This is a genomic window from Psychrobacter sp. HII-4 (genome assembly GCF_904846595.1).
Classification (GTDB): domain Bacteria; phylum Pseudomonadota; class Gammaproteobacteria; order Pseudomonadales; family Moraxellaceae; genus Psychrobacter; species Psychrobacter celer.
The window spans coordinates 1-57,671 of the sequence record NZ_CAJHBJ010000013.1 but is presented as its reverse complement, the minus strand read 5'-3'; the positions used below and the strand labels follow the sequence as shown (position 1 = coordinate 57,671).

The window sequence follows — 57,671 nt, the reverse complement described above, 5'->3', positions numbered from 1 at the left end:
GATTCGCGTCAAGCGTATGACTGGCGTGTATGCAGCAGGACGTATTCTCAACCATAAGCTTGCAACCTCGCAGTGTTATGGCGGTATGGTATTTGGTATAGGTTCTGCTTTGATGGAAGAGGTCATTCATGACAAGCACGATGGGCGCTTATGTAACCATGACCTTGCCGAGTACCATGTGCCGGTCAACGCTGACGTACCGCAGTTGGATGTGATTTTGTTAGAAGAGGATGACCCTTATACCAACCCTATGCATATTAAAGGTATTGGGGAAACCTCTATATCAGGGTCAGCGGCAGCCATTGCCAATGCCATTTATAATGCAGTCGGGGTGCGTGTTTATGACTTCCCGATTACTTTGGACAAAATCTTAGCCGATATGCCTGAGTAATAGTCGACATCGAAGTATAGACCCTGTTGAATAAAACCTGCTGAATGATAATTCTAATCTTAAGCAGGTTTTATTTATCTTATCCCTAAAAGTATAAAAAGAAACGCAAAAATATGAATCAAGTCGCAGACATTCTACAGCTCGCCTTTGACGCACGGCAGCAGCACGTTGATGCAGTGCTCGCGACAGTCGTGCGCATTGAAGGCTCAGCTTATCGTAAACCTGGCGCTATGATGCTTATTTGCGAGGATGGTCGCTCAGTAGGTATGATAAGCGGCGGCTGCCTTGAACCGCACATTATTAAACGCGCCTTTTGGCTGACGCGTCATGGCGCAAACGTGCAGGTCTATCAAACGGGCGATGAGCAAAAAGAAGACTTGGAGGATGAGCTAGAGGAAAAGTTAGATAATGATGCTGTAGATTTTGCAGTGGACTTAGAAGACGAGCTGAATTTTGGCTTAGGCTGCAATGGTAAAGTTCATGTGTTATTTGAGCGCTTATCTTCAGCTATGCCGTATTTAGATTTAATTCAGAAAGTTCGTCAAAGTGGAGAGTCTACTACTGTCGCTACTTTAATACACTCTAACAGCCCTGAGGTGACCGTTGGTACTAGGGTTCATTTAAACGCCAGTTTTTTAGATGACAGTTTTTTAGATGACAGTAAAAACTCACAAGAGATACCAGAGCAAACCACAAATTTACCAAAGCCAGTAATCGATGAGTTATCTGCTTATAAAGTGAGTAAAAGACACGCTGATTATCTGGTTTTAAAAAGTCCGGTTGCAAATGACAATAGCTCAAAAAACGCTATACAAACCGAGTGGTTAGTGCAACGCGTGCAACCGCAGATTCGACTTTTGGTTTGCGGAGCAGGCAATGATGTCATGCCGCTAGTCACCATGGCAAAGCTGCAAGATTGGCACGTCACCGTGATCGATAGTCGGCCGCAGTATGCCACTCGCCAGCGTTTCCCGCAGGCTGATGCTGCGTTATACGTGGCTCTTAACGATAGCGAAACTCTACTTAAACTGAGTCAAAATGCAGCGGTAGCACTAATGTCGCATAGCCTCACCCAAGATCGGGCACGCTTAGCTGTCTTGTTAAAGAATGCCAATCATTGTAATTACATCGGTCAGTTAGGCCCGCGCTATCGTACTGAGCGTTTGATTAAGGAGATTAGCGCAACTTGTGCTGACCCTACCGCCTTGGCAGACGGTATCAATCAGCTGCATTACCCTATCGGTTATAAGCTTGGCGGTGATGGCCCTGAAGCGTTAGCGCTAAGTATCATCGCGCAAATTAGCGCCGTCGTTTATGAGAAAGTTGCGGTTACTAAAGCGTTAGCGCAGCCAAAAGCCAGCTATGAATGACAAGGGTAGCTCATCATTCAACCAAAACAAACCTCCAAATCATGCGGTCATTATTTTAGCCAGCGGATTAAGTCATCGATTAGGTCAGCCAAAGCAGCTTCTAGAAAAACAAGGTAAACCATTAATTAACTATATGACGATGCTTGCTTTGGTGACTCAGCCAAAAGCTGTTATTGTCGTCATTCCTCAGCAAGATACAGCTATTACTGACGTTATCGAAACGGCTGTTAACCGTTTGACAGCGCCAAACTCAAGCATACAAATCGTTAGTAACCCTAATCCACAATTAGGAATGGCAAAGAGCTTATCTTTAGCTATTGATGCATTAAAATCTCAGCATGATTTAGCGATGAAGCGCGTATTGATTATGGGCGTGGATCAAGTATTATTAAGCGCTCCTCATTTAGATCAACTTCTAGCACAAGATAATATAGTCGTCGCCAGTCGTTACCCAAATTTGGATGAGAGATTTATTATTGATGATAATAAGCATGATATCGTGGGTGTGCCATTAGTTGTCAGTTATAAAGTACTAAAATCATGGCAATCCTCGCTCATTGGTGATAAAGGCTTGCGGCACTTTATTAGAGCGCTAGCTCCTGAGAAAGTCACCACGGTGGCTCACTCAAATCTTAGCTATGATATTGATACTCCTAAACAATTAGCTTATGCTCGGCAGCAAGGATGGCTTGATTATTGATATAACTGCCTATAGAACAGTCATTATTGGCCGCTTTGTTTCGCTATTGAGTCTAGGGGCGGTTTAGAAATACATAATTTTGACGACAACAGCGCTCGTAAGCGCTTATACTCTTTTATGACCCCATTATTGGGAGTACCTTTTTGTATTCACCTGTTTTAAAGCCTGATATTTTTGATCCACAAGCACAGAATAGCTCAGTGTTATCCTCTGTCGACTCTGCTCGTGCCAGTCATTTAGTCGCTGATCATTCGGTGATTGATAGTAAACCGCTAACCGATGGTTTTTCGCGGCGGCTGACTTATTTACGTCTTTCTATCACTGATTTTTGTAACTTTCGCTGTGAGTATTGCCTACCAAACGGCTACCAAGGCAAACGCCCCTCCGATGAGCTCAGCGTCGCTGAAATCAAAACTTTGATTCAAGGCTTTGCGCAAGTAGGCACGCAAAAGGTGCGTATCACTGGTGGCGAGCCATCGATCAGACGCGATGTGGTAGAGATTATCGAAACGATCAAGAATACCGCTGGTATCGAGATGGTCGCAATGACTAGCAATGGCTACAAGCTTGGCAAGCACCTAGCCAACTGGCAGGCGGCAGGACTGAATCAGCTCAACATCAGTATGGATAGTTTCGATGCCGATACTTTTCATCAGATGACGGGCTTTAATACCCAGCCCCAGCTGATGCGCGACATGGACACCCTCCTAGCGACTACTGATATTAAGCTCAAAATTAATAGTATCTTAATGGCGGAGACTGCTTTTCAAAACTTAATTGACGCGATGGACTACGTCAAAGACCGTCCTGTGACCTACCGCTTTATCGAGTTTATGCAGACCAGTGACAACAGCGATTTGTTTTTTGCTCAGCATGCGCAGTCTGATATGATTACGGATTATCTGCTCGAGCGCGGTTGGCAGTCGCATGATCGCGGTAGCGCTGATGGCCCTGCAATAGAATACAGCCATCCTGACTATCTCGGGCGTATCGGTATGATTGCCCCTTATGCCGCGCACTTTTGTGATAACTGTAATCGTCTTCGCGTGAGTAGCCAAGGCAAAGTGCATCTGTGTCTATTTGATGAAGGTAATTACGATATTCGAGATTATCTAAAAAACGACGATGTGCAAGGTCTAGTCAACACCTTGCATAGCTTTATGCCAATTAAGCCTGAGCATCACCATCTGCATGAGTCTAATAGCGGCATGATGCATAACTTATCGATTATCGGTGGTTAGAGTATGTAGATGGAGCTCTCATAGTAAAACGGCAAACTGTCAAACCGTAAAAATAAAATATTTAAACTTATCAAATAATTAGAATTAGGAATATCTATGTCTAAGCCTGCTGCAGAATTTACCCCGCTGAATATTGCTGTGCTTTGTGTCTCTGACAGTCGTACGCTTGAGGAGGATAGCTCAGGGCAGTACTTAGCCGATAGCTTAGTTGAGGCGGGTCACCACTTAGCTGATCGTCAGCTGATTACTGATGATATTTATCAAATTCGTGCGGTCATTAGTGGCTGGATTGCTGATCCTAATGTGCATGCAGTAATCACCACAGGCGGCACTGGGTTTTTTATCCGTGATAGTATGCCAGAAGCGGTCAGCGTATTGTTTGACAAGTCGATTGACGGTTTTGGCGAGATGTTCCGTTTGCTCTCCAAAGATGATATCGGTATGTCAACCATTCAGTCGCGCGCTATCGCTGGTATGGCCAATGGCACAGGCATCTTCTGCCTGCCGGGTTCGACCGGTGCTTGCCGTACCGGCTGGAATGATATCTTAAAAGAGCAGTTCGATAACCGTACCCGTCCTTGTAACTTTGTTGCGCACTTTATGCGCGCCAATCCAGGTCACGACTAGCGTTTTGAGACTTATAAAATAGATCTCTTGCATAAGTCATTGCTAGCCCTTGATACTTCGTTAACGAAGGTTAATAAAACGGTACTTTTGCAAGAGGTCTAATATAAGTAACCTTTAATGAGTTAAGAAAAATACATGTCTATATCTTCTGACTATAAAAATACTCCGACTAATACTGCAAACCACTCGCACGCTACCCTATCGCATTTAGACAGCGATGGTGAGATTCATATGGTCGATGTGGGCCACAAAACAGCTACTACTAGAGAAGCGCATGCTGTTGGTCAGGTGTGTTTTCCAGCGGACATCTATGGTCAAATAAAAGCCGCTGATGGCATGACAAAAAAAGGCAGTATCACCCAAACTGCCCATATCGCAGGTATTATGGCAGCCAAGCGTACTCATGATTTGATTCCGCTTTGTCATCCATTGCCGCTAGATAAGATTGGCTTAAGTTTCGAGTATGACGACAGCTTAAATAGCATCATGGTCAATGCAACGGTGAAAGTCACTCACAAAACTGGAGTGGAGATGGAAGCGCTGACCGCTGTTAGCGTGGCTTGCCTGACCATCTATGACATGACCAAAGCGCTGTCGCATGACATCGTGATTGATGGAGTCAAACTCATGACTAAGACCGGTGGCAAGTCAGATTATAACCATCAAGTAACATAGTCTAAGTGTGATGTTTTATCAAAAATAATTTTAGCGAATAAACGATTTTAAGCAACGCCGCACTTTTCCATGCAGCGCCGCTCTATAGGAGTAGTAAGATGACTGACAATACAAATGATTTGATGAACATCAATGTACTGTATTTTGCCAATCTTGCGGACGAAGCCAATTGTCAGCAAGAGCAAGTCACGCTTGCCCCTGATACTTCACTAGCTCAGCTATATGAGCAGCTTCGCGATAAGCATCACTTCAGCCGTCCGCAAGCCGATCTGCGTGTGGCGGTAAATGATTACTTTGCCAAATGGGATGACCCGATTAATGATGGCGATAGTGTGGTGTTTATTACCCCTGTGGCAGGCGGCTAGTCGCTAATTATCTGTCGTAGACTACAACTCTAGCCTAGCAAAAATAACACAACTCAAAATAGTCGAACTAACCTAGAACCGATTCATAATCTGAGCATATCAATGACTGGTGAGAATAAAAACAACGAAATAAAAATTGGCGATAAAGAAGACGTACATAGCCAATCGATGCAAATCAAGCGCAGTGCTGATGACGCTTATGCTATCGCTGAGCGTGATGGTTTTGCGCTATTAGATGAAGCTATTGACGAGACGCGCCTTAGAGCCATGCTCGATGACGACAGCTGCGGTGCTTTTGCTTGTTTTGAAGGTCGCGTGCGCAATCATAATAATGCCAGCTGTGTCGAGCGTTTGACTTACTACGGCTATGAGGATTTGGCGATTAACCAAGGTCGGCAAATCATGGATGAGGCTAAAGAAAAATTTGAGATTACCGCTGCGGTTGCCATTCACCGTATCGGCGCATTAGAGATTGGCGATATTGCCGTTTGGATCGGTGTGATCTCCGCCCACCGCTATCCGGCGTTTGATGCTTGCCGCTGGATCCTCGATACCATCAAAGCCGATATTCCCGTCTGGAAGCAAGAATATTATGACAGTGAGTCGCCCAAATGGCTAAGCAACAACGGTTAACTCATGATGACTAATAGATAATGGGGCTGTAGTAGATAAGGATTAAATATCACACCATTTTCTCAAGGTTTTCAGCTGATTAGATGGTGAGCCATAGTTGAATCTAAACTCACACTCTTTTAAAAACAAATAGAAGTTCTTCTTATCGATTCCATTATACTTTCTGAGAGTTCGTTTAGACTGATTCCAGAAGTTCTCAATACCATTGATGTGATTGTTTTTACCGAAAGTAAACTCTTTAGAATGATTGACTCTGGAATGTTTAAACTCGCTCACATCCATTGCATTGTAACTTCGATAGCTATCCGTATAAACAAAGCTGTCAGGCTTGATGTTACGCTTGATAACAGGCATTAGCGTGGTCTTCTTGGTGTCTGCTACGACAATGGTATAAACCTTACCGTTTCGTTTTAGAGTCCCAAATACAGCGGTTTTACCAGCAGCCCCGCGACCTCTTTTGCCTCTGCCTACACCGCCAAAGTAACTTTCATCTCATTCGACCTCACCATCAAAAAGCTCATCAGCTTCTAATGAGAGATGGTAATCTATCACAAGTCTTATTTTATGATAAAAAAGTGCAGCAGTATTAGGCTGAATATCAAGCAAATCTGCGGCTGTTCTAGCAGTCACTTCAGCTGTGAAAAATTCTAACAGCCTTCGCTGTACTTTTTTACTTAGTTTACAACGGTTTATCTTCATAAAAGTAGTCTAGCATAGTGCTTATCTACTACAGCCCCTAAATAATTATAAAAACTCGAAGTATGATTTCAAAGCTTGGTTACCTAGAGTAGTCAAGCTTTTTTAGTATTTAATAACGATTACAAAAACAGTCATGCTTTTAAAGACTTAATAAGTACGACCAAAATTTATTGCGCCGGTAAGTGCGCCGTCTATCTTTGTAACACTGCTGCAATTTAAAACGTTATTGTTAAACCTATGTTTTGTTTTGTGTGATTAGTCCGCTATTACTTGAGCCTTTTACCGTTTCTGCTATGGTAATAGCTCAACAGCAATCATATAGGAAAAACTTATGAGTAAAAACAATAATAAAGAGCGCATTATCGATAATTCAGAAGATCTCAAAGATAAAATCACTGAGTCTATGGATGCCTTTAAACTGCGGGCAGATCTGTTAGTGGCGAATTTAAAAGAGGGCGGCAATGATGGTTATGATCACTCAACCTCTAGCGCCGGCGAGAAAGGTCTAAAGTCAGGCAAAGTATCCGAGCTTACCGTTATCGCACCGCTAAAAGACGGCGGTGCTGCCCGTCTCAAAGAGATTCTAAAAATAGCAGGGGGCAATCTAAAAGGGGCGACAAGGGTAGGCACTTTGCACGATTTACGCTTCGTCTTTTTAGATAATGATACAAGAGTGCTTTTTTGCACCGCTTATGACGGTGACTGGGATCCTTATATTGATGATTTCGCCACCAAAATTCCTGAACTCATGGATATTTTATTCGGCAATGTCGAGGGCTGGCCGGGTATCAAAGACCCAAGTGTCAAGCAGTTTATTCTTGATCATCAGATTACCGCTGCAGGCTGGTACGTAGGCGTCCCGCATCTGACGGTACAAGATATTCGCCGTCATGAGCGTATTGTTAAAGGCATCAATAAAGCTTTAGATGAAGCGCAAACAAGCTAATTTTTTAGACATTGTATTTCTAAGCGCATAAATTTCAGGGCTTTGATACGGTCATACTTTAATAACGATAAAAAATGAATAGGGCGATGTATGAGTAATGATGATAACAAACCTTTAACGGGATTGACCGATAAGTTGCAAGACTTAAAAGATGAGTTTGGCAATCGCATCGAAAACAGTGATTTTGAGACGTGGCTTAAAGGCGTGAAAGATGAAGTCGGTGACGGTATTGAGATGATGGCTCGTAGGGCACGCGGGGTCTTTAACCCCAATCTCGTCACCATGCAGCTAAAAGACATTCAATCCATCGTCCTACGTGAGCGTCCCGCCCCATATTTTGGCACGGTAGTAGCACTAAAAATCAATAATGCTGACGTTGGCAAACAAATGCTGGCGCAGGTGTTGCCTCATGTAACCGGTAGTGAAGACTGGCACAAAGACATGCAAGCCACGCTGTCTATCGTCATGACTTACGAGGGTCTACAAGCGTTAGGTGTACCGCAGTCATCACTTGATAGCTTTCCTGAGTCTTTTAAAGCAGGTATGGCAGCGCGTGCTGAGCAGTTGCGCGATTTTGATGTTAATGCCCCTGAGAATTGGATGGCACCTTTTGGGGATAAGGGTGATATCCATGTGGGCGCGGCTATTATCGCTGATACCAAAGATAAATGGCAGGCCAAACTTGATGAGCTTCGAGATAATCTTACCGATCATATCGATGTGGACAATCCTGCTAATGGTAATGTAGAAATCCTAATCGAGCAGGACTTTGGTTCAAATGACAACGTCAAAAACGTCTTTGGTTATCGTGATGGTATCAGTAACCCTGAGATTCAAGGCAGTGGTATTCAGACGCCTTCGAACCATGACGGCGATCCTATTGCCGCAGGGGAGTTTGTGCTCGGTTACGAAGGGGAGGCAGGGCTGGTTGCGCCTATGCCGCAGCCTGAAGTCTTAGGCAAGAACGGCTCGTTTATGGTGTTACGTGCTTATCATAGCCATGTTGCTACTTTTAATAAATACCGCAAAGATAATACCGACAGCGAGGAAGAGGCGGAGCTGCTAGGTGCAAAAATGTGGGGACGCTGGCGTTCAGGCGCGCCGCTCGTTTTGTCTCCCGATCATGATGATAAAGCGCTTGGCGATGATCCTAGCCGCAATAACGACTTTGGTTATAAAGACGATCCTTACGGTAAAAAGTGTCCGTTTGGCGCGCATATCAGGCGTATGAACCCACGCGATAGCGAAGATTTTATTTTATCCGATGTGCGTATTCACCGTATCGTTAGACGTAGCGTGGGCTTTGGTGAAGTTGTGCCACCCAATGTAATAGAGGACGATGGCAAAGATCGCGGTCTGTTTTTTATTGGTATTAATGCTCATGCCATGGAGACGGTTGAGTTCTTGCAATCACAGTGGATCAACGATGGCAACTTTATGAGCTTAGGCGAAGAAAAAGATCCTATGGTTGGTTTGCACTCTGGTGATAAAGGAGGAAGTGATAAAGACAGCGATGCAGATACCTTTACTGTTCCGGCTGATCCAATTCGCAAACGCTACCATGGTATTGAAACCTTTAATACCTTGCACGGCGGCGAATACTTTTTTATTCCGAGTTTATCGGCGCTAAAATGGATTAGCGAGCTGTCTTAACTCTCAGTACCATTTGTAATAGTCACCACTTAACAATAATAATCATGAATAAAATTAGGAAATATAATGCTAAAAAAATTATTTAAACCCAAATACGTCCCCTACGATCCAAAATATATCGAATTAAGTGCTGAGGACGAAAAAAACATTCGTACTATTACCGACGATATCAAAAGCTATATTTCGCGTAGTGATAAAGCCAGCAATATCGATTATCACACGCGTGATGCCCATGCCAAGGGGTACTGCGCACTAAAAGCCAAGTTTGAGATATTAGATGATATTCCCAAAGAGTACGCACAAGGTTTGTATGCTAAAGCGGGCATTCATGATGCGGTGATTCGTTTATCCAACGGTTCATCTCGAGTATTCGCTGATCGTAAGTTGGGCTTTGCTCAGGGTCTCGCGATTAAAGTCTTTGACGTGCCGGGTAAGAAGCTAGCTCCCGGGGAGGAGGACAGTACGACCTTTGATTATAACTTTATCAATCATCCGGTGTTCTTTTGCAATAGAATTGAGGAGTATACCTATCTCTCAAAACTGTTTTTGGAATTACCTAAATACACGGAGAAGGGCGCGATCGGTAAAGCGCAGTTGGCGTTTAACTGGCTGACCAATTACGGCTCAAGATTACCAACCAAAGAGTCGATTAAAACCTTTAAAGCTATCGGCGGCTTTACGAGGATTGAACCAAAAAACACCTTGTTATACGACTTTCATTCGCAAGGTGTGGTGCGTCATGGTGATTATATGGCAAAGATACGGGCAACGCCAACAGCCGCTTCTGTCAAAAAAGTCACGCGCCGTGATGTCGATGTCGACGCCCGCGAAGAGGCGCTGCGACCGCTTATCGTCGAAGAGATACGCGAACATGATTATCAGTTTGATATCCAGATTCAGCTATGCCGTAATCTCAAAAAGCAGCCGATTGAAGAGATTACGACGCAGTGGCAAGAGTCGGATACGTCCTTTGTCACCGTAGCGCGTTTAACTCTTCCTTGCCAAGACGTACCAGATGACGGTAATTTTGAAATTATGGAGAATCTATCCTTTACCCCATTTCGCTGTCTTGAAGAGAACCGTCCTATCGGAAACTTACAACAGTCGCGTCTCAAGGCCTATCAAGTCGCCTCCGAGACTCGCCATAAACTCAACAACGTCAAGCGCCGTGAGCCAAAGAGTTTAAAAGAGACGTTTGATAAGTCTTTTTTTTAGACTAATCGTTTTTAGACTAATCATTTTGAAGTTTATAGATCAAAAAAAAGCCAGTCGTTATGTGACTGGCTCTTTTGTATCATAAGAATGTGTCTTGTACTAAAAACATCAGCTATTTAAGCTTGGCAATTTACGCTGTACTCGCGGCCATCCACTGATTGGATAGACATGACACCATAATCGGCTTTGCTCTGCCACTCATAGTTGTAGTTAGAGTTGTCATTGTTAACGTAGCGCGCTCCAGAACCTGACACTGCTTGCGTTAAGATCATTTTTTGATTGCTTAATCCGATCTCTGGTAGAGTGATGTTTAGATCGACAGCACCGCCATTGTTGGCATAAGCTGTGCTAATTTGACCGTCATTTTCACAGTTGTAGACCGTAGCGTTAGGATTAGTCATCACAGCACTGTTGTTGCTACTCGTAAATGGGTTGCCAGCGCACGCGGCAAGGAGTAAACAAGCAGGCGCTATTGCTATTAATTTTTGGGGCTGTCCTAAATAATTTTGCTTATCTAGGACAGCCCCTATAAGAATAACGTTTTTATCTTGGACTACCCTAGAGTAAAAATGAGAAGCAGCTGTTAGGAAACTTGCTAATAGCTATGTACCTTAATATTTCTCAATGTTTTTTGGTATCGCCAACGATTTTATCCATAAGGGCAAATAGCAGACCTGATAGCACAAAAGTCATATGAATAATAACTTTCCACATGAGCTTATCCTCGTCAAGCTCGGTCATATTGCCCGAAATATCCATAAATGATTTTAAAAGGTCGATGGCAGAGATGGCAACGATAGCGCCGATAACTTTAAGCTTAAGCCCTGAAAAGTCTACCTTTTCCATTCAGCTTGGACGGTCGTGGTGCTCTCCTATATCTATCTTGGAGACAAAGATTTTATAGCCACTAAAGATAATAATCAGTAGCAAACTGGCGACTAAGGCGATATCAACTAATACGAGAATATCGACGATCACATCTGATACGGAAGCGGCGATGACGCTGGTAAACATATAGACCAGCTTTTGTGCAAACTTTATAAACAGCAGAATGATACCTAAAACCAAACCTAAGTAAAAAGGGGGCAATATCCAGCGACTGTTGAAGAGGGTTTTTTCTAATGAGTATTCAATTCTTTTTAACATCAATATCTCTTAATCAATAAATAGAATAGTACCGAGCAATTACCTTTAATAGTAACTTGAACAAATATAGTCAGTTCAAAATAAAATTGTTATGGTTAGGACAAACATCATAAAACAATTTGGATAAGTCATTTTCCATCCAGCCTTGGCGTAGAAACTTCACTTGAGCCCATTTCTTTTCGATAGGGTTTAGATCAGGGCTGTACGGTGGCAGCCATAGAATACGATGACCATGTCTATTCAGTAGCTTTTGAATACGCTTGCTCGTATGAAATCTGGCATTATCCATCACAATCACGCATTTTGTTTTAAGAATTGGGATTAGGGTTTGTTTGCACTATTCGTAGAATAGACCTCTTGCAAAAGTAGCAGAGAATTTTACAATAACTGAAACACTCATAACTTTTTAGGAACCATGCCAAACATAGATAAGCTACTCAAACAAAGTGACGCTGGTTTTAAACGCTACACTGGCATTCATAAAGCCACCTTTTATGACATGCTTGAGGCCATGCAAAAGCATGAAGCATCTAAGACCAAATCAGGTAGACCAAGTGTGCTCAGTCTTAAGGAGCAGATACTACTAGCCCTGACTTATTGGCGTGAATACCGCACGCTTTATCATATCAGTATGGACTTTGGTATTCATGAGTCTTCTGCTAGCCGTATCATTCGTAAAGTAGAAGACACACTGATTGACTCTGGCAAGTTTGAATTGCCTAAAAAGCTGCCCAGTCGTGTCGATGAGGACATCAATTGGTCAGTCGTCATTGTCGACGCCACCGAAACCCCAATTGAGCGTCCAAAAAAAACCAAAGCGACTACTACAGCGGCAAGAAAAAACAACACACCTTAAAAGCGCAGGTTATCGTCCATTGGCAAACCGGCTTGATACTTGATGTGCAAACCTGTAAAGGGTCAATCCACGATTTTAAGCTGTATAAAGATACTTGTCCTGATTGGTTACCTGAGAATACTAACTATCTAGCAGACAGTGGTTATCAAGGGTTAGCAAAGCTACATAACCAAACTTTCACACCATTTAAGAAACCTCGTGGTGGTCAGTTATTGGAGATATGCAAACAGGCCAATCACTATCTAGCAAAGTTCCGTATTGTGGTTGAGCACAAAATAGGCTTAATCAAGTTGTTTAAAATCGTGGCTCATAAATATCGCAACCGTCGTCAGCGCTATGATCTTAGAATGAAGCTGTTTGCTGGTATCATTAATTTCGAGCTAAACCTATGACTTTTGCAAAAGGTCTAATGATTTCAATTTTATTTCTTAAATAGACTTAACAAATACTGATTTATTGGGTATTAGCAATACTTATATTAGCTATTAATTTATAACGTTTGACTGTCGCTTTGCAGCAACATATATTAAATCAATGTTAGTAAGTATAAGGTTTCGTGCCGCTGACAATAAGATAGATCGAGATAATCATGATAGAGATATTAGAATTTTTAATATGAATTCTTAAAGCTTTTAATAGATATCAAGGATTTTGATAGAAAGATAACAGGTTTATCAATCGAAAAAATAAGTTTTTAGAAACAAAGGAATGTATAGCATGAAAATTTATAGTCATGAAAATCAAAAACTTCATCATCCAAAGACTTACTTTTCGCGTGGGCAAATGCGCGAGCCTCAAGAAAAGCCTGAGCGATTGATTGAGCTTTTAAAGGCGCCAAAAGAGTTAGGCTTGGCAGTAACGACTGCTAAAGATATCGGAATAGCGCCGATTTTAGCCGTGCATGATTTGGATTATGTTGATTTCTTAAAGCATGGCTATGATGAATGGATGGCAGTAGACGAGGAAATGGGCGAGGAAGTTCAGACGACCGTTTATATTCAAAATAATAACCCCGGTCTTGGTATCTTAGCAAAAGCAGCTAAGTATCAAGCCGATGGAAGTGCTCCCATTGGTAAGCATTCATGGATTTCTATTTATTGGTCAGCTCAAACGGCACTCAGTGCTGCTGACACTTTATTAAACGATGAAGACAGTCAAAACAATAATCAAAATAATGTACAAATATGTCTGACCAGACCTGCAGGCCATCATGCTCGTAAAAACGCCGCAGGTGGCTTTTGTTATTTAAATAATGCGGCCATCATTGCTCAGCACCTCCGTCAAAAATTTCAAAAGATCGCCATCATAGATACGGATATGCACCATGGTCAAGGTATTCAAGAAATATTCTATGACCGTAAAGATGTGCTATACACCTCTGTACACGGTAGTCCCATCAACTTTTACCCTGTAGTCGCTGGTCATGAGCACGAGAGAGGTGAGGGCGAAGGCTATGGCTATAACATCAATTTTCCGATGCCGCACGGTACCAATGAAGCTGGATTTTTTCATTATGTCGATCGCTCAATCGAGTCCTTAAAAATATTTGACCCAGATGTCATCGTTCATGTCTTAGGATTTGATGTCTATAAAGACGATCCACAAGCCAAGTGTCACGTTAGTACGGAAGGCTTTAAAACCCTCGCACAAAAACTTAAAGCGTTAAATAAACCCATTATCGTGCTGGTTGAAGGAGGATATTGCATAGAAAAGCTCAATGAGAACCTACAAGCTTTTTTATCTGGCTTTACCTCAGAAAAATAATAATTATCAAACAAAAGTAATTTTTTAATCACTACCCACATAAAGGATTTATTAGGGTAATTGCTCGATTAACTCACAACAACAGGGATGTTTAATATGAGTGTTTCAATTATCAAAGCGATCAGCTATGCCGGTGTGTATGTTGGTGCAGTCATTGGTGCAGGCTATGCCAGTGGACAAGAAGTGCTGCAGTTCTTTGCAGGCTATGGCTTTATCGGAATGTTGGGAGCTGTCATTACTATGATTATGTTGGCATGGTACGGTACAGTGTTTATGGAATTGGGTCATCAGCTTGAAACCAATAGCCATCGTGTGGTTCTCAATTATATATGTGGCAAAAAAATAGGTTTTTTTGCTGATTATATTCTTTTATTTTTCATGTTTGGCGTCATTAGTATCATGTTTTCAGGTGGTGGTGCAGCTATCCATCAGTACTGGGGTCTACCATCCGTTGCTGGCAAAATAATTATCGCCTTAATGACACTATCTACTGTAATTTTTGGTTTTACCTCCTCTGTTAGGGCGTTAGGAATCATATCTCCCTTAATGATTTTGGCCGTCGTTGTTATCTCTGTCATTACCTTCACTACGCACGCCGATCAACTAGCAACTGTGGACGCTACTATTCAAACGCTTAAGCCCGATACAGCCACTACTTTTTGGTGGACATCAGCGATAGTTTATGTGTCATACAATGTCATTCCAGGCGTATCCACTTTTGCCTCAATTGGCAATAAAGAGCCAAACTTAAAGACAGTTAGAATGGCGGGCATAATCGGTGGAATGACCTTAGGTATTTGTTTGTTATTGATTATTATGGCGCTCTTATCTGATCTTGAAAATGTGATGAGCTATGAGCTTCCGTTCTTAGAAATAGCGCGTGGTATTGGTCCGACTACTGGGTTTTTATTTAGCATCGTGCTTGTGGTTGCTGTATTTACAACGGCGGTTTCTAATCTTTATGGCTTTGTGATCCGCTTCTTTGATTCAGATACGGAAACGTCGAAGTTTCGTATTTTAACTATTGTGGTCGTTGTGCTCTCTCTGCTTGCTTCACTATTCCCATTCAGCACATTAGTAGGCACCTTGTATCCAGCTTTAGGCATTCTTGGTATGTATGTACTGCTCTGTGCCCTATATAAGACTTTCAAAGGTCAAATATTTATGGCTGAACGACCAAAGCTATAACAAAAAGCAAAGCAAAAACAAAGGGGTATGGTATGCGATATGGAGTGATTGTTATTGGTGCTGGTATGGTGGGGACATCCATTGCTTGGCACCTTCAAAAGCATAACTCTCAGGTTTTGTTATTGGATAAAAAGCCACCGGGGTCAGAAACATCTTATGGTAATGCCGGATTGATTCAGCGAGAAGCTATTCATGTTCATCCTTTTCCAAGGCATCTTGCAGAATTGCTCAGAGTATTACCGAATCAGAATACGGATATACGCTACCGCTGGCCTGCTGTCTTCCGTTATCATCAGGCATTATTAAAGTATTGGCAGTTTTCTGCGCCATCTGCTGTTCAGCAAATAGAAAAAGAGTGGAATACTCTGATTGAGCATTGTACGAACGAACATGAAGAGATGATTACGGCAGCGGGTGCTGAGGATTTGATCAGACGGGATGGTTGGATTGAGATGCATCGAGACGAGGATAAACTTAAAGCAGCAATTGTGGGTGCTGAAAGTGCACAGCAACAAGGTATCGAGCACAAAGTTTTATCTATTGCGCAATTAAAAGAATTAGAACCCAATGGTAATTTCGATGTCTTTATCGGTGCTATTCATTGGTCTAACTCTTGGCAGGTATCAAACCCCGGAGCCTTGGTAAAAGCCTATGCAAAAAGCTTTCAAAGCATGAATGGAACAATAGGTGAGTCTACGGTTAAAGAAATACGATTAGATGGTGATGGCTGGCAAGTGATGACGGATCATGAGACTTTTTATAGTGATGACGTTGTTATTGCGGCAGGCCCCTGGTCTAATCAATTGATAAAGCCTTTGGGATATGATTTGCCTTTATTTCCTATGCGCGGCTATCATCAGCATTTTGAGACGACTCCACAAAACACGATTCACCACAGTCTGGTAGATATGGATAAAGGCTTTGTCATGGGACCAATGCAGCAGGGTATTCGTATTACTACCGGTGCTGAGATGACGACCATGGACGCACCAAAGAATTTTGATCAATTGAACGCTGTGTTGAGTTTTGCGCAAGCTGTTTTGCCTTTGAATCAACGAGTAGAGACAGAGGCGTGGGCAGGCTCACGACCGTGCATGCCTGATATGAAGCCGGTTATCGGAGCCGCTGGCAAACATAATAATTTATGGTTTGCCTTTGGACATGGTCACCAAGGCTTTACTTTAGGACCTATCACTGGACGTATTATAGAAGAGTTATTACATAACAAGCCTACAGCAGTGGATATTAAACCTTTTAATGCTCAACGATTTTCTAACACTTAATACATATTTTTTTAACCATTATTTTTTAAAAACATAAGGATGAAGGAACATGAAGAAACTTCATAGTAATCAACGTATGAGCCAAATCGTTACTCATAATCAGACGATATATTTATCAGGTCAAGTTGGTGGCATCGATGAAGATGTGGCTGCCCAAACGTTAAGCTGTCTAAATAAAGTTCAAGGTTTATTAGAAGAGGTAGGTAGTGATAAATCAAAAATCCTGACGGCAACCGTTTGGCTAAAAAGCATGTCAGACTTTGAAGCGATGAACGAGGTGTGGGATAAGTGGTTTGCGGACACGCAACCACCTGCTCGAGCTTGCGGTGAGTCAGTGTTGGCACATCCTGACCTATTGGTAGAGATTACGGTTATTGCTGCTGAGTAAGCTATTTAGATACTGATAAAGAATAAAGACTTTTGTTAATATAAAAAAATTAAGGGACTAGTAATGAATAATATAATCCATGGTGGTCAAGCGATCGTAGATAGTCTGCAATTACACGGAGTCAGTCGCACCTATGTCGTTCCTGGTGAGAGTTATCTTTCGGTCTTAGATGGTTTATATGAGGCTGATATCCAAACAGTTGTATGTCGTCACGAAGCCGCTTGTACCTATATGGCGGATGCTCATGGTAAATTTACGGGTCAGCCAGGTATTGCCATGGTGACCCGTGGACCAGGAGCGGCGCAAGCTTACACTGGTATCCATACTGCATGGCAGGATGGGGTGCCACTTATATTATTCATTGGACTTATTCCTATTGCTGATAGAGACCGTGAGTCGTTTCAAGAATTTGACCCTAAGCAGTGGTTCTCTAGTCAGTGTAAGCGTGTATTCATATTAGATGAAGTGTCAAGAGCATCTGAAATTGTGGCAAAAGCATTTCATGCAGCTTTAGAAGGGCGACCAGGTCCTGTCGTGGTAGGACTGCCTGAAGACATTATTCAGCAGGAGTTTCATGGGCAATTGCATCCAGTGATACCTGTTGCTGAAGGCTCTGTATGCAATGACAATCTTAATGTAATACTAAATGCCTTATCGACTGCTGAAAAGCCACTGATTTTTGCAGGAGGACAAAATTGGACGACAGAGGCTTCTGTGCAGCTAACGAAGTTTGCCGAAGACAATTTTATTCCTGTTATTCATGATTGGCGGGCCTCAGACAGGGTGGCTTTTGATTCTCTTGCCCACGCAGGTTATCTAGGTTACGGGCGCTCAGATGATTGTGCCGCTCTTATCGAAACGGCTGATGTACTGCTAACGATAGGTACTGTGTTAGGTGATGTCGCTAGTGATGGCTATAAATTACGTCAGTCTTTTGATAAACCCAACTATATTGTCAATCTAGATACCAGTTTACGCGGTCATAGTGGTTCAGTTACTGAGCATATTGTCGCTAGCCCTATTAGCTTTGTTAAAGCGATGAGTCAAGTATCGCTGGTCAATTCAGTGTCTCGTGAAACTTGGTTTCATTATTGTCATGAACAACAAAGAAAGGATTGTGCTTTTCCAGAAAAAGCAACAGAAAGTCATTATGTCACTGATGTAGCTACTAACCAAAATTATGCCAGTATGACGCAAGTAATCCAACAGGTCACTGAGCAGTTACCTAAAGATGCCGTATATAGTTTTGGTGCTGGTAATCATTGCTTATGGGCGCAGCGTTATCTGCCTACGCATACTTTCCCAAGTCAGCTCAGTACTAGAAATGGCGCGATGGGCTATAGCTTGCCGTCAGGTATTGTTGCGGCATTAGAGTCGCCAGAACGCCTATCGATTGTGGTCACTGGTGATGGCGAATTTATGATGAATGAAGCAGAATTATCAACATCCATTCGGTATGATGCCCCTGTTTTAATTATTTTGATGGACAATCAACAGTTTGGCACTATCCGTCAGCATCAAGAAGCACATTATCCCGATCGGGTGTCTGGTACGCAGCTACAAAACCCTGACTTTGCAGCACTCGCTAACGCCTTTGGGGCATATGGCATAAGAATTACTAGTAATAAGGACATTAAAGCTAGTGTCACTGAGGCGATGCATGTCGTCACAAAAGAACGTAAGACGGTATTGTTGCACGTGATTACTGATCCTGATGAGCTAACGCCATAGCTGTTAATCTAATTCATATCTTATGCTAATAATTATTTATAACAAGGAAGTATTATGACAAGATATCAAGTAACGAATCCGGCGACTGGCGAGATAGAAAAGCAATATACCAATCATTCTGATTACGAAATACAAGCTATCATTACCGAATCAAATGATGCTTATCAGGCGTGGCGCACAAGTGACATCAACTCGCGTGTACGAATATTAAATAATATTGCTGATCTGTATGACAAGCAACGAGAAGCCTTAGCGATAATTATGGCACGCGAAATGGGTAAGCCTGTGGCGCAAGGTGAAGGAGAGCTTGGATTGGTCAGTGAAATATTTCGCTATTATGCCAAGTATGGTGAGCAGTTTTTAACGACAGTAGATTTGCCTAATACTCAAAACGCCGTAGTAAAAAAAGAACCTATCGGCGTATTATTGGGTATCATGCCATGGAATTATCCTCATTATCAGGTAGCACGATTTATTGCACCTAACTTGATGCTAGGTAATGCGATGGTATTGAAGCATGCGCCCTCATGCCCACAGTCTGCTGTAGCTATTACTACTATATTGGCACAAGCAGGCTTACCTAAAGGTGTTTATAATAATATTTTTGCAAATAATGACCAAGTTACATCCATCATTAATGACAAGCGTATTCAAGGAGTTTCCTTAACAGGATCGGAGCGGGCGGGTGCGGCTGTTGCACGGACAGCAGGTGCGGCACTGAAGAAGGTAGTACTCGAATTAGGGGGTTCGGACCCATTTATAGTCTTAGCAGATGCAGATATCGATCAAGCAGTAACCTGTGCATTCATCGGTAGATTTGGTAATGCTGGTCAAGCATGTAACGCGGCAAAACGTATTATTTTACAAGCAGATATTTATGAGGAATTTGTAGAAAAACTAACTCGTAGAGTTGAGTCTTTAGAGCCTGCTGACCCTTTATGCAAAGAGACTTTTTTAGGACCATTATCCTCGAGCCAAGCTTTAGAGACTATTCAAGCACAATACAATAATACCATAACTCAAGGTGCTACAGTGCTAGTAGCTGGTGGACAGATAGCAAAATCGGGGGCATGGTTTAAACCTGCGCTATTAGCTGACGTAACCCCAGGTATGCAAGCCTATCATGATGAGCTGTTTGGACCCGTAGCTGTCGTATATAAAGCGCTTGATATTGAGGAAGCTATAAGGCTTGCTAACGATACGCCATTCGGTCTAGGAGCATGTATTCATACGCAAGATATGGCACGTGGACAAGCTATCGCCGAGCGGCTGGATGTTGGTATGGTGACGTTCAATCAAGCACCGGGCACAGCAGCTGAAATGCCTTTTGGTGGTGTTAAGCGATCAGGTTTTGGCCGCGAGCTTGGTCCTTATGGGATGAATGAGTTCGTAAATTTTAAGCTATATAATAAATAAGCGTTTATACAGTCCCGTTATCTCTAGGTATATTGTATTATGACTAAGGACAATAATGAAAGGTACGCTAAACATTCACAGGCTGGATAAGTAGCACAAAAACTAAATCCTCTGTATTTTTGGTAGGCCTTTCATGTTGATTGGTTATCAATATATCTAGAATATAAGTGCTGAAACTACCATGCTACAACAGAAATTAGCCGATAGCTTGAATTGGACATTGCTTCATGTATTAATTGTTATATATGAAGAAGGAAGTATTAGTACGGCTGCAAATCGCTTAAACATTACCCAATCAGCGGTCAGTCAAAACCTCAAAAAGCTTGAAGAGCAGCTCGAAAGTCAGCTGGTCATTCGTAATACCAAACCGTTAGAGCTTACCCCTATCGGTCATTACTGTCTTCAAGTTGCCCAAACGATATTTACAGAAATAACCTCAATTGAGGCTATGAAGGGTAGCAATTCGCATCTCTTAGAAGGCGAGATTAAATTGCTGGTTGCCAGTCGACTGCATAATCCAAAATACAATGATTTTTTAGTATATTTCAAAAAAAAATATCCAAATATCACTTTAGATTTAACAGTAAAATCAAGTATGGATATTTTAAATAACCTTAAACAAAAGACTCCTGCTGTGGGTATCTGCTTAGCCCGACATATCCCAGAAATCCTTAATCAGCAATTATTATTTACTCAGCGGTATTACCTATACTGCGGCTATCATCATCCTCTGTTTTCAGTGCCTGATTTGAGTTTTGATGATTTGTTGACAGAGGATTATATCGCTTTTAGTAGTGAAGATATTGGGGATGTTCTTTCGCCAATTACGGTATTTAAAGAAAACCATGATATCACTGGCCGCATTAGTGCTTATACCAACAATTTAGATGAAGCGGTCCGTTTGATTTATACTGGCTATGGAGTCGGCGCGCTACCAGATCAATTTATTGCTGCAACGCACCTAGAGTCTAAGCTGAGACGTTTACCGCCAAACGAAGGTATTGCTGATATACCCGTATATCTTTTTTGGCATAAAGACCGCGCTTTATCACCTATCGAAGCTAAATTTATTGAAGAGATTATAGAATTTGATGTTTCTCTTTAATTGAAACTCTCAAACCCGAATATTAACAATACCATCTGACAAAAGTGATTTCATACCTAAGTCTGACCCCTGCCGTCAAATCCGTACAGTTAAACTTGGGAGATTTTAATTACGCAGCTTGATGATAATAATCAAACCATACCTGTCTTGGCGATTTATAGCCTAAACTCTTTTGAATCCTAGTCTGATTGTAGTACAGATCAATATAGCCAATGATATCGCTGATGAACCGCCCCGGTATTGTCGGAGACTCAACGCTCCAAGAGAATACAACAATGAAAACACGAAACTATACCCCTGAAATTAAAGAACGCGCCGTTCGCATGCTGATTGAAGCGTCGAGCGACTATCCCTCCACCTGGTCAGCCATCAAAGCCATAGCGCCAAAGATAGGTTGCACCCCTGAAACTCTACGCTCGTGGCATAAGAAGCACATCGATCAAACCATTCCTGCAAATGTGCAAGCTCAAAGTGACAAAGAGCACATCAAAGCGCTTGAACGTGAGAATAGAGAATTAAAGCAAGCCAATGAGATTATACGTAAGGCTGCTGGACTTGAAGCCCAGGCGAAGAAGGGCCGTCCACCCAAGTAATGGTTGATTTTATAGACGATCATAAACAACAATATGGAGTCGAGCTAATCTGTAGAGTATTACCGATTGCTCCATCCACATACTATCGTGCCAAAGAGCTAGAAGAAAGTCCTGAAAAGCGTTCACAGCGTAGTCAGCATGACGACTACTATCTCAGCGAGATTAAACGCATCTGGCAGGACAGCAAATGCCGATACGGTGCTTGTAAAGTCTGGCAACAGTTGAAATCCGAAGGTATACATGCTGCACGCTGCACTGTAGAGCGGTTAATGCGTCAGCATGGCATGCAGGGTATTTGGCGAGGTATGGGTAAGATAACGACTAAGTCTCGTGATGATCAACAGCGCGCTGATGATTTAGTCAACCGTGATTTCACGGCCCATCGCTCTAACCAGCTATGGGTTGCTGACTTTACTTACATTAAAACATTGAGTGGCTGGATATATACCGCCTTCATCATTGACGTGCTTGCCCGCTGTATTGTTGGCTGGAAGGTGTCTAATCATAGGAACACCGATATGGTGATGGCAGCGTTGAATCAAGCGATAACAGACAGAAACAACCCAAAAGATGTGATTCATCATAGTGATCGCGGCGTTCAGTACTTATCCATTCGCTATACTTCTAGGATGACGGATTCTGGCGTCATTGCCTCTGTTGGTACAACAGGCGATTCTTATGACAACGCATTGGCTGAAACGGTCAATGGGCTTTATAATTCTGAGGTGATTCATTATTTAAAAGAGAACTGGACTGGCGTTAACGATGTTGAACTGGCAACCCTTGAGTGGGTGGACTGGTTTAATAAAACACGTTTGCATAGTAAAATTGGTTATGTGTCGCCTTTTGAGTTTGAAAAGCGGTATTATGATAATTTAATCCTGTCAGGCATGGCTGCCTGACTCAAGTAAACCAGACTCCGACATAGTCGGGGCGGTTCAATAGTGTTAATAGTCATCATACTTTAATTACTACAACGGTCAAAGTATCAAAATAGTATCAAAAAATTAATTACATCAATGCAGTCACATAAATTTTAGACAATAAAAACCCCTTACAAGTCAATGCCTGTAAGGGGTTTTAATATATGGTGGGCCCAGTAGGACTTGAACCTACGACCAAAGGATTATGAGTCCTCTGCTCTAACCAACTGAGCTATGGGCCCTAACGTTAGACGCATAATGATACCTGATTTTTTTTAATTTTCAAGTAAAAGATAAGCACAATTATAACTATTTACTAAATTTTAATACTTACCACCTGCTAGGGTGAGACCGCGTCCACCATCGATGGTGATAATCTCGCCTGTGACATAGCTGGCCTGTGCTAGATACAGCACGCTATGGGCTATCTCATCAGGGCGACCAATACGCTGCATCGGTATAGAGCTGAGGATGTTCTTTTGTTCATCATCATTGAGAGCCTGATCACTATCAGCGTCGGGCAGTATATTGACGCCTGGCGCGACACCATTGACCCGTACGCTAGGTGCCATCTCAAGCGCCAAGGACTGCACCATCATACGATGCGCTGCCTTTGCCATATTATAAGCGCTATAGCCTTTAAATGGCCTATCATGAGCATGGATGTCTAGCAAACTAATGATGCAGCCGTGCTGAGTTTGCAGATAAGGCAAGAATGCTTGACTGAGTAATAACGGCGCTTTGGCATTGGTCAAAAACAGCTCGTCCCACTGCTGAGTATTAATGCTACCAAGGAGAGTAGGATAAAAACGCGAGGCGTTATGCACCAATACATCCAACTGACCAAAACAGGATATGATGTTCGCTACAAAGTCGTTTAGGCGCTTAGGCTCATTGACCAGCTTTAAGTCAGCGACGATCATCGCCGCGCTATCAGGACGGCGGCGATTGAGATCGGCAGTGAGCGCCTTTGCTTGCTGCTCACTGTGACGACAGTGGATAATGACTCGGTAGCCTTGAGTATGCGCCGCTTTGATAATAGCAGCTCCGATACGTTTGGCGCTGCCAGTAACGAGCATGACAGGCGCGTCTGCGTTGGCAGTTGCCGACTGAATAGGGATAACGGCTTGATTCATAGTCTATCTGTATTTTTGGTATAAAGGAGTAAAGTCGTAGCAGTACTATATCTTAGGAGTTATATCAGGACGCACTTTGACGGTTCGGTTATCCTCACTTAAGAGGGCTGCTAAGTGTCCAGATGATCTATGCGCGCTTGCCGTAATGCTGCACCAATTTCTGGCCCTCGAAGCCCGGCTTCGATGTCTTCCATACCAATCGCGTGAAAACTATTGAGAGCCAGCATCATTTGCCGATGCTGCTTTGCCAACTGAAAAGTATGACTACATACCAACAGCTGTGAGAGCTTCTCAGGTGCTTTATGAGCGCCGCAGGCTTGTATGAGGTCAATTCTTTCAGTGGCATCCAGCTCATTGATAGCGGCTAGGGTAGGGAGCTGCTGGACAAATAAATTGGCAAATTGAGTATGTACTTTGGGCACTTTGACCATGTTGCCAATTTGGTTGATATTTTTTGTCGCAGAGGCAGTCTCAACGCTAGAGTCTGTGAGAGCATTTGTAAACACATCAGCGCTCAGGCTCGTCATCAGTAGCGCCCAGCGCTGTGATAAATTTAGCTGCATTTGACCAGCAAAATATAGTGCCGTCTGCACCGTCTCTCTTATATGCGTATTATTCCAAGCGCCATGTAATGGCGCAAAATACTCGGTAAGTGCACCGATATCAAACAATTGCTGCCAGTACACATGCGGGGAGAGTTGCATCATCGCGCGGCTCGATTCTTGCCAAATACGCTCACTACTGAGGTGAGCAAGCTCTCCTGAGTGGACCAGTTGGCGCATCAATGCCAGTGTCTCCTCAGCGATGGTAAAGCCCAAATCATAATAACGCCCATAAAATCGTGCGGTACGCAGTACCCGTAAAGGGTCTTCACTAAACGCAGGTGAGACATGACGCAAGGTCTTATTCGCAAGATCATCCAATCCACCGTAGTAGTCAAGCACCTCGCCTGTCAGCGGCGTGTCATCGGTTAGGCTAGTGACTTCTATCGCCATTGCATTGATGGTCAGATCACGGCGCTGCAAGTCTTCTTGCAAAGTAACATCGATGCTGGCATGGATACTAAAGCCTTGATAACCGACGCCTTGTTTGCGCTCAGTACGCGCTAGCGCATACTCTTCATGCGTTTTTGGATGCAAAAACACCGGAAAGTCTGCGCCTACTTGTACAAACCCAGCACTGAGCATCTGTGCTACTGTCGCGCCCACGACGACGTAGTCTTTGTCCTTGATAGGTCGTCCTAGTAGCTGGTCGCGGACGGCTCCGCCAACAAGATAAATCTGCATGATAGCCTCGTATTATCGCGCAAGTTAGGACTGATATGTGCCATCAGTCAATGACAATAAAAAGCCAGCCATCGCACTGAAATGGCGATGGCTGGCTTTAGTATAACAGAGGAGCGCTATCCATAGAGGTTAGCGTCCTTTACGTTGGTACAATATTTGAATTTTAAAGTAACGAGTGAAGGGATGTCGATGCGACAAACATCATCAGCCCTTTATTGGTTTTCGTTTTCCAAATCCTGAGCTTCTGTCACGGCAAGTGCTGTCATGTTGACCACACGGCGCGCGGTTGCTGATGGTGTTAGGATATGGATAGGCTTACTGCTACCCAACAAGATAGGGCCGATAGAAGCGCTATTTGTCGCGGTTTTTAGTAAGTTGAAGGCGATGTTTGCGGCATCTAGCGTTGGCAATATCAGCAGGTTCGCCGCGCCTTTTAGTGGGCTTGATGGCATGTCTTCTAGGCGAATGTTTTCGTTCAACGCCGCATCACCTTGCATCTCACCTTCAAATTCAAAATCGACGTTCATGTCGGTCAATATTTGATAGACTTTGCGCATTTTCACCGCGCTGTCACGGTTTGAGGTACCGAAGTTTGAGTGTGATACGAGAGCGACACGAGGCGTAATACCGAAGCGACGTAGCTGCTCAACGGCCAAGATGGTCATCTCAGCCAATTGCTCTGCTGTTGGGTCTTCGTGGATATAAGTATCCGCGATAAAGATGTTGCGATTTTGCATCAGTACCGCATTCATCGCATAAAAATCGCTAACCCCTTCTTTTTTGTCAATGACACTTTGCACATAGTCTAAGTGCAATTGATAATGACTAAACGTACCACAAATCATGCCATCTGCATCGCCATTGTCTACCAGTAGCGAGCCAATTAGCGTGGTCTTGCGACGCACATCACGGCGGGCAAGCTCGATACTGACGCCGCGGCGTTTGTTTTTCTCGTAGTATCCTTGCCAGTAGTCTTTGTAGCGTGGATCGTCGTCTTGATTGACGATAGTGATGTTTTCACCATCTTTTAAGCGCAGACCGAGTCTTTTGATATGGTCTTCGATGACAGCTGGGCGACCGACCAAGATAGGGTGGGCAAGCGCTTCGTCGACCACAACTTGCACTGCCAGTAGGACGTTGTTGTCTTCACCTTCACAGTAGACGATACGCTTTGGTGCTGCTTTGGCACGCGCAAAGACAGGCTTCATCACAAACGCTGAGTTATAGACAAACTCAGATAGGCTCTGACGATAGGCGTTCATGTCAGCGATAGGCAAAGTGGCAACGCCTGAGTCCATGGCGGCTTTGGCAACGGCAGAGGCAATCTCGATGATGAGGTTTGGCTCTAGTGGGCCTGGAATTAAGTAATCACGGCCAAAGCTCTTCATCTGCTCGATGTTTTTAACGTTGCTGGTTGGGGTGGATTCGACATGTGCCATAGCAGCGATTGCTTTTACACAAGCGATTTTCATCTCTTCGTTGACTGCGGTTGCGCCTACATCTAGAGCACCGCGGAAGATGTATGGGAAGCAAAGGGCGTTGTTTACTTGGTTTGGATAGTCTGAGCGACCAGTCGCCATGATGACGTCAGGACGGACAGCATGCGCAAGCTCAGGCATGATTTCAGGGGTTGGGTTGGCAAGGGCAAAGACGATTGGGTCTTTTGCCATACGGCGAACCATATCTTCGGTCAAGGTACCGGGCATTGATAAGCCCAAGAACATATCGACACCGTCCATGACTTCTTCGATAGACGTTGCGGTGATGTCACGAGCATAGCGCTGTTTGGTTTCGTCTAGATTTTCACGGCTGGTGCTGATGATACCGCGAGAGTCTGATACGATGATATTGTTTTTATCGACGCCAAGCGCGCAGATGATATCTAGACAAGAGATGGCAGCGGCACCGGCGCCTGAGCACACCACTTTGATTTCTTCGATTTTTTTGCCAGTAAGTAATAAGGCATTGAGCATGGCGGCCGCAACGATGATAGACGTGCCGTGCTGATCGTCATGGAACACCGGAATGTTCATACGCTCGCGCAATTCGCGCTCGATTTTGAAGCATTCTGGGGCTTTGATGTCTTCTAGGTTGATACCACCAAAGGTTGGCTCAAGAGAGGCAACCGCTTCGATAAACTTGTCTGGATCGTTTTGGGCAATCTCGATATCAAAAACATCAATGCCAGCAAACTTTTTGAATAGTACCCCTTTACCTTCCATCACAGGCTTAGACGCCAAAGGCCCGATGTTACCCAGACCTAGGACGGCAGTACCGTTGGTGATGACGCCGACCAAGTTATTGCGAGCTGTGTATTTGGCAGCAAGCTTTGGATCTTTTTCGATTTCAAGACAAGGTACTGCTACCCCTGGCGAATAAGCCAAGGCCAAGTCACGCTGGTTTGCCAGCTGTTTGATAGGGGTGACTGAGATTTTACCTGGGCGCGGAAACTCATGATAGTGCAAGGCAGCTTGTTCAAACTGCTCTTTTTCTGAACTGTGGGTATCCGTATTCAAAGTGGTATCGTCATTCATAATAATTGCCATGGTTGGAATAAATTGGAATAAAGTAAATGGAGATAAAAAAATAACGCCGCCGTCTCAACGCTTATTGAATGATAATAATCAAAGAGAACATCGGCATTAAAAGGGTTATGATCGGCAGTTTAATATCAGGCCAAAAAAGCAATCGAGCGAAAACCGTTATTCTAGCACTATTGGCAATTCACTGCCTAGTCAACTCGGCCCAAATGTGCGAATAATATAATAAAATGATATTCGTTATTTCGCTGGTTGATAATGCCAAAAAATCCCATGACATATCAACCTTAATTTCATAATGTCTCAAAATATTACAGTCTATAAAGGCCAAAGACACTGTTTTATGTGGCCTGAGGTGTTAAATCGCTAAACCAATTATGAAGAACAGCTAATCGGCATTTGCGGCGCATGAGGATCGGGTGGCAGGGTATCGAGCTCTGTTGCGATATCCTGTACCTGATAAGGATGCGCAAGCAAGGTGAAGACGCGATCCACTTCCTCAAACTGACCTTGTTCTGCAGCCGTAATGGCTCTTTGTGCCATGCTATTACGCAGCACATAGACAGGGTTATGCGCCTGCATGGTCGCCTGTGCCTCTGCGAGTTTTGAAGACTCGATGAGGCTAATATAACGCGCTGACCAATCTTGCCACACTTGCTGCGCCTCAGGGCTCAACTCAGCAGTCATGGTGGTCAATAATTGATGCTCATATGGATAATCCTCTGGCGCCAGCAGGCCAAGCAGCGCCCGAAAGCTGTTGGTGTAGTCGAGTAAGTTGTCTTCTAATAGAGTCAACCACTCAAAAGCCACACTGAGGCTCTCGTTTCGATGCGGCAGTCCAAGCTTTTGACACAGTCCTTGCTGATAGTGCTGCATAAACGTCGCTTCATAAGACGCTAAGCAATCAGAAAGCGTCTCACGGGTGACGCCGTCCAAACGCATAAAGTGCGGCAACCAAACGTTTAGGTTCCAATGACCAATCGCTGGTTGGTTTTGATAGGCGTAGCGTCCCGTATGATCAGAGTGATTATTGATCCAAGCAGGATTAAAGCGCTCCATAAAACCAAACGGACCGAAATCCAAGGTGCTGCCAGTGATGGATAAGTTATCGGTATTCATCACCCCGTGGGCAAAGCCGATCAATTGCCAGTCAGCAATCATTCGTGCCGTCCGCGCAACGACGGCTTGCAAAAATGCGAGCACAGGTATCTCGCTCTCGCGGCACTCTGGATAATAAGTATCAATCATATAGTCGGTAAACTCACCGAGCAAATCAGGGGCAAAGCTTGCGATCCACTCGACATGGCCGAGGCGAATATGGCTGTCTGCCACCCGCATCAGTGCAGCGCCAGCCTCCATGCGTTCGCGGCGCACAGGCGTATCTGAGACCACAAACCCTAACGCATTGGAGGCAGGGATGCCAAGCTGGGTAAGTGCGTGACCGCATAAATACTCGCGAATGGTACTACGAAGGACCGCGCGCCCATCTCCCATACGCGAGTAGGGCGTCAGACCGATACCTTTGAGATGTAAGTCTTGTCGCTGCTCATTACGATCAATGACTTGCGCCATAAGCAGCCCGCGACCATCGCCCAATTGCCCCGCCCATTGCCCAAACTGATGACCGGCATAAGCCATCGCCAGCGGCTCAAAACCCTCAGGCACATACTCTCCGCCAACGATTTCGACCCAGCGCTCCATTAACTCTTGATCAGTTGACCAGCCTAATTGCTCAGCGACTTGTGAGTTGAAGTGGCCGGCACGCGGGTTGTTAAGAGCGCTTGGCGGCTGCTTATGATATAGACGCGGATCTAATTGGGCATAGCTATTTTGGTAGCGCATAACGGCTTCCTATTTTTTATCGATAAATTGAGCAAAAAAATCCCCCTAACTATAACAGTTAGAGGGTAGGAGAAAAGTAGCAATTTTTAAATACTAGTTTTAATACTAACTTAGTAAAAACTAAGCGGCTTTTTTGCTAAGACCGATTGAGCGAAAAGCAGTTTTTAGGTTGCTATTGTGCTCAAGGATTTTTTGTTCAATCTTTGCATAATCGTGTTTTAGCTTCTCATCTACTTCATGCAAACGATCAGCACATTCAATCTTTTTTAGCTCAATGGCTTTGGCTTTTAGCGCTTGCCACTCTTCAACGGTCTGCATAAAGGCATCGTATTCAGACTTAATCCGATCTTGAAAGTTTTTCATCGCATGAGGAATGTCGATGCCACCTGCCGTCGCCGTCTCGATCTGCTGCTGGGCTTTTTTAAACTGCATTTGCACTTCAGCATGCTTGATGGTCGTATCATCGACCGTACGCAGCTCGCTGGTCAGACCGATCTTTGATAGTCCTGCGATCAGCCATTTGGTTGGGTCATACTGCCACCATTTGACACCATTACGATAGTCGTATTGGAAGAAGTGATGGTAGTTATGATAGCCTTCACCCCATGTAAATATCGCCAAAAAGAAGTTGTCACGGGCACTGTTGGTATCGGTATACGGGCGCGTACCAAACATATGACACAAGGAGTTGATAAAGAAGGTAAAGTGATGCGTCAGCACTAGACGTAGCAGGCCTGCTAACACCAGCGTACCCCAAACGTCACCGATCAACCAACCAACTGCAGCAACCATAGCCACGTTAGTCGCGAGCACCCAAAGACCATAGTATTTATGCTGAATTTGTAACACTTTATCTTTAGTCAAATCAGGGATATTTTTGTAATCAAAACGGCCGCTAGGGTAGTTACGTAGCATCCAACCAATGTGACTAAAGAAAAACCCACGCTGCGCTGAATACGGGTCTTCCATACGATCATCGACATGACGATGATGGCTACGGTGCCCAGATACCCAGTCAAATGCTGATCCTTGTACCGCTAGGGTTGCGCCAAGCAATAAAAAGTTTTTGACAATAGGATGGGCTTTATACGCACGGTGCGACAGCAGACGGTGATAGCCTGCGGTAATACTAAGGCCAGTCCAGACCATAAAGGCGCCAAACACACCCCAGACTGGCGCACTGACTTCATGAGTCAATAAATACCAAGGGGTAATAACTGCCGCTGCAATAGGCGTTGCTATCAAAAAGATAGCAGGTACTAAATTAATGGGCGACTTTTGGAATTCAAGCTCAAGAGGGTCAACACCTTCATAGTTGGCTACAGAGTTTGCATTCTTGTAGACGCTTGTAGCCGCAGATTGAGTTTCTGCTGCTGTATTGGTGTTGCTCTTGTTATTGTCAAACCATGTCTTAACACGTAGCGCTTGAGTGCCAGCGTTTTGTATAAGCGTATCACCAGACTTCATAGCGAGACGTAAGCCTTTAAGTGGTAAACCTATGACTTTTTTAGCAATCATGTAATATCCCTAACGGTATTAATTTCAGCGTCCATATTACCCTAAAAAAACAATAAAGTGAACATTTATACACTATAAAAATATTGCTAAATAACAATAACTTGTATGGATTATAGAATGGATAGGTCAAAATAGCGATAGACTTATCAGACATGAGGGAGAAGTGTAAGTGTTACAGCAGATATGTACAAAAACCCATGTCTCAGAATTGAGGGAGAGTCAGAAACTATAAATAAAAAGTTAACAGCGCAACCGTAACCTATTGTCGGCCCAATACCTGACTGGGGAAGTCGGTGATGATGACATCAACCTGCCAGTCGATAAGCTGCTGTATGGCGTCGATATCATTGACCGTCCACGCACTCACAGGCAAGTTGTAACGGTGGCTATGAGCGATGATGGCTCGACTCAGCAGCGGATGATGCACGCCCAGCTGTACACAGCCCAACTGCAAAGCAGTATTGGTCGCGGTAGCCAGTGCTTCGGCGGTGCGAATGAGTAAACCTCGCGGTAGGCGTTTTAACTGCTGATGCCGCTGCAGACGCACATGCAGCTCGGTGTCAAAGCTGGTTAGTACAAGCGGTAAATGAATCAGCGGCGTGTCAATCAGATCACGCGCCAGCGCTTGGATAAGGGCGGTATAATCGGTGCGCTCATGGGTCTTGATCTCAAGCTCAATGACAGAAAACTCGTGCAACGTCTGGGCGATACTCGCTAGGGTGATAATAGGATGACCAAGCTGTAGGTGTCGTCTGATCTCCGCTAGAGTCAGCTGAGCAATACGCGACTGCTGGCCACACATCCGCGCCAAATCTTCATCGTGAAAAACCACTAAATGACCATCAGCGCTTAGCTGGACATCGAGCTCTACACCAGCCAAACCATGGTTTTTTAGACGCCCGATATGCTGAAATCCAAGTAAGGTGTTTTCTAAGGCTTCACCGCGCGCGCCGCGATGACCGAGTAACAGCGTGTTTTTAAAGTTTATCATTAGATACAGTAATGAGTGTTTTAGGCTCATCATATCGCCTGAGATAGGCGACGTCTAACAACATTTACGACTGCTATCTGAGCAAATGCCGAACCAAAATGCATCAAAATGGTGGGCGCTAGATTTAACCTTTAATGAATCAAAATGTTCGACACGCCCTATATAAATATGTCATTGTTATGTTTTTGCAACCAAACGCAGGTTTTGTGGTGAATGAAGGACGTTATTTGTATATCCATGGCAGACACTAATGACCATTTCATCTAAACACCGTATAATAATCTGGTTTTAACCGCTGGCAGCTAGGGTTTTGGTTTGAACATCAATCACTGTCCGTCAGTGACGGTACGAATTAGTAAATTGGGAGCAAAATACATATGAGCGTAGCAAATAAGAGTGTGAGCAAGTGGCAAAAAGTGGCTGGTATTGGCATGGTGTGTGGTTTAGCGCTTGTCGGCTGTGATCGCTCAGAAAAAGAAGAGACGACAGAGACCGCTGAGTTGACAGAGCAAGAGGCTGCCGCAGAAAACGCTGCTGCTACTGCGGTCAGCTGTGATGATCCCATGGTGCAAGATCGCCTCAAAACGACACTAAAAAATACGCTCAATCAACAAGCACAGACGCTCGCTGCCAATTATGCAAATGACGCCGAGATCAGCCTTGCAGGCGCTAGCATTGCTGATAAGACCAATGGTGTTGTGATTGATGTACAAAACGCAGCAGTACTACAAGCAGCCAACAGCAATGGCATGACGACGTGTCAGGCGAGCGTCAGTATGACGCTTCCAAGTGAGGATTTGTATCAAGCCAGTCAAGTGCAAGCGGCCAACAATCAGCCAAGCCTGCAATCTCGTCTTGCGCAAAATAACATTCGTATCAATAACAACATGCTCGTGGATGACGCTTTTACCTATGTCGTTGGCGCTCAAGGCGGGCAAGTAAGTACGCGAATCGCAGGTCAGCCCGCGCTTCTCACTGTCGTAGCTGATGTCATGGCAGGCTCTGTGTTTAAGTCGGCGATGGATGCCGCCCGCGCCGAGCGTGAAGCAGAACGCCGCGCTGCTGCACAAGACAATGAGCGTCAGTCAGCACCTGTGCGTCAGCCGCGCGCTGCCACACCAGTCGAGCCGATTCGTCCGATCCAGCCTACTACGCCGCCGACCATCGAGGTGCCAAGTACCAATAACCAAAATGAAAGCGCTGGTACTAGCTCGCAAAGCAGTACAGCAGCCAACAGTGCTGCGACTCCCAGTGAGCCTGCCGCACCTGCGACGCCAAAAGCAGTGCCAAGAGATGACAGCATCGATATGGTCATTATCGAAGATGAAAGCGCTACTTATTAATCCATAAAAATCAGTAATGATAGTGGTTTTTAGAAAAAAGCACCCGCAACGTCTTTACGTTACGGGTTCTTTTTTTTGCTTGTATATATCAGATGTCTCGGGCCCGCTACTTATCACTGGCGAAGTTCTGTAACACCTGACTGTCCCAAAGTACCTCAGAGACCTGCTCAGGGTCTGTGCAAAAACGTGCCGCGACAAACAACCAATCAGACAAACGGTTGATTAAGCTGATGGGCGTTGCACGGATTGCTTGCGGGCGCGCTTGCTGTAATAGGACCGCTTGGCGCTCAGCACGGCGACACACACTACGTGCGACATGCAGCTGACTAACCAGCAACGACCCAGTGGGTAAGATAAAGTCTTTTAGTGGCGCTAAGGTAGCGTTCATTGCATCGATTTGCTGCTCTAGCCATTCAATGTGCGTGCTGTTCACGCCTTCATATTCTGGCATGGCAAGCTCACCACCGATATTAAACAAAAGATGCTGAATAATCGCCAACGCCTCAGAAAGCTCGGACTCGTCCGTCTGCGTCTTAAATGCTGATAGAGTGCCTTGCTGCACGTACGCACGTACCATACCGAGGTGTGAGTTTAGCTCATCAATATCACCCATCACGCCAAACAAGATATCAGCTTTGCTCACGCGGCTGCCATCTGCCATGCCGGTGCTACCATCATCGCCGGTATGTGTATATATTTTACTCAAACGGTTGCCCATCTTGATATCCTTAGCGGTTTTTATCGTTCAGTGGTGTTAGTTATGTGCTCATTGTAGTATTTTATGGCGGTTTTCGCTAAGATAATGGGTTAAGTTTTATCGCGCTACAGAGTTTATGAGTGTCCATAGATCGCTGCGCGTGATTTTTTGTCTGTTTTGTTTGTATTCCACTTATTTATATCAAAGGCTTTTTAACTATGACCACACCACTTGCCGATGCGATGTCTCAGCTGGCCATTTATGATTCACTGACAGGTAGCAAGCGTCAGTTTGTACCACTCAAAGCAGGACAGGTCGGCATGTATGTGTGCGGGATGACCGTTTATGATTATTGTCATATTGGTCATGCGCGTGTGATGGTGGCCTTTGATATGGCGGTGCGCTGGCTTGCGCAGCTAGGTTATGATGTCAATTATGTCCGTAATATCACTGATATCGATGACAAAATCATCGCTCGCGCGAGTGAAAATGGCGAAGAGATTGGTGCATTGACCCAGCGTTTTATCGATGCAATGCACGAAGATGCGAGCGCTCTAGGCTGCCAGATGCCAAATGCTGAGCCACGCGCGACCGAGCATATCGACGAGATGCAGCAGATGATTGGCAACTTGGTCAACAATGACTATGCGTATGCAGGGGATCATGGTGATGTCTATTATGCGGTCGATAGCTTTGCTGATTATGGCAAATTATCTAAGCGTAACTTGGATGATATGCAGGCAGGTTCGCGTGTTGAGGTCGAGACTGACAAGCGCAACCCATTCGACTTTGTCTTATGGAAAGCGGCCAAACCCGGTGAGCCGCAGTGGGCGTCGCCTTGGGGACAGGGGCGTCCTGGCTGGCATATAGAATGCTCAGCGATGTCGACCAAATGCCTAGGTGATACCTTTGATATTCATGGCGGTGGTCACGACCTACAGTTCCCGCATCACGAAAACGAAATCGCCCAGTCAGAAGCCGCAACAGGCTGCGAGTACGCGCGTAATTGGATACATGTTGGCTTTATCAATGTCGATGGCGAAAAGATGTCGAAGTCACTGGGCAACTTCTTTACCATTCGTGATGTGATCGCGAAATACTTACCTGAGACGGTGCGTTTTTTCTTATTATCGAGCCATTATCGCAGTCAAGTAAACTTCTCAGACAGCGCTTTGGATGAAGCGCATAATAGCCTAAGCAGACTGTACAACGCGCTAAAATTGGCTGAGCAACAAAAAGGTCAGTCAATCGTAGTCAATGCAGAGCTAGTGGCTAAAGCTTACGATAGTGCTGCTGGACAAGACTTTATCAAAGCCATGAATGATGACTTTAATAGCTCAACGGCGATAAGTGTGTTGTTTGGCTTGGCTCGAGATATCAATAAAGCCGTTAAAGCTGAAGATGTGACGGCAGCATGGCAGTCAGCCCAGCAGCTCAAGGCCTTAGCACAAGTGCTAAATCTCTTGCAGCAGCCTGTACAGCAGTTTTTGCAAGCGGCGACTGGAGAGCAGGCGGATAATGGGCTAGATGATGCTGCTATCGATGCACTTATCACTGAGCGTCATGATGCCAAAGCCAGCAAAAACTTTGCCCGCGCCGATGAGATACGCGAGCAGTTAAAACAGGCGGGTATCGAGCTTGAAGACAGCCGCGCTGGTACCACATGGCGCCGCGCGTAAGCGGATTTGAGTAGATTTTTAAGACCATACTTATTTTTTTGCATATAAAGTCAGCTTGATGCTGGCTTTTTTTGTACTCAAAATAAATTTAGTCGATCCTAAATAAAGTTGGCATGCACGATACTATGTGCCACGTGCTAAAGGTGTTTATTGTGCGCGGCGTTGGGACAGCACGCAAGGTATTAAATAAAATATCTATACGCCTTGTACCAAGACCAAACGGTTTTGATACCGCATTTACGGTATTCTTACGCTTGTACGATACGCTTATTTTTTATACAAATTCATACAACTTACGCAACTTACTGGCCGTCGATATATGAATACTTCTCACACGGATGCTGCTGAACATCATCAGACTGACACGGATATGGTCATACCTTTTATTTGCCATCGCACTATTGACCATCGGCTGATCAATGACAAGTCGCCGAAGAGCCGGCGCGCTATGATATGGCAAATACTGGTGGTGTTTTTTGTCCTGACGCTCGGCGCGGCGATAGAGGCTGTTGCCCAGCCAGATAATTTTGGCGAATACGCCGAGCAGCAGCTAGACTCGATGAGTGATGGCAGCGTCAGTGTTTCTGCGATTGCAGAAGAGGTATTTGACCCCACTGAGCGTAGCGCGGTAGAGCAGGCAGGTGAGTTGCAGGGTAATGCGGGTCTAACGGGCGAATTTCATGAGAGCTATTATCTTTTGGATAGACTCAATACCGGCTTGCCGCCGTTATCTCAGCCGCCAAACCTGACCACGCCGCTTGCCACGTTAGAGTTTTTTCAGTCGGCAGTGATGAAACAGCAGTATGACTTGGCCGCTTACGCGCTAAATATGAACCTGATCGACCAAAGCATTCAGCGCAGCCGCGCGCTTGAGCTCTCTAAGCGTTTGGATTTTTTATTGTCCGAAAGAGAGCTGTATGTGTTTGATGATTTGCCAGATCGTCCGGATGGGCTTATTGAGCCGCCGCTGGGTAACGACAGCAGCGTGATGGGCATCGCCAGACGCTCCATTCAGCTTGGCTATATCGACTACCGCGAGCGCCGCGTACCCATCTATTTGCAGCGCGTGAGAGTTGGGGAGGAAGCACCTGTTTGGGTATTTTCCGCACAGACAGTAGGCAATATCGATAACCTATACGCGCAGTACCATCCGGCAGAGTTTGAGCGCTATCTGCCTGCCTGGTTAAAAATACAGTTTTTTAGTATTGCTTTGTGGGAGTTTTTAGCACTCGTTTTGTTTTTCTTGCTGACCATGGGGGCGGGCTGGCTACTGAGTAAGGGCACTGAAAAGCTCATCAGTCACTACATCGATGATGAAAAGTACAGCAACTACGTCGGCAGTAGTCATGGTGTGGCAGACCTTGTCAGCAAATTGACGGTACCTTTGACCTTTACCATCAGTTTTTCATTGGTATTTACCTTAGTGTCAGGGGGCTTTCCTTATCTAGATGCGGTGGCCTCATCGACCCGCCCGCTGATTTGGATTGGACTGGTATTTAGCACTTCATGGCTTGGTATTCGGATTATTAACTTTTTTGCCAATCGCTATCAAAACATGCAGATCGAAAATCTGGCCGAAGAGCATTTTGATAAAGAGCGTCGTCGCCGCACCTATGTATCGATATTTCGCCGCGTCTTTATCTTTGTCATGATTTTGGGCAGTATCTGGATTGGGCTTAGCGAATTTACCAATATGGAGGGTCTGGGCAAGACACTATTGACCTCAGCTGGTATCGCGGGGGTGGTCATCGGTATTGCTGCGCAGCCTATCTTGGGCAATATCATCGCAGGGGTGCAGGTGGCGGTGACTCAGCCTGTGCGTATTGGCGATACGGTGATGATGGAGGGGGATTGGACGACGATTGAAGATTTGCGTTATACCTATGCGGTGCTAAAGACGTGGGATGAGCGCCGATTGATCGTACCGATGCGCCGCCTGATTACCGAGGTTGTAGAAAACTGGTCTCATACCGAGGTGCATCAGACTTGCGTGGTCTATCTTTACGTGGATTATGGTGCTGATATCGAGGCCATTCGCGAAAAATTTATTTCACTGGTCAAAGATAACGACTTATGGGATGGTGAGACTGAGCCTGAGATGGTCACGGTATCGCTGAGCGAAAACACCATCAAATTAAGAGGGAGCCTAGCCTCTGACGGCCCGATGAATGCCTTTTATCTTGAGTGTCAAGTACGTGAACAGATGCTACATTATCTCTATCGTGAGCAAAAATCATATCTACCCGCTGAGCGTTTTATCATGAAGCAACACGAAGCGTAAGGTGCGCCATCTGTGTTCGATACGCCGGTTAATCCCGTGCCGCTGTCTGAGTGATAGAGCAAATGCGCGCCTGTTTGTATGATATTGATCAATTCTACAAAATAAGCTGATAAATAAGCATGCGAGGTGCCTGCGTATTTGTTATAATATGGCGTTATTTTTACGGGATAAATGAGCGATTAAGAGATGAGTCTGCACTGTATTTGTGCAAATTTATCACTCATAAATCAATGGCAATTTTCAAGTACTGGTGTTTGTTTAGTGATAGAGGGTTTTTAGACAAACAACGACTGGCTCATTGTCTATTATCGAAAGCTCTATGATAAAAAGCCTACAACACATAAGGCTTTGACTATCGTAAAGTCATACTGGTGATCTTGGTTGATTGTCTTATCGCGAAAATCCCACCCATCAAAATAACCACCACTAGGGGTCTGTATGTTGCGAATTGTCGATGAAGCCTTAACCTTTGATGACGTTTTATTATTGCCAGCCTATTCTGAAGTCCTACCAAAAACTGCTGATCTGACCACCCGTTTGACCAAAAACATCACGTTGAATTTACCGTTGGTTTCTGCCGCTATGGATACGGTGACTGAGTCTGAAATGGCCATCACTATGGCACAGCTAGGCGGAATGGGTATCTTGCATAAGAGTATGGATATCGCCAAACAAGCCACGCAAGTACGTCGTGTGAAAAAGTTTGAAGCAGGGACAGTGGTTGACCCTATCACGGTACATCCAGAGATGACCATTGGTGAGCTGTTGCAGTTGACCGAAGACAACAACATCTCAGGCGTGCCTGTCGTCGAAAAAGGCACAGATAGTGTGGTCGGTATCGTCACTCACAGAGACTGGCGCTTTGAAACCAACTTATCACTGCCTGTCAGCAAAATCATGACACCAAAAGATCAGTTGGTCACCGTACACGAAGGCGAGAACAACGAAAACATCAAGCGTTTACTCCATGAGCATCGCATCGAAAAAGTCATCGTTATCGATGATAACTATCGCCTAAAAGGTCTGATTACAGTCAATGACTTTGCCAAAGCCGAAAACAACCCAAATGCGTGTAAAGATGAGCAAGGTCGTCTACGGGTTGGTGCCGCTGTCGGCACCGGCGCAGATACGCAGGCACGTGTCGAAGCTTTGATCGCAGCAGACGTCGATGTTATCGTGGTAGATACTGCGCACGGCCACTCAAAAGGCGTGATCGAAAAAGTCTCATGGATCAAAAAGCACTATCCTAACGTTCAAGTGATTGGCGGTAATATCGCCACCGGTGACGCAGCCCTTGCATTACGTGATGCAGGTGCAGACGCGGTAAAAGTCGGCATCGGCCCTGGCTCTATCTGTACCACGCGTATCATCGCCGGTATCGGTGTGCCTCAAATCTCAGCAATCGACAATGTCGCAAGCGCCCTACAAGACAGCATTCCTTTGATTGCTGATGGGGGTATCCGCTACTCAGGTGATATGGCAAAAGCCATCGCTGCTGGTGCATCGTGCATCATGGTCGGCTCGCTTATGGCAGGTACCGAGGAAGCACCAGGTGAGGTCGAGTTGTTCCAAGGTCGCTACTACAAAGCCTATCGCGGCATGGGTAGCTTGGGTGCAATGTCAGGCTCAAATGGTTCATCAGACCGTTATTTCCAAGATGCCAAAGACGGCGTAGAAAAACTGGTGCCAGAGGGTATCGAAGGCCGCGTTCCTTATAAAGGCCCAGTAGCTGGCATCGTCAATCAGTTGGTCGGCGGCTTGCGCTCATCAATGGGTTACACAGGCTCTGCGACTATCGAAGATATGCGTAGCAAACCACAGTTTATCAAGGTGACGTCTGCTGGTATGAAAGAGTCGCACGTCCACGATGTGCAAATCACCAAAGAAGCACCAAACTACCGTGTGAACTAATTTGTTGTCCTACCTACTGTAGGTGCTGCGTTTTTGCCAGATTGCACGACTACAGAGACGTTAAGATACAAACAGCCAACAATGCCTCGTTATTGTTGGCTGTTTTTTTTGTAAAATACCAAAATGGATTATAGCCATAGTAATTACAACAACAGTGATTATGATGGCAGTAACAATAATAACAGTAGTGCCGATCCCTGAAACGGCCTTTTACTTTTATATGTGAGGAAGATAGATAATGAGCTACTTTGGCACCGATGGTATTCGTGGAAAGTTTGGTGAATCCCCAATCACACCTGATTTTATTTTAAAATTGGGTTATGTGACAGGCAGGGTGCTGATAGAGAATAATACCAATCCATCGCGCAAGCCCAGTGTGGTCATCGGTAAAGACACTCGCCTGTCAGGTTATGTGATAGAAGGGGCGCTACAGTCGGGCTTTAATGCCGCAGGGGTGGATGTCCATATGCTCGGCCCATTGCCGACGCCTGCCATTGCGCATTTGACTCGCAGTTTTAATGCGGATGCCGGTGTGGTCATCTCCGCCTCTCACAATCCTTATTTTGATAATGGCATCAAGTTTTTTTCGGGCGATGGTAAAAAGTTGACCGATGAGATGCAAACGGCCATTAACGATAAGCTCACCGCCATCATGAGTGCCTCTGAAGCAGACAATAACACCATCATGCCTATTGTGGATCCTGCCAAACTTGGCAAAAACAATCGTATCAACGATGCCAAAGGTCGCTATATAGAATTCTGTAAAGGCAGCTTCCCTTATCAGTATGACTTAAGCCATCTTACCGTCGTCGTCGACTGCGCCAACGGAGCCGGTTATAGCGTGGCACCGAGAGTCATGCGCGAGCTGGGTGCCAATGTCATCGCCATCAATCATGCGCCTGATGGTATCAATATCAATGCTGACTGCGGCTCGACCCATCCAGCAGGCTTGCAAAAAGCGGTCGTCGAGCATGGTGCTGATGTCGGGATCGCGCTAGATGGCGATGGTGACCGTATCGTGATGGTCGATGAAACCGGAGCTTTAGTCGATGGTGATGGCATTTTATACGTGCTCGCCACCCAAGGCGCAGACAAAGCTAAGGGCGTGGTCGGTACGTTGATGAGTAATATGGGGTTAGAGCTGGCGCTCAAAACCGCTGAGATTGACTTTGTCCGTGCAAAAGTAGGCGATCGCTACGTGATGCAAGCGCTTGAGGCCAATGGTTGGATACTGGGCGGTGAGCCGTCTGGTCATATTTTATGCTTGGACAAAAGCCGTACAGGTGATGCGATTATCGCAGGTTTGCAGGTGCTGGCTGTCATGCAAGCGCGTGGCCGTGCGCTTAGTGATTTGGTCGAAGGGTTTGACGTGCTACCACAAAAACTGGTCAACGTGCGCTTGTCTGAGATGAAAGATCCGTTTGAGTATCCTGAGCTGGTGGCCGCCTTTGATAAAGCGCGTGCGACACTGGCAGGTCGTGGTCGTTTACTCATTCGTCAATCAGGTACAGAGCCGATGATTCGAGTCATGGTTGAGTCTGACGACGAGATAGAGTGTGATGTACTGGCCAATGATCTGGCGGATCAGATCAAGGCGGTATTGGGCTAATTGATTGACGTTAAAGGTTATGATAATCAATCATGATCAGCAGTCACACTGTATATTATATAAAGGAGTTGCCATGAGTATGGATTTTACCGATCAGCGTTTGTCATACGAAAAAGGCGTTTTAGATCAACAGTCAGTCCCCACCTCTCCATTTGAGCTACTCGGCACCTGGATGACTGAGGCGATTGAGCAAAAAGTACAAGAGCCTTATGCCATGAGTCTGGCCACTTGCGGCGCGGATCTTAAACCCAGCGTCCGTATCGTATTGCTGCGTGAGATTACTGAGACAGGGGTGGTGTTTTATACCAATTACGACAGCGCTAAAGGGCAAGATATCAGTGAAAACCCCAACGCTGAAGTGTTGTTTTTCTGGCATGAGCTAGAGCGTCAGATTCGCATCAGTGGCCGAATTGCCAAAATAGACGCGGACAAGTCAGCGGCTTATTTTCAAAAGCGTCCTCACGACAGTCAAGTTGGCGCATGGGTGAGCGAGCCACAAAGCGGAGAAGTGGCTGATCGGAAAGTGATGGAACAAAAATTTGCGCAGTTACAAAACCGCTATCCCAGTGACAGTCCGGTGCCAACGCCGACGTTTTGGGGCGGTTATGAGATTACTGCTGAACACATCGAGTTTTGGCAGGGGCGCGCCAGCCGTATGCACGACCGCATCGTCTATAGCAAAGACGATAACAACAACTGGCAGACCAAGCGGCTATTACCATAGCCAAGCACGCTTTTTGCAACCACCGACTTCGTCCTTTTGGGGCGCCATTTATTGCTTAATATTCATCATTACCGAAAAAGACCCAAGTTTCGCTTGGGTCTTTTTTTGTCGGTGTAATCGGCACCATAGCGATACTATTGAGGGTGATGGTACAGTTGAGAGAAAAAAAATAACTGACAAGTGTTTATTTTATCGCTGAGATGCTTGACGGCGCTATATTCTCGGTTCACACTATGATGCGGATTGATAGAGGTTTGCCTCGGTAATTATAGCTCTGTAATGAATAGGGCGAGTACCACTGAGTAGGCGAGTACCATTAAATATTATGCCGTGTCCTCAGTTTAACCATCAATCTAAATTTAGACCTATAAAAGACATAGGATAGTGTCTGCTCGTTGTGACAAGGAAAGCAAAATGGATTTTGTACACATCATTCCACCTAAAACGCCACAGGCATGGCTCGACATCGATGCGCTCGATCACAATATCGCGCTGGTCAATCAAAAAACCCAAGCCGTCAATCTGCGTCTGGCCACCAAGTCCATACGCTCCATCGATGTTTTACATTATATAAAAGACAGATCACCTCATTTTATCGGGCTTATGTCCTATGCGGCCGATGAGTCCGTCTATCTGCTCGAAAACGGCTTTGACAATATTCTCTGCGCTTATCCGACCTTAGATACCATCAGCGTGGCAAACACCCTTAAATACACCCAGCAGGGAGCGGTGATGGTCTGGATGGTCGATCGTCCGGAGCATGTGGCGGTATTGGAGCGCGTTGGTATCGAGCACGGCGTCAAAATCGATGTCTGCTTGGATGTCAATATGTCGATGCCACTGCCAAAACTATATTTTGGCACCAAACGCTCGGCACTGATGCACAAAAAAGACATCAAAGCGCTGCTTAAGCACATAAAAAAGTCAGATCATATCAATCTCGTCGCTGCGATGGGTTACGAGGCACAAATTGCAGGCTTGCCCGAGCATTTACCAGGCAAGGCGTTGTTGACACCTGCCATCAAGCTACTCAAACACCGCTCCCAAAAGCAAGTCAGTCAGCGCCGCGGTGCCATGGTGAATTGGCTAAAAAAACAAGGCTATGCGTTGCAGCTGGTCAATGGCGGCGGCAGCGGCAGTATGGATTTTACCGCATGTCAGCCTGAGATTACCGAAGTGACAGTAGGCTCAGCCTATTATAAGCCTGCTTACTTTGATTATATGGAGAGCATGCAGGACTTTCGAGCGGCAGCAGGGTTTGTGTTACCGGTGACGCGCCAGCCTGAAAAAGACGTGATCACGTGTCATGGCGGCGGCTTTATTGCTTCAGGCGCCGTAGGCATCGACAAAGCTCCCGTGGTGCATTATCCCGCTGGCCTCATCATACTCAATGACGAGGGGTTTGGTGAGGTGCAAACGCCCATGAAAATGGATAAACATACCGTATCAGAGACAAGCCTAAAGATTGGCGATGCGGTTTGGTGCCGCCATGCCAAAGCTGGCGAGCTCTGCGAGCATTTCAATGAGCTGGTCTGCTATGAAGGCGCTGCTCAGATGCCGCAAGGCACAGCTGAACAGGCTATAAACCATACCTCTATCCGCCGCAAGGAGGCGGCGGCAACGATGACAACCTACCGAGGAGACGGCAGATGTTTTCATTAAAGCAGTGGCAAGCAAATAACGACTGGCAAAACTGGGTAGGTTATGAGCGCGCACAGCCAGAGCAAAAACTGATGCCCGCCTCGGTAGCAGAGCTGCAAGATATCATCAAGCAGGCAAGAAAAGATAAAAAACGTGTGAGAGTCACGGGCGCGGCGCACTCTTTTAGTGGTTGCGCCAAACCTGAAGAGATTGCTATCAGCTTGCATCATATGCGCGGGCTTATCTCAGTGGATACCGAGGCTAAGCTGGCAACGCTACATGCAGGCACGTATCTACATGAGATTGGCGAGGCGCTAGAAGCGCATGGCCTTGCGCTTGAAAACATGGGCGACGTCCAAGCGCAGACCGTCGCAGGTGCGGCCAGCACGGCAACCCACGGCACAGGAGTGACTCTTGGTTCTATCGCCGATCAAGTGGTGGGCTGGGAGTGGGTAGATGGGCGCGGCGAGCTGCACCGTCATCAGCGCGGCAACCCGCAGACAGACGATTTGGGCAATGCGCTGCATGTCAGCCTCGGCATGCTAGGCGTCTTTACCAAGCTGACGCTCAGAGTCGTCGATCTATATGGTTTACAAGAGCGCAATGAGGTCATGGATTTTGCCGATGGTTTGGCAAACTTTCATAAAAACGTCCAGTCGCATCGTCATTTAGAGTGGTTTTTATTTCCTGGCACCAACAAATTACAGCAAAAAACGCTCTCGGTCATTGAGCCAAAACCGATGAGCCACGCGCAAAAGCTCAAAGATACGTTTGACAGCGTGGTGACGCTCAATGGGGCTTTTTATGTGCTGTGTGAGCTTGCGCGCATGAAACCTGAATGGAGCAAAAAAGTCAGTCAAATATCTGCCAGCTCTATTCCCAACACTAGGCGAGAGGGCTACAGTTACGAAGTATTTCCGACCCCGCGCGGCGTAAAATTTAACGAGTCGGAGTATTTTATTAAGCTCTCAGATTTTGATGCTTGTATCACTGAGGTCAACCAAATCTTGCTCAAAGACAATAAACACTCACATTTTCCCATTGAGGTGCGCACCCACAAAGGCGAGACAGGAATGCTTAGCCCAACCCAAGGTGAGGACTGTGCGGTGTTGTCTTTTCATGTTTATAAAGGTATGGACTGTGAGCCACTGTTTAAATGGTTGTATGAGTATATGAAAAAATGGCAGGGTCGCCCGCATTGGGGCAAGGTCAATAAGCTCAGCCATATAGAGCTACAAAACCTTTATCCTAAGCTCAATCGGTTTTTGCAAATACGCCGTGAGTACGACCCAGACAATGTATTTATGAATCGCTGGCTTGAAAATAGGTTTTTAAATCATCGCCTATAGCGTGCCTATTTGTTAATGTTCAAAACGCACTAACCAGAACACAAAAAACAGCTCTCTGTAGAGCTGTTTTTTATCCGCTATCCCTATGCTAGGCCACAGCTAGCGTAGGCTAGTCGATAACCAGTAAAAAGCTAACCAATAGACTGATCGTAATTGGCCTCTAAGCGCATGCTACGCTGATAGCTATCGAGGCTAGACAGCTGCAACGCATATTGCTCGATATGCGGATAGTCTGCCAGAGCATGACGTTTGGCCAGCATAATCAAGTCAAACGATAGCATGAAATCAGCACCGCTTAGCTTATTGCCAACGATAAAGGATTTATCTTTCACCTCATCGTTTAGGTAGCTGAGCAATCGATGCTTTTCGGTACTGATATAGCCATCTAAAAACGCATTGTCCTCCACGCCTGCTTTTTTGGTAAAAAGCTCGAGCAGCAGCGGTAGCATCAAAGAGCTTTCGGCAAAATGAATCCACTGCAGATAAGAGCCATAATCGCTACTGTCAGTCGCAGGGCGCAGGCGCTTGGGCGCAAAACGCTCAATCAGCAGCTCAGTGATAGCGCCTGACTCTGCATATAACTGACCATCCATCTCGATAACCGGAGACTTACCCAGTGGATGGACTGCTTTTAGGCTGTCTGGGGCCAGATGCGTTGTCGCATCACGCTGATGGCTGACGATTTCGTAAGCGACGCCCAGCTCTTCTAATAGCCATAGCGTACGTAATGAGCGTGATTGATTGAGATGATGTAAGCGAATCATGATGCCAGCCTTCTTAGAGAATTCATTTCCATTATATAAAACACCGAAATATAAATCACCAAACGCTTAACCGTTCAGTTTCGTCATTAAGCGTTTTGCTGTTTCTTCTGATGATGCTGGGTTTTGACCCGTAATCAATAAACCATCTGCGACGACAAAAGATTCCCAGTCCGCCGCCTTTTCGTAGTGACCGCCATTGGCTTTTAGCATATCCTCTACCAAAAACGGCACCACATCAGTTAGGCCGACAGCGTCTTCTTCTGAATTGGTAAATCCGGTAACGGTTTTACCTTTGACTAAGTACTCACCATCGACTTTGACGCTTTTGAGGGCAGCAGGGGCATGGCAAACCAAGGCCACAGGCTTGTCTTGCTTGATAAAACTTTCAATCAAGTTGATAGAGTCCTGATCGACAGCCAAATCCCATAGCGGGCCATGACCACCTGGGTAAAACACTGAGTCGAAGTCGGAGGCATTGACGTCAGCGAGTTTTTTGGTATTGGCAAGGTGCTTTTGCGCCTCGCTATCTTCTTTGAAGCGCTTAGTATCTTTGGTTTGAGCGTCTTCGGTATCGCTACTAGGATCAAGCGGCGGCTGACCACCAGCAGGCGAGGCGAGTGTGACTTCAACGCCAGCATCGATAAAAGCGTAATAAGGCGCAGCGAATTCTTCTAGCCAAAAGCCTGTTTGTTTACCGGTATCGCCGAGTTTGTCGTGCGAGGTGAGTACCATTAAAATATTCATAATTGTCCTTTTTATGTGTGTAATTTTTAGCCTAAGCTAGGGCGTGTCCTCATTTTAAAAAGGGTGCTAAATAACCGAGCCCTAACAGTATTACGGGTTAACACCTAGTTTTCAGTAGCGGTTTTAACCCGTTATGTTGAGAAGTTGTTATTTGGTTAGGGGTTTTGAGTTATTGAACATCAGCGACTTTGATGACGGTTTTACCAAAGTTTTCACCATTGAGCATTTTGACAAAAGCATCAGGTGCATTGTTTAAGCCGTCAGTGATGTGCTCTTTGGTTTTTACCGCGCCTGATTCTACCCATTTACCCATAGTCTCCAAAAACTCTGGGAAATGATCGCCGTACTCTTCAAAGATAATAAAACCTTTGACCGTCAAGCGTTGTCTTAAAATCAGACCCATCAGCATACCCAAGCGATCTTTACCCTCAGGCAAATCCGTGGCGTTGTACTGTGATACCAGACCACATACAGGGATACGCGCATGGGCGTTGAGTAGGGGCATCACCGCGTCAAATACTTTGCCGCCGACGTTTTCATAATAGATGTCGATACCATCTGGGCAGGCATTTTTTAATTGTTCGGCGAAGTCATCGGCTTTGTGGTCGATACAGACATCAAAACCCAGCTCCCGAACCGCAAACTCACATTTATCCGCGCCGCCTGCGATACCGACCGTACGCAGTCCATACTGATTGCCTACTTGTCCGACGGTGGCGCCAACTGGGCCTGTAGCGGCAGCAACGACGAGCGTCTCGCCTTTTTGTGGTTTACCGATATCGGTCAGACCCATATAGCCGGTAAACCCTGGCATACCAAGTACGCCCAGACCGTAAGAGGGGTTTGCCATGTCTTTGTCCAGCTTGACCACGCCTTCACCATTACTGACGCTATAATCTTGCCAGCCTGAATTGGACACGACCAAGTCGCCCGCGGCAAAATTGTCGATATTGGACTCGAGCACTTGTGCAACTGTGGCACCCATCATCACATCGCCCACTTCTAGCGGCTCGGCATAGCTTTTGGCGTCGCTCATACGTCCGCGCATGTAAGGATCTAATGATAGATAGACGGTGCGCAGTAGCATTTCGTCATCTTTGGGGGTTGGGATATCGCTGGTTGCCATATCAAAGTTTTCAGGTTTTGGCTCGCCAGTTGGGCGACTGGCCAATTTAATTTGACGATTTGTTGTTTGATTTTGTTGGGCATCAAAGCTCATTTTAAGGATCCTTTTTTTGTTATTGATTGATAGCTTTAGAGCGAGCAGCCAATAAACGAAGCATGGCTGCCGATAGTTATTCACTGATTATGAAAAGACCATTAAGCCGTGCCAGTTAGCGCCCGCTCTAAGATGCGACGTGATACCGTTAAGTCATTATCTTTATGCTCACCTAATTTAACCATCTTATGCGCCTCTAACTGCTCAATGATAGGATCGATAGCAGAGTCATCAAGATCGACGTCAGCTAAGCTTACGGGGAGACCTAAACCACGGAAGAAATCTTCGGTGCGAACAATAGCAGCTTCTATAACCTCATCATCGCTTTGGTTATTATTCGCTTCAATATTCCAGACATTACGCGCGTACTGTAGGAGCTTGTCTTTTTTGCTGTCTTTAAGCTCGCGCATGACTGACGGCAATACAATCGTCAAGGTGCGGGCGTGATCGATACCATGTAGCGAGGTCAGTTCATGGCCGATCATATGCGTTGTCCAATCTTGCGGCACGCCCGTACCAATCAAGCTGTTTAGCGCCATGGTCGCTGTCCACATGATGTTTTTGCGAGTTTCGAGGTTTTCTGCATCGGCTTTTACCGCATGGCCTTCTTCGATAAGTATTTTTAGCAGACTCTCAGCAAAAGCGTCTTGTACCTTGGCGTTGACAGGGTAGGTAAGGTACTGCTCCATCACATGGACAAATGCATCTGCCACCCCATTCATCACTTGGCGCTCAGGCAAGGTGAGTGTTTTGGTCGGATCTAAAATAGAAAACCTAGGATAGGCAAGCGGGTTGCCAAATGGTAGCTTGGCCTGACGGTCACTGTGATTGACCACGCCGCCTGAGTTCATCTCTGAGCCAGTCGCAGGAATGGTCAATACCGCACCAAGATCCACCGCTGAATCTAGTTTTTTGGTATAACCAATTAGGGCATCCCATGCTTTTTCACGTGAGACTGTACCATCGTCTTCTTTGAGTGAAGATACTAAGGCGATAAACTTACTACCGTCGATGACTGAACCGCCGCCGACCGCTAAGATAAAGTCGATATTATGCTCATTCACTTGATCCGCCGCTTTTAGCAGAGTATTGAACTCTGGGTTTGGCTCAATGCCGCCAAACTCAAAGATATCGCGCTGACCGTTGGCTTTGAGCGCTGTTCTGACTTCATCCAAGGTGCCCGTGCGCTCAGCTGAGCCGCCGCCATAAGTGATGAGTACGCGAGCATCTTGCGGGACAAGCTCTGATAGTTCTTTGATTTGCCCTTCACCAAAGACGATGCGTACGGGATTGTAGTATTGAAAATTATTCATAAGATTCCTCAGTCAATGTCGTTTGTCTGATAAAAAAGACAGCAAAAATAAAATCATTTATCTTTTACGATGGCGCACATTGTACATCAATTAGACCGGTCGTCTATAGGTGTTTACAAAAAACACTTATAACTCAGAAATCTTATTTACTCAGCTTACTCAGTGTAGGCAGGCTGGCTGTCGGGTGATATCGATATCTACTCAAACAAAGACGACGATAAGCGGTGGGCTTAGCGTCCCATTTGGGAGGTGGTCATTTGCCATACTTCTGCCAGTGGTGTGTTGGTTTGACTGGTCTTGGCGATTAAGCTGGCACCAAGCCACGCAAAATACCAGCGTTTTGCCATGCTCTCAGCAGCGATATTCTCAGGGCGGGGCACCGACTGATCTGCCCAGCCAGCTTTGATTTGCTCAGCCAGCCAACTAATGGTTTGTTGATAGCCGGCGTTTAGGGCAATACGCATCGGCTCAGACAAATCAGCGACCTCGGCACTGAGCTTGACCACAAGGCATTTTTCGTGATCGCAGCCGTTTTGCTGGGTGTCATACCAGTTTTGAAAATAATCATAAAGCTTTTGCTGTGCGTTACTGTGACGGCGACCAATGGTATCCAAACGCGTTTTATAGTTAACAAAATAGTGACTGATGATGGCTTCACCGAAGGCTTCTTTTGACGTAAAGTAATGATAAAACGAGCCTTTCGGGACGCCAGCGGTGTCTAGTATTTGTTTGATACCCACGGCGGTAAAGCCTTTTTTGGCAATGAGCTGGTAGCCGACATCGAGCAGGTGAGTTTTAGTATCAGGGGGAATGGTCGTTGCGTTGGCAGACGTTAAGTTGGTAGACATAGGGAGATGTCCTCTTATTATAGGGTTTGAAAGAGTGAAGCTAAACATTGGCTACATCAGTCAGTGATTATATGACGGTGAGTCTTGTAGCCGTCATGCTACGATAGGGGGCTTCCCTTTATTATATATTATACGTTTTATTGATATATGTTGTGACGCTATCAGAGATAGGCTCGTTACGTTTGTTCAACACAGCAGATGGCAAAATACGTTTCGTCACTATATTGGCTATGGTAGCATTAGACCAGTCGTCTAGCAAGTTGCTACTATTTTTACTACTTTAGGGCGTGTTGAACATTCGACCATGGCACTGACAGCGACTATTTTTTAGGCGATTCGAAGTTAAAAATAATAAGTTTAGTCATTCTAAGCGCTTATTTTTAACGATGAAGCGGCAAAAAAGAGTCATGTCCCTGCGGGCTGATGCTAAAATTGCCCCATACTGCGTTACAAATCTCGCTAAGGCATCTGCATTATCGTCGCTTTGTGCCTTGTCTGGAACAATTTTAGCGATCAGCAGTGCCTATTTGCGAATGTTCAACACGCCCTATTATATAAGATAAATAAGGACAATTATGTCAACCAATACCAATAATCAAAGCGGTCAAAACCCGTATGAGGATTTTCATCTACAATACATCGCAGGCGAATGGCAAAGCGGCCAAGATGATAGTGTCAATGCCGATATCAATCCCTACAGTGGCGATACACTGGTGGAGATTCAGCAGGCTACCAAAGAGCAGCTCGACACCGCCTATCAAGCAGCGCACGCGGCACAAAAGCGCTGGGCGCAGCAAACCCCAGCCGAGCGAGCCGCTGTCTTGTATAAAGTGGTCAATATTTTGGACCAGCGCCAAGAAGAAATCGTAGATTGGCTTATCAAAGAGTCGGGCAGCACCCGTATCAAGGCGATGGTAGAGTTTGGTAGCGCGCGAGCGATTACGCTAGAGGCGGCTACTTTTCCCAATCGTGTCCATGGCCAGATTCGCCCATCCAACACCGCTGGTAAAGAAAACTTTGTATACCGTGAGCCAATCGGTGTCGTGGCGGTGATTAGCCCGTGGAATTTTCCGCTCCATTTGACTCAGCGCTCTATCGCTCCTGCGTTAGCACTGGGTAATGCGGTGGTGCTCAAGCCTGCCAGCGACACGCCGATCACTGGTGGCTTGCTGCTCGCCAAGGTTTTTGAAGAAGCAGGACTGCCAAAAGGCTTGCTGAACGTCGTCGTCGGTGCAGGCGAAGAGATTGGTGACGCCATCGTTACCCATGATATTCCAAGTTTTGTGTCATTTACAGGCTCGACCTCGGTCGGTAAGCATATCGGTGAGTTGGCCAATGGCGGCGATTATATCAAGCAAGTTGCGCTAGAGCTGGGCGGTAACAGCCCGTTTGTGGTCCTAAAAGATGCTGATATCGAGCAAGCAGTAAAAGCGGCCGCCTTTGGTAAGTTTTTACATCAAGGTCAAATCTGTATCGCTATCAACCGCATCATCGTCGAAGATGACATTTATGATGATTTTGTGGCGCGTTTTTTGGCGCATGTTAAGACACTAAATGTCGGCGATCCAAACCAAGAAGATACGGCCGTTGGGCCTATCATCAATGAAAAACAAGTCAAGTCACTAAAAGAAAAAATCGCCAAAGCCCAGCAACAAGGCGCCAAAATGCTATTAAGCGGCGAGATTAAAGGACAGGTGGTGCCGCCGCACATCTTCACCGAAGTCACCCGCGAGATGGACTTGTCGCGCAATGAAGTGTTTGGGCCACTGGTCGGTATCATTCGCGCCAAAGATGAAACAGATGCGCTGTCCATTGCCAATGACTCGATGTATGGGTTGTCTAGCGCTGTCTTTACAGCGGACATGCAAAAAGGCCTGCGCTTTGCGCACGGTATTCGCGCAGGTATGACACATATCAATGACATCTCGGTCAACGATGAGAGTAATGTACCCTTTGGCGGTGAAAAGAACTCAGGTATCGGCCGCTTTAATGGTGAATGGGTGCTCGAAGAATTTACCAGAACGCACTGGATTTCTATGCAAAACGAGCCGCGTCAGTACCCATTTTAATTGCTTCATGCGCCGTGCTTGCTCAATGAACGCAAAAAAAGACCGCCATCAGTGCGGTCTTTTTTTGTTTAGGATAAACGAAAGGTATGGTAGCTGAGATTAGCGAGAGTGAAAGCCGAGTAACGCTTCAATCTCTTCGACCGTCATTTGTCTGACAAGTGCCTGATCTTCTACCGATAGGCGGTTGGTATGCTCTTTGATCATTGTATAAATGCTACGCGAAATCTCAGAGGTCGTCGCATAGTACATTTGAGGTTGTTCTTTGGTAAGGGTGGTCAAAAATCTGTTGATGATTTTGCGTTTCTCGTCCGCTGCATGTTCTTCAGTCATAATAGTCTCCTAGAAGAGAACTATTTAAGCAGTCGGGGATATGAGAGTCAATAACAGGAGTGTAATGGTCGCTGTCACAATATCTATTACAACCTCTATATCAGTTATGACCTCTGTTATGACAATGGATAAATGACTTTTTAACAATGGTATTGTATAAGCTATAACATTCATTTAAAATGAATCTTAAATAACTGTTATTTAAATGAATCACTAATCATAAGCTGAACGCTATGCAATCAATCAAATTACCGACGCAGCCACCAAGCTCACCGCACCCTATTCTCAATCTTAGTTTTCGCGTTTTCTTTAGTGGGGCGGCAGTCTTTGCAGTACTTATCATGACTTTATGGGCGTTCGTTTTTACCGGTCATACTGATATCGCCGCGCAGACATTGAATCCACTGTATTGGCATGGTCATGAGATGATTTATGGTTATGCTTTAGCCGTGGTCGCAGGTTTTTTATTGACCGCTGTGCAGACTTGGACTGGGATGAAGATGCCTTATGGCTATAAGCTGCTAGCTATTTTTAGCTATTGGTTAATCGCGCGCTTGAGCTGGTTGGCCTTTGGCTTAGGTCTAGATATTGGTGCGGGGCGACTACTATTAGCGGCTATATTCGATATGTTGTTTGTCGCCTCAATGGCGTGGGTAGTGTTTCGAGCAGTACTGCAAGTTAAGCAATACAAGCAAATGGGGATTTTGGCCAAACTTGCGCTACTCACCTTAGGCAACGGACTGTGCTATTGGGGCATTTTTGCTAATGATATGACTGTCACTAAGATAGGGGTGTATTTAGGGTTTTATCTAATTATCGGCTTAGTGTTGACGATTGGCCGGCGCGTGGTACCGTTTTTTATTGAGCGCGGATTGGCCTATGATGGTATTGATGTCAAAGTACGCAATAGCAAATGGCAAGATGTCTTGAGTCTGGCTTTTTTCTTGACTTTTTTTACCATTGATCTATTTTATCCTAATAAATATCTGCTCACTATCACTGCTCTTGGGGTGGCTATAGTCAATCTCATACGTTTAGCCGGTTGGTATCACCCAAAGATCTGGCAAAAGCCTTTACTTTGGTCATTGTATTTAGCCTTTTTTGGCATGTGTTTGAGCTTTATCTTATACGCTTTGCAGCCTTGGCTTGGCTTTAGTCACAGTCTGGCGGTACACGCTTTATCCATCGCTGGCGTTGGTATGATGACACTGGCGATGATGGCGCGAGTATCACTAGGGCATACAGGGCGCAATATTCATCAGCCGCCAAAGATGGTCAATGTGATGTTTGTGCTCATGGTATTAGTATTTGTCAGCCGCGCATTTTTACCTATTATCGCTGTCGAACATTACTTATTGTGGGTGATGATTGCGCAAAGCGCTTGGATTAGCTGCTTTGTACTATTTTGCATCAGCTATTTACCGATATTGTCCAAGCCCAGACCAGATGGTTTGTTTGGTTAAATTTGAATTGTTAAGGAGCATTTGCTCATGAAGTTGACGAACTATAGTGATTATGCGCTGCGCTCCTTAATCTATCTAGCCGTAAAGCCTGAGCCGCAGGCTTTAGCGAACATCAGTGATATTGCTAACAGCTATGATATCTCGAGAAGTCATCTGACAAAGATTATTCATCAATTAGGTCAGCTTGGCTATATAGAGACGATTCGCGGTAAAAATGGCGGTATCAGGCTTGCCCGTGCGCCTGAAAATATCAATTTAGGTGTACTCATTAAGCAGATAGAGCCGGACTTTGCGTTGGTTGAGTGCTTTGCGGCAACTGTACCTAAGACTGATGCCACGACGCAACAAGGCTTACCGATAACCTTGATTGATGAAACGGCTGATGAGACAGCTAACAAGGCCTCATCAGTGACAAAGCAAGGCTGCGTCATCAGTCCTGTATGCCGATTAAAGGGGGTGTTTTTTGAAGCCCTTACTGCTTTTGTTAGCGTTTTAGAGGGCTATACTTTAGCTGATATCATTAATAATAAAATTGAATTAAAGGCTTTGTTATCTTAATTCAGTATTCGTGCTAAACATCAGAAGCGATAAAACATCTGGCTCGGATGCATATAAGCAGCGATATCATGTAATAGCGTACTGCTTTGTAGTAAAAGTTGTGCTATAACAATATATAACTAGCCTAAATATAGTCGATGCACTCTAAAAAGCGCATAGCGCTACTGGGATGCTATTTTTAAACGTAGGTTGCGCAGCCTCTGGGAACGCAGCACGCAAGTAAAATTTATACCAGTAGCGCGTTTAAATTTATATAACAGTTTTATTTCCAACTGACTATAGCTTCTCATTTCCCATAAAAGAGATAATCCGATGTTTAAAATAAAAGTAGAGCGTACCGTAAATAAACCGATTGATGAGGTGTTTGAAGCCATAAGCGATCATGCCAGTTATGGATTATTCAAAGCGGTAGGGACGGCTAAGCTACTAACAAAAGGCGATGACGAGCGTAACGGCGTTGGTGCTTTACGTACCATTCAGACGGGGCCAGTCAAATTTTGGGAGCGAATTACGGTGTTTGAGCGTCCGACTCATATGCAGTACAAGATTGAAAAAGCCAGACCTGTTAAAATGGATCACCGCAAAGGGAGCATAGATTTAAAAGATTTAGGCGATGGTACTACGCAGGTAACATGGATATCTGAAGGTCGATTAGTGATACCATTACCCCTGATCGGCCGCTTGCTTGATCGCAAGATGCAAAAACAAGGTACGGTAGGATTTAGTAGTATACTCAAATCCATAGAAAGCCGCTAATTTAGCGGCTTCGTCTATTTTAAATTTTGAGCTTTATCTCGTAATCTTATTCTGCTTTGTTCTTAGCCGCTTCAAGCTCATTAAAGCGCGCTAACTGCTCAGGTGTGGCTGGCTGTTGATACTTCTGCTTCCACTCAGAGTAGGGCATACCATAGATCAACTCACGAGCGTCTTCATAGTCGATGTCGATACCACGCTCCTCTCCAGCCGCTTTATACCACTTGGACAAGCAGTTGCGACAAAAGTCAGCAAGGTTCATCAGCTCGATATTTTGTACATCTTTACGCTCGTCTAGATGAGCAAGTAAACGGCGAAATGCCGCAGCTTCTAATTCAATGTTAGATTCTAGTTTTGCCATAAAATTTTCCTAGGGCGTGTCTTCAATTGGATAAGGCATAAATAATAGTTACAATACCGCATCTATTGAAACGATGCGAGCAATACAAGTTATGGCAAGAAAAGCATTAACAGATACACTTTGGGATCAATTGCAATCGACGATGATAAAGTACGGCTGCTATCAAACTCAAAACAGCCGAGAGATCATGGAAGCCATACTGTGGAAACTACGCACAGGCGCGCCTTGGCGTGACATACCTGAAGAATTATGTTCATGGAAAACAGCCTATAGTCGCTTTAATCGATGGTCGAAAACTGGCTTATGGGAGAATTTTTTTTAGCTTACGAAAAGAAATTGATACGGAATGGGTATTCACAGACGGAAGCTATGTTCGCTGTCACCAGCATGCAAGTGGAGCTCGGCGTGGTGCAGATCGAGCAATTGGACGAAGCCGTGGCGGCGCAACTACAAAGATACACCTATCCTGTGATGCCGATGGATATCCGCTCGATTTTAAAATCACTGGGGGTGACGTCCACGACAGTCAAGTTGCAGGTGAATTGATTGACATGATTGGACAGGCAGATTGCTTTATCGCTGATAAGGGCTATGACTCAGAGGCTATCAGAGATAAAGCTCGAAGCCATAATATGATACCTGTCATCCCTAAAAGGAAGAATACAAAACAGCCTAATCCAGAATTTGATAGCTACTTGTACAAGCTGCGTCATCTTGTTGAAAATATGTTTGCAAGGCTTAAACACTTTCGTAGTATCGCCACTCGCTATGAGAAGTTAGCTCGTAATTTTAAGTCAATGCTTTATCTGGCATGTACTATCGTTCATTGTAAGATGAATTGAAGACACGCCCTAGTAGTTAATGCGTGATAGCCGATATATCTTATTCAGAATCAACTATGGCTTAAGCATTTTCAAGCTTAGGGCGAGCCTTATTTACGGCTTTAAGTAACGCTTTTTCAAACTCGCCTTGTTTAAATTTGACTAAGTAAGAGTGTGCGGCACAAAAATGACGTACATCCCAATCGTGCGCTATTTGAGTCGCCCAGTCACAGTACTCTTTACCTGCATTAGGCTCGTCTTTAAGCGTTTTTTTGGTTGTGGGATGCAGCATCACCTCTGGCAACATTTTTTCAAGCAATTTAGAAGGAGGGCTCATAAAGGTATCATCGACGTGCAGGCTTTTACTCGCAGGATGATAGGCTAATAAGGAGCCGGCATGAATCATCTCACTAGCATGGATATAATCGATGCCTTGTGACATAGAGAACTCAAGCTTAGGATAGCGCTTAGCGACCACATCACTCTCGACCAAGTCTTCACTCCAGTCCACCTCTGGTACGTGTTTGGCGTGGCGACGACTGCCGTAAAAGATTGCTTGCGGGAAATCTTGTGCCATCTGTGCGCAGTGAACCGTGTGGAATGGATGGACGTTCAATACCGCTTCGACGTCTTGACCGTTATTAGTCAAGGCCATTACTTTATCGCGCACTTCACCTGTCAGCTTATAGCTGTCTAAGAAGATAAACTTGCCGGACTCTAATTTGATAAGCGAGCACTGCGTACCGATATTGATAACGCCGCCGATGCGAAACTCGCCGCGTATGTTCCAAAACCCTGACCCTAGATCATGTATTTTTTCTGCCATGGTTATTCTCCTCAATGATGTTAGGGCGTGTTGAACATTCGCAAATAGGCACTGCTGATCGCTAAAATTGTTCCAGACAAGGCACAAAGCGACGATAATGCAGATGCCTTAGCGAGATTTGTAACGCAGTATGGGGCAATTTTAGCA

The 57,671-nt window shown here is 45.2% G+C and carries 52 protein-coding genes, 1 tRNA gene, 2 pseudogenes and 1 other annotated feature (1 of these 56 running past the window's edge); of the genes and pseudogenes, 34 read left to right on the top strand and 21 right to left on the bottom strand.

The window, feature by feature from the left end:
- From JMX98_RS08030 to JMX98_RS07995, 8 genes are all read left to right on the top strand, one after another.
- Positions 1-391, top strand: the 3' end of a protein-coding gene (locus JMX98_RS08030; RefSeq protein WP_201585795.1) for a xanthine dehydrogenase family protein molybdopterin-binding subunit. The gene continues 2,123 nt to the left of window position 1, outside the view; the window shows 391 of its 2,514 coding nt (coding positions 2,124-2,514); the start codon falls outside the window, past its left edge; the stop codon is at positions 389-391.
- A gap of 113 nt (positions 392-504) precedes the next feature.
- A complete protein-coding gene (locus JMX98_RS08025) occupies positions 505-1,761 on the top strand; it encodes an XdhC family protein (protein ID WP_201585792.1) in 1,257 nt (418 codons plus the stop codon).
- The gene (locus tag JMX98_RS08020; protein ID WP_201585790.1) at positions 1,754-2,461 is read left to right on the top strand and encodes a nucleotidyltransferase family protein; all 708 of its coding nucleotides are present in this window, start codon (positions 1,754-1,756) and stop codon (positions 2,459-2,461) included. The genes JMX98_RS08025 and JMX98_RS08020 overlap by 8 nt, the downstream gene beginning before the upstream one ends.
- A 143-nt stretch (positions 2,462-2,604) precedes the next feature.
- The gene (moaA, locus tag JMX98_RS08015; RefSeq protein WP_227680091.1) at positions 2,605-3,702 is read left to right on the top strand and encodes a GTP 3',8-cyclase MoaA; all 1,098 of its coding nucleotides are present in this window, start codon (positions 2,605-2,607) and stop codon (positions 3,700-3,702) included.
- A gap of 96 nt (positions 3,703-3,798) precedes the next feature.
- The gene (gene moaB, locus JMX98_RS08010) at positions 3,799-4,329 is read left to right on the top strand and encodes a molybdenum cofactor biosynthesis protein B (RefSeq protein ID WP_192994200.1); all 531 of its coding nucleotides are present in this window, start codon (positions 3,799-3,801) and stop codon (positions 4,327-4,329) included.
- Positions 4,330-4,464: 135 nt separating this feature from the next.
- Positions 4,465-5,004 (top strand): cyclic pyranopterin monophosphate synthase MoaC, encoded by a 540-nt coding sequence (gene moaC, locus JMX98_RS08005; RefSeq protein WP_201585788.1) that lies wholly within the window; start codon positions 4,465-4,467, stop codon positions 5,002-5,004.
- 98 nt (positions 5,005-5,102) lie between these two features.
- Entirely contained in the window at positions 5,103-5,369 is a 267-nt protein-coding gene (locus tag JMX98_RS08000; protein ID WP_227680090.1) for a MoaD/ThiS family protein, read from the top strand.
- A gap of 102 nt (positions 5,370-5,471) precedes the next feature.
- Positions 5,472-6,002: a molybdenum cofactor biosynthesis protein MoaE gene (locus JMX98_RS07995; RefSeq protein ID WP_105245300.1), complete on the top strand. Its 531-nt coding sequence runs from the start codon at positions 5,472-5,474 to the stop codon at positions 6,000-6,002.
- Between the two features lie 42 nt (positions 6,003-6,044).
- Here the strand turns inward: JMX98_RS07995 and JMX98_RS07990 are convergent.
- A pseudogene (locus JMX98_RS07990) lies at positions 6,045-6,701 on the bottom strand (IS1595 family transposase).
- Between the two features lie 403 nt (positions 6,702-7,104).
- Between JMX98_RS07990 and JMX98_RS07985 the strand changes: the two are divergent.
- The 3 genes from JMX98_RS07985 (at position 7,105) to JMX98_RS07975 (ending at position 10,515) form a co-directional block, all read left to right on the top strand.
- Positions 7,105-7,647: a hypothetical protein gene (locus JMX98_RS07985; protein ID WP_201585825.1), complete on the top strand. Its 543-nt coding sequence runs from the start codon at positions 7,105-7,107 to the stop codon at positions 7,645-7,647.
- A 90-nt stretch (positions 7,648-7,737) separates the two neighbouring features.
- The gene (locus tag JMX98_RS07980) at positions 7,738-9,300 is read left to right on the top strand and encodes a Dyp-type peroxidase (RefSeq protein ID WP_201585786.1); all 1,563 of its coding nucleotides are present in this window, start codon (positions 7,738-7,740) and stop codon (positions 9,298-9,300) included.
- Positions 9,301-9,366: 66 nt separating this feature from the next.
- Entirely contained in the window at positions 9,367-10,515 is a 1,149-nt protein-coding gene (locus JMX98_RS07975; protein ID WP_201585784.1) for a catalase family protein, read from the top strand.
- 116 nt (positions 10,516-10,631) lie between these two features.
- On the opposite strand, the gene JMX98_RS07970 is transcribed toward JMX98_RS07975, so the two are convergent.
- From JMX98_RS07970 to JMX98_RS07960, 4 genes are all read right to left on the bottom strand, one after another.
- A complete protein-coding gene (locus tag JMX98_RS07970; protein ID WP_201585782.1) occupies positions 10,632-10,916 on the bottom strand; it encodes an MliC family protein in 285 nt (94 codons plus the stop codon).
- A 220-nt stretch (positions 10,917-11,136) separates the two neighbouring features.
- Positions 11,137-11,361, bottom strand: a complete 225-nt coding sequence (locus JMX98_RS14245) for a hypothetical protein (protein WP_265089360.1) — start codon at positions 11,359-11,361, stop codon at positions 11,137-11,139.
- On the bottom strand, positions 11,362-11,661 hold the full coding sequence (locus JMX98_RS14240; RefSeq protein ID WP_265089359.1) for a YqhA family protein: 300 nt from the start codon (positions 11,659-11,661) through the stop codon (positions 11,362-11,364). It lies immediately after the preceding gene.
- A 70-nt stretch (positions 11,662-11,731) separates the two neighbouring features.
- On the bottom strand, positions 11,732-11,983 hold the full coding sequence (locus JMX98_RS07960) for a transposase (RefSeq protein ID WP_265089362.1): 252 nt from the start codon (positions 11,981-11,983) through the stop codon (positions 11,732-11,734).
- A gap of 93 nt (positions 11,984-12,076) precedes the next feature.
- Here JMX98_RS07960 and JMX98_RS07955 point away from each other — a divergent pair, with 93 nt between their 5' ends.
- From JMX98_RS07955 to JMX98_RS07910, 10 genes and pseudogenes are all read left to right on the top strand, one after another.
- Positions 12,077-12,517, top strand: a complete 441-nt coding sequence (locus JMX98_RS07955) for a transposase family protein (protein ID WP_133105064.1) — start codon at positions 12,077-12,079, stop codon at positions 12,515-12,517.
- Positions 12,518-12,525: 8 nt separating this feature from the next.
- Positions 12,526-12,909, top strand: a pseudogene (locus tag JMX98_RS07950) (transposase family protein); the annotation flags it as partial.
- 325 nt (positions 12,910-13,234) lie between these two features.
- A complete protein-coding gene (locus JMX98_RS07945; protein WP_201585778.1) occupies positions 13,235-14,281 on the top strand; it encodes a histone deacetylase family protein in 1,047 nt (348 codons plus the stop codon).
- 96 nt (positions 14,282-14,377) lie between these two features.
- Positions 14,378-15,469 (top strand): beta-carotene 15,15'-monooxygenase, encoded by a 1,092-nt coding sequence (locus JMX98_RS07940; RefSeq protein ID WP_201585777.1) that lies wholly within the window; start codon positions 14,378-14,380, stop codon positions 15,467-15,469.
- Positions 15,470-15,501: 32 nt separating this feature from the next.
- On the top strand, positions 15,502-16,752 hold the full coding sequence (locus tag JMX98_RS07935; RefSeq protein ID WP_201585776.1) for an NAD(P)/FAD-dependent oxidoreductase: 1,251 nt from the start codon (positions 15,502-15,504) through the stop codon (positions 16,750-16,752).
- Between the two features lie 49 nt (positions 16,753-16,801).
- The gene (locus JMX98_RS07930) at positions 16,802-17,140 is read left to right on the top strand and encodes a RidA family protein (RefSeq protein ID WP_201585775.1); all 339 of its coding nucleotides are present in this window, start codon (positions 16,802-16,804) and stop codon (positions 17,138-17,140) included.
- A 63-nt stretch (positions 17,141-17,203) separates the two neighbouring features.
- Positions 17,204-18,871 carry a thiamine pyrophosphate-dependent enzyme gene (locus JMX98_RS07925; RefSeq protein ID WP_201585774.1) on the top strand — a complete coding sequence of 556 codons (1,668 nt, stop codon included), beginning with the start codon at positions 17,204-17,206 and terminating at the stop codon, positions 18,869-18,871.
- Positions 18,872-18,925: 54 nt separating this feature from the next.
- Positions 18,926-20,287, top strand: a complete 1,362-nt coding sequence (locus JMX98_RS07920) for an NAD-dependent succinate-semialdehyde dehydrogenase (protein WP_201585773.1) — start codon at positions 18,926-18,928, stop codon at positions 20,285-20,287.
- A 181-nt stretch (positions 20,288-20,468) separates the two neighbouring features.
- Entirely contained in the window at positions 20,469-21,392 is a 924-nt protein-coding gene (locus tag JMX98_RS07915; protein WP_201585770.1) for a LysR family transcriptional regulator, read from the top strand.
- A gap of 275 nt (positions 21,393-21,667) precedes the next feature.
- A protein-coding gene (locus JMX98_RS07910) for an IS3 family transposase (protein ID WP_201585768.1) occupies positions 21,668-22,887 on the top strand; the annotation gives its coding sequence in 2 pieces (ribosomal slippage) (positions 21,668-21,950 and positions 21,950-22,887; 1,221 coding nt in all).
- Positions 21,943-22,059 (top strand) — a sequence feature (AL1L pseudoknot). It overlaps the preceding gene by 117 nt.
- A 186-nt stretch (positions 22,888-23,073) precedes the next feature.
- On the opposite strand, the gene JMX98_RS07905 is transcribed toward JMX98_RS07910, so the two are convergent.
- From JMX98_RS07905 to JMX98_RS07875, 7 genes are all read right to left on the bottom strand, one after another.
- A tRNA-Ile gene (locus JMX98_RS07905) sits at positions 23,074-23,150 on the bottom strand.
- 81 nt (positions 23,151-23,231) lie between these two features.
- The gene (locus JMX98_RS07900; RefSeq protein WP_201585766.1) at positions 23,232-24,044 is read right to left on the bottom strand and encodes a pteridine reductase; all 813 of its coding nucleotides are present in this window, start codon (positions 24,042-24,044) and stop codon (positions 23,232-23,234) included.
- Between the two features lie 110 nt (positions 24,045-24,154).
- Positions 24,155-25,330: a tRNA nucleotidyltransferase gene (locus JMX98_RS07895; RefSeq protein WP_201585764.1), complete on the bottom strand. Its 1,176-nt coding sequence runs from the start codon at positions 25,328-25,330 to the stop codon at positions 24,155-24,157.
- Positions 25,331-25,542: 212 nt separating this feature from the next.
- Entirely contained in the window at positions 25,543-27,864 is a 2,322-nt protein-coding gene (locus JMX98_RS07890) for an NADP-dependent malic enzyme (protein WP_201585762.1), read from the bottom strand.
- Positions 27,865-28,245: 381 nt separating this feature from the next.
- Entirely contained in the window at positions 28,246-29,712 is a 1,467-nt protein-coding gene (locus tag JMX98_RS07885) for a protein adenylyltransferase SelO (protein ID WP_201585760.1), read from the bottom strand.
- A gap of 120 nt (positions 29,713-29,832) precedes the next feature.
- Positions 29,833-31,230, bottom strand: a complete 1,398-nt coding sequence (locus JMX98_RS07880; RefSeq protein WP_227680089.1) for a fatty acid desaturase — start codon at positions 31,228-31,230, stop codon at positions 29,833-29,835.
- A 259-nt stretch (positions 31,231-31,489) separates the two neighbouring features.
- Entirely contained in the window at positions 31,490-32,251 is a 762-nt protein-coding gene (locus JMX98_RS07875; RefSeq protein WP_227680087.1) for a glycerophosphodiester phosphodiesterase, read from the bottom strand.
- 347 nt (positions 32,252-32,598) lie between these two features.
- Between JMX98_RS07875 and JMX98_RS07870 the strand changes: the two genes are divergently transcribed.
- A complete protein-coding gene (locus JMX98_RS07870; protein WP_201585758.1) occupies positions 32,599-33,564 on the top strand; it encodes a hypothetical protein in 966 nt (321 codons plus the stop codon).
- Between the two features lie 106 nt (positions 33,565-33,670).
- Here JMX98_RS07870 and JMX98_RS07865 read toward each other — a convergent pair whose 3' ends face one another.
- Positions 33,671-34,282, bottom strand: a complete 612-nt coding sequence (locus JMX98_RS07865; protein ID WP_201585757.1) for a cob(I)yrinic acid a,c-diamide adenosyltransferase — start codon at positions 34,280-34,282, stop codon at positions 33,671-33,673.
- Positions 34,283-34,479: 197 nt separating this feature from the next.
- Between JMX98_RS07865 and cysS the strand changes: the two genes are divergently transcribed.
- The 7 genes from cysS (at position 34,480) to JMX98_RS07830 (ending at position 45,455) form a co-directional block, all read left to right on the top strand.
- On the top strand, positions 34,480-35,940 hold the full coding sequence (gene cysS, locus JMX98_RS07860) for a cysteine--tRNA ligase (RefSeq protein WP_201585755.1): 1,461 nt from the start codon (positions 34,480-34,482) through the stop codon (positions 35,938-35,940).
- 319 nt (positions 35,941-36,259) lie between these two features.
- Positions 36,260-38,221 carry a mechanosensitive ion channel family protein gene (locus tag JMX98_RS07855; RefSeq protein ID WP_227680086.1) on the top strand — a complete coding sequence of 654 codons (1,962 nt, stop codon included), beginning with the start codon at positions 36,260-36,262 and terminating at the stop codon, positions 38,219-38,221.
- A 438-nt stretch (positions 38,222-38,659) separates the two neighbouring features.
- Positions 38,660-40,132, top strand: a complete 1,473-nt coding sequence (guaB, locus tag JMX98_RS07850) for an IMP dehydrogenase (protein ID WP_201585753.1) — start codon at positions 38,660-38,662, stop codon at positions 40,130-40,132.
- Between the two features lie 238 nt (positions 40,133-40,370).
- Positions 40,371-41,741: a phosphoglucosamine mutase gene (glmM, locus tag JMX98_RS07845; protein ID WP_201585751.1), complete on the top strand. Its 1,371-nt coding sequence runs from the start codon at positions 40,371-40,373 to the stop codon at positions 41,739-41,741.
- A gap of 79 nt (positions 41,742-41,820) precedes the next feature.
- Positions 41,821-42,465, top strand: coding sequence for a pyridoxamine 5'-phosphate oxidase (gene pdxH, locus JMX98_RS07840; protein WP_201585817.1), 645 nt, complete (start codon positions 41,821-41,823; stop codon positions 42,463-42,465).
- 414 nt (positions 42,466-42,879) lie between these two features.
- Complete coding sequence (locus JMX98_RS07835; RefSeq protein WP_201585749.1) at positions 42,880-44,127, top strand: alanine racemase; 1,248 nt, start codon at positions 42,880-42,882, stop codon at positions 44,125-44,127.
- Positions 44,115-45,455 carry a D-arabinono-1,4-lactone oxidase gene (locus tag JMX98_RS07830; RefSeq protein WP_201585747.1) on the top strand — a complete coding sequence of 447 codons (1,341 nt, stop codon included), beginning with the start codon at positions 44,115-44,117 and terminating at the stop codon, positions 45,453-45,455. The genes JMX98_RS07835 and JMX98_RS07830 overlap by 13 nt, the downstream gene beginning before the upstream one ends.
- Positions 45,456-45,586: 131 nt before the next feature.
- On the opposite strand, the gene JMX98_RS07825 is transcribed toward JMX98_RS07830, so the two are convergent.
- The 5 genes from JMX98_RS07825 to JMX98_RS07805 all read right to left on the bottom strand — a co-directional run bounded on the left by JMX98_RS07825 (position 45,587) and on the right by JMX98_RS07805 (position 50,343).
- Complete coding sequence (locus JMX98_RS07825; RefSeq protein ID WP_201585745.1) at positions 45,587-46,219, bottom strand: glutathione S-transferase family protein; 633 nt, start codon at positions 46,217-46,219, stop codon at positions 45,587-45,589.
- A 66-nt stretch (positions 46,220-46,285) separates the two neighbouring features.
- Positions 46,286-46,963 (bottom strand): type 1 glutamine amidotransferase domain-containing protein, encoded by a 678-nt coding sequence (locus tag JMX98_RS07820; protein WP_201585743.1) that lies wholly within the window; start codon positions 46,961-46,963, stop codon positions 46,286-46,288.
- A gap of 169 nt (positions 46,964-47,132) precedes the next feature.
- Positions 47,133-48,182, bottom strand: a complete 1,050-nt coding sequence (locus tag JMX98_RS07815; protein WP_201585742.1) for an NADP-dependent oxidoreductase — start codon at positions 48,180-48,182, stop codon at positions 47,133-47,135.
- A 101-nt stretch (positions 48,183-48,283) separates the two neighbouring features.
- A complete protein-coding gene (locus tag JMX98_RS07810; protein WP_201585740.1) occupies positions 48,284-49,495 on the bottom strand; it encodes an iron-containing alcohol dehydrogenase in 1,212 nt (403 codons plus the stop codon).
- A gap of 230 nt (positions 49,496-49,725) precedes the next feature.
- A complete protein-coding gene (locus tag JMX98_RS07805) occupies positions 49,726-50,343 on the bottom strand; it encodes a TetR/AcrR family transcriptional regulator (protein ID WP_201585738.1) in 618 nt (205 codons plus the stop codon).
- 575 nt (positions 50,344-50,918) lie between these two features.
- On the opposite strand from JMX98_RS07805, the gene JMX98_RS07800 reads away from it, so the two are divergent.
- Positions 50,919-52,412, top strand: a complete 1,494-nt coding sequence (locus JMX98_RS07800) for an aldehyde dehydrogenase family protein (protein WP_201585736.1) — start codon at positions 50,919-50,921, stop codon at positions 52,410-52,412.
- Between the two features lie 99 nt (positions 52,413-52,511).
- Here JMX98_RS07800 and JMX98_RS07795 read toward each other — a convergent pair whose 3' ends face one another.
- Positions 52,512-52,742 carry a hypothetical protein gene (locus JMX98_RS07795; protein WP_201585734.1) on the bottom strand — a complete coding sequence of 77 codons (231 nt, stop codon included), beginning with the start codon at positions 52,740-52,742 and terminating at the stop codon, positions 52,512-52,514.
- Positions 52,743-52,975: 233 nt separating this feature from the next.
- On the opposite strand from JMX98_RS07795, the gene JMX98_RS07790 reads away from it, so the two are divergent.
- The 3 genes from JMX98_RS07790 to JMX98_RS07780 all read left to right on the top strand — a co-directional run bounded on the left by JMX98_RS07790 (position 52,976) and on the right by JMX98_RS07780 (position 55,519).
- Entirely contained in the window at positions 52,976-54,205 is a 1,230-nt protein-coding gene (locus JMX98_RS07790; RefSeq protein ID WP_201585732.1) for an NnrS family protein, read from the top strand.
- Positions 54,206-54,232: 27 nt separating this feature from the next.
- Positions 54,233-54,763, top strand: a complete 531-nt coding sequence (locus tag JMX98_RS07785; protein ID WP_201585730.1) for an Rrf2 family transcriptional regulator — start codon at positions 54,233-54,235, stop codon at positions 54,761-54,763.
- 312 nt (positions 54,764-55,075) lie between these two features.
- Positions 55,076-55,519: an SRPBCC family protein gene (locus JMX98_RS07780; RefSeq protein ID WP_201585728.1), complete on the top strand. Its 444-nt coding sequence runs from the start codon at positions 55,076-55,078 to the stop codon at positions 55,517-55,519.
- 46 nt (positions 55,520-55,565) lie between these two features.
- Here JMX98_RS07780 and JMX98_RS07775 read toward each other — a convergent pair whose 3' ends face one another.
- A complete protein-coding gene (locus JMX98_RS07775; protein WP_025646541.1) occupies positions 55,566-55,877 on the bottom strand; it encodes a DUF1244 domain-containing protein in 312 nt (103 codons plus the stop codon).
- Between the two features lie 91 nt (positions 55,878-55,968).
- On the opposite strand from JMX98_RS07775, the gene JMX98_RS07770 reads away from it, so the two are divergent.
- A protein-coding gene (locus tag JMX98_RS07770; protein WP_201585726.1) for an IS5 family transposase occupies positions 55,969-56,719 on the top strand; the annotation gives its coding sequence in 2 pieces (ribosomal slippage) (positions 55,969-56,183 and positions 56,182-56,719; 753 coding nt in all).
- A gap of 61 nt (positions 56,720-56,780) precedes the next feature.
- Here JMX98_RS07770 and JMX98_RS07765 read toward each other — a convergent pair.
- Complete coding sequence (locus tag JMX98_RS07765; RefSeq protein ID WP_201585724.1) at positions 56,781-57,524, bottom strand: hypothetical protein; 744 nt, start codon at positions 57,522-57,524, stop codon at positions 56,781-56,783.
- Positions 57,525-57,671: the final 147 nt, after the last annotated feature.

Bases quoted from the DNA above. Each gene is read 5' to 3' on its own strand.
- JMX98_RS07985 (WP_201585825.1), top strand. From the start codon at position 7,105: ATGGATGCCTTTAAACTGCGGGCAGATCTGTTAGTGGCGAATTTAAAA.
- JMX98_RS07835 (WP_201585749.1), top strand. From the start codon at position 42,880: ATGGATTTTGTACACATCATTCCACCTAAAACGCCACAGGCATGGCTC.
- JMX98_RS08000 (WP_227680090.1), top strand. From the start codon at position 5,103: ATGACTGACAATACAAATGATTTGATGAACATCAATGTACTGTATTTT.
- moaC (WP_201585788.1), top strand. From the start codon at position 4,465: ATGTCTATATCTTCTGACTATAAAAATACTCCGACTAATACTGCAAAC.
- JMX98_RS07875 (WP_227680087.1), bottom strand. From the start codon at position 32,251: ATGAGCCTAAAACACTCATTACTGTATCTAATGATAAACTTTAAAAAC.
- JMX98_RS07795 (WP_201585734.1), bottom strand. From the start codon at position 52,742: ATGACTGAAGAACATGCAGCGGACGAGAAACGCAAAATCATCAACAGA.
- cysS (WP_201585755.1), top strand. From the start codon at position 34,480: ATGACCACACCACTTGCCGATGCGATGTCTCAGCTGGCCATTTATGAT.
- JMX98_RS07995 (WP_105245300.1), top strand. From the start codon at position 5,472: ATGACTGGTGAGAATAAAAACAACGAAATAAAAATTGGCGATAAAGAA.
- JMX98_RS07800 (WP_201585736.1), top strand. From the start codon at position 50,919: ATGTCAACCAATACCAATAATCAAAGCGGTCAAAACCCGTATGAGGAT.
- JMX98_RS07830 (WP_201585747.1), top strand. From the start codon at position 44,115: ATGTTTTCATTAAAGCAGTGGCAAGCAAATAACGACTGGCAAAACTGG.
- JMX98_RS07980 (WP_201585786.1), top strand. From the start codon at position 7,738: ATGAGTAATGATGATAACAAACCTTTAACGGGATTGACCGATAAGTTG.
- JMX98_RS07865 (WP_201585757.1), bottom strand. From the start codon at position 34,282: ATGGGCAACCGTTTGAGTAAAATATATACACATACCGGCGATGATGGT.
- JMX98_RS07895 (WP_201585764.1), bottom strand. From the start codon at position 25,330: ATGCAGATTTATCTTGTTGGCGGAGCCGTCCGCGACCAGCTACTAGGA.
- JMX98_RS08025 (WP_201585792.1), top strand. From the start codon at position 505: ATGAATCAAGTCGCAGACATTCTACAGCTCGCCTTTGACGCACGGCAG.
- JMX98_RS07780 (WP_201585728.1), top strand. From the start codon at position 55,076: ATGTTTAAAATAAAAGTAGAGCGTACCGTAAATAAACCGATTGATGAG.
- JMX98_RS07900 (WP_201585766.1), bottom strand. From the start codon at position 24,044: ATGAATCAAGCCGTTATCCCTATTCAGTCGGCAACTGCCAACGCAGAC.
- JMX98_RS07775 (WP_025646541.1), bottom strand. From the start codon at position 55,877: ATGGCAAAACTAGAATCTAACATTGAATTAGAAGCTGCGGCATTTCGC.
- pdxH (WP_201585817.1), top strand. From the start codon at position 41,821: ATGGATTTTACCGATCAGCGTTTGTCATACGAAAAAGGCGTTTTAGAT.
- JMX98_RS14245 (WP_265089360.1), bottom strand. From the start codon at position 11,361: ATGGAAAAGGTAGACTTTTCAGGGCTTAAGCTTAAAGTTATCGGCGCT.
- JMX98_RS07885 (WP_201585760.1), bottom strand. From the start codon at position 29,712: ATGCGCTACCAAAATAGCTATGCCCAATTAGATCCGCGTCTATATCAT.
- JMX98_RS07815 (WP_201585742.1), bottom strand. From the start codon at position 48,182: ATGAGCTTTGATGCCCAACAAAATCAAACAACAAATCGTCAAATTAAA.
- JMX98_RS07805 (WP_201585738.1), bottom strand. From the start codon at position 50,343: ATGTCTACCAACTTAACGTCTGCCAACGCAACGACCATTCCCCCTGAT.
- JMX98_RS07955 (WP_133105064.1), top strand. From the start codon at position 12,077: ATGCCAAACATAGATAAGCTACTCAAACAAAGTGACGCTGGTTTTAAA.
- JMX98_RS07855 (WP_227680086.1), top strand. From the start codon at position 36,260: ATGAATACTTCTCACACGGATGCTGCTGAACATCATCAGACTGACACG.
- JMX98_RS07880 (WP_227680089.1), bottom strand. From the start codon at position 31,230: ATGATTGCTAAAAAAGTCATAGGTTTACCACTTAAAGGCTTACGTCTC.
- JMX98_RS07935 (WP_201585776.1), top strand. From the start codon at position 15,502: ATGCGATATGGAGTGATTGTTATTGGTGCTGGTATGGTGGGGACATCC.
- JMX98_RS08020 (WP_201585790.1), top strand. From the start codon at position 1,754: ATGAATGACAAGGGTAGCTCATCATTCAACCAAAACAAACCTCCAAAT.
- JMX98_RS07915 (WP_201585770.1), top strand. From the start codon at position 20,469: ATGCTACAACAGAAATTAGCCGATAGCTTGAATTGGACATTGCTTCAT.
- JMX98_RS07790 (WP_201585732.1), top strand. From the start codon at position 52,976: ATGCAATCAATCAAATTACCGACGCAGCCACCAAGCTCACCGCACCCT.
- JMX98_RS07825 (WP_201585745.1), bottom strand. From the start codon at position 46,219: ATGATTCGCTTACATCATCTCAATCAATCACGCTCATTACGTACGCTA.
- JMX98_RS07870 (WP_201585758.1), top strand. From the start codon at position 32,599: ATGAGCGTAGCAAATAAGAGTGTGAGCAAGTGGCAAAAAGTGGCTGGT.
- JMX98_RS07940 (WP_201585777.1), top strand. From the start codon at position 14,378: ATGAGTGTTTCAATTATCAAAGCGATCAGCTATGCCGGTGTGTATGTT.
- glmM (WP_201585751.1), top strand. From the start codon at position 40,371: ATGAGCTACTTTGGCACCGATGGTATTCGTGGAAAGTTTGGTGAATCC.
- JMX98_RS07930 (WP_201585775.1), top strand. From the start codon at position 16,802: ATGAAGAAACTTCATAGTAATCAACGTATGAGCCAAATCGTTACTCAT.
- JMX98_RS07890 (WP_201585762.1), bottom strand. From the start codon at position 27,864: ATGAATGACGATACCACTTTGAATACGGATACCCACAGTTCAGAAAAA.
- JMX98_RS07810 (WP_201585740.1), bottom strand. From the start codon at position 49,495: ATGAATAATTTTCAATACTACAATCCCGTACGCATCGTCTTTGGTGAA.
- JMX98_RS07925 (WP_201585774.1), top strand. From the start codon at position 17,204: ATGAATAATATAATCCATGGTGGTCAAGCGATCGTAGATAGTCTGCAA.
- JMX98_RS14240 (WP_265089359.1), bottom strand. From the start codon at position 11,661: ATGTTAAAAAGAATTGAATACTCATTAGAAAAAACCCTCTTCAACAGT.
- moaB (WP_192994200.1), top strand. From the start codon at position 3,799: ATGTCTAAGCCTGCTGCAGAATTTACCCCGCTGAATATTGCTGTGCTT.
- JMX98_RS07975 (WP_201585784.1), top strand. From the start codon at position 9,367: ATGCTAAAAAAATTATTTAAACCCAAATACGTCCCCTACGATCCAAAA.
- JMX98_RS07970 (WP_201585782.1), bottom strand. From the start codon at position 10,916: ATGACTAATCCTAACGCTACGGTCTACAACTGTGAAAATGACGGTCAA.
- JMX98_RS07945 (WP_201585778.1), top strand. From the start codon at position 13,235: ATGAAAATTTATAGTCATGAAAATCAAAAACTTCATCATCCAAAGACT.
- JMX98_RS07820 (WP_201585743.1), bottom strand. From the start codon at position 46,963: ATGAATATTTTAATGGTACTCACCTCGCACGACAAACTCGGCGATACC.
- guaB (WP_201585753.1), top strand. From the start codon at position 38,660: ATGTTGCGAATTGTCGATGAAGCCTTAACCTTTGATGACGTTTTATTA.
- JMX98_RS07765 (WP_201585724.1), bottom strand. From the start codon at position 57,524: ATGGCAGAAAAAATACATGATCTAGGGTCAGGGTTTTGGAACATACGC.
- JMX98_RS07920 (WP_201585773.1), top strand. From the start codon at position 18,926: ATGACAAGATATCAAGTAACGAATCCGGCGACTGGCGAGATAGAAAAG.
- JMX98_RS07785 (WP_201585730.1), top strand. From the start codon at position 54,233: ATGAAGTTGACGAACTATAGTGATTATGCGCTGCGCTCCTTAATCTAT.